Origin of the sequence: Pseudoalteromonas sp. GutCa3, from assembly GCF_002836155.1 — a bacterium.
GTDB lineage: Bacteria > Pseudomonadota > Gammaproteobacteria > Enterobacterales > Alteromonadaceae > Pseudoalteromonas > Pseudoalteromonas arctica.
The window spans coordinates 1-57,671 of record NZ_PJBK01000079.1 but is presented as its reverse complement, the minus strand read 5'-3'; the positions used below and the strand labels follow the sequence as shown (position 1 = coordinate 57,671).

General features: G+C 39.3%; 38 protein-coding genes (1 of these 38 running past the window's edge). 12 read left to right on the top strand and 26 right to left on the bottom strand.

Annotated elements, in window-relative coordinates:
* Positions 1 to 1,010, bottom strand: partial view of a GNAT family N-acetyltransferase/peptidase C39 family protein gene (locus CXF64_RS13925; protein WP_101217365.1) — the 5' portion only. The gene continues 103 nt to the left of window position 1, outside the view; 1,010 of the gene's 1,113 nt are visible here — the first part of the coding sequence; it begins with the start codon at positions 1,008 to 1,010; its stop codon lies beyond the left edge, outside the window.
* 4 nt (positions 1,011 to 1,014) lie between these two features.
* On the bottom strand, positions 1,015 to 2,409 hold the full coding sequence (locus CXF64_RS13920) for a RimK family protein (protein WP_101217299.1): 1,395 nt from the start codon (positions 2,407 to 2,409) through the stop codon (positions 1,015 to 1,017).
* Between the two features lie 293 nt (positions 2,410 to 2,702).
* On the opposite strand from CXF64_RS13920, the gene CXF64_RS13915 reads away from it, so the two are divergent.
* Positions 2,703 to 3,041, top strand: a complete 339-nt coding sequence (locus CXF64_RS13915; protein ID WP_101217298.1) for a zinc ribbon domain-containing protein YjdM — start codon at positions 2,703 to 2,705, stop codon at positions 3,039 to 3,041.
* Positions 3,042 to 3,312: 271 nt separating this feature from the next.
* On the opposite strand, the gene CXF64_RS13910 is transcribed toward CXF64_RS13915, so the two are convergent.
* The 7 genes from CXF64_RS13910 to CXF64_RS13880 all read right to left on the bottom strand — a co-directional run bounded on the left by CXF64_RS13910 (position 3,313) and on the right by CXF64_RS13880 (position 8,604).
* Positions 3,313 to 3,522 (bottom strand): zinc ribbon domain-containing protein, encoded by a 210-nt coding sequence (locus tag CXF64_RS13910; protein ID WP_007582647.1) that lies wholly within the window; start codon positions 3,520 to 3,522, stop codon positions 3,313 to 3,315.
* 198 nt (positions 3,523 to 3,720) lie between these two features.
* On the bottom strand, positions 3,721 to 4,038 hold the full coding sequence (locus CXF64_RS13905; protein ID WP_024592928.1) for a type II toxin-antitoxin system RelE/ParE family toxin: 318 nt from the start codon (positions 4,036 to 4,038) through the stop codon (positions 3,721 to 3,723).
* Complete coding sequence (locus CXF64_RS13900) at positions 4,026 to 4,283, bottom strand: type II toxin-antitoxin system Phd/YefM family antitoxin (RefSeq protein ID WP_010555056.1); 258 nt, start codon at positions 4,281 to 4,283, stop codon at positions 4,026 to 4,028. Before CXF64_RS13900 ends, CXF64_RS13905 begins: the two co-directional genes overlap by 13 nt.
* A gap of 322 nt (positions 4,284 to 4,605) precedes the next feature.
* A complete protein-coding gene (locus CXF64_RS13895) occupies positions 4,606 to 5,082 on the bottom strand; it encodes a GreA/GreB family elongation factor (RefSeq protein WP_101217297.1) in 477 nt (158 codons plus the stop codon).
* Positions 5,083 to 5,267: 185 nt separating this feature from the next.
* Positions 5,268 to 6,203, bottom strand: coding sequence for a protein translocase subunit SecF (gene secF, locus CXF64_RS13890; RefSeq protein WP_101217296.1), 936 nt, complete (start codon positions 6,201 to 6,203; stop codon positions 5,268 to 5,270).
* A complete protein-coding gene (gene secD / locus CXF64_RS13885) occupies positions 6,196 to 8,034 on the bottom strand; it encodes a protein translocase subunit SecD (protein ID WP_101217295.1) in 1,839 nt (612 codons plus the stop codon). Before secD ends, secF begins: the two co-directional genes overlap by 8 nt.
* A gap of 108 nt (positions 8,035 to 8,142) precedes the next feature.
* Entirely contained in the window at positions 8,143 to 8,604 is a 462-nt protein-coding gene (locus tag CXF64_RS13880) for a hypothetical protein (protein ID WP_101217294.1), read from the bottom strand.
* 108 nt (positions 8,605 to 8,712) lie between these two features.
* Between CXF64_RS13880 and CXF64_RS13875 the strand changes: the two genes are divergently transcribed.
* The 4 genes from CXF64_RS13875 to CXF64_RS13860 all read left to right on the top strand — a co-directional run bounded on the left by CXF64_RS13875 (position 8,713) and on the right by CXF64_RS13860 (position 15,148).
* Entirely contained in the window at positions 8,713 to 10,491 is a 1,779-nt protein-coding gene (locus CXF64_RS13875) for an ABCB family ABC transporter ATP-binding protein/permease (protein ID WP_101217293.1), read from the top strand.
* 240 nt (positions 10,492 to 10,731) lie between these two features.
* The gene (locus tag CXF64_RS13870) at positions 10,732 to 12,810 is read left to right on the top strand and encodes a M13 family metallopeptidase (protein ID WP_101217292.1); all 2,079 of its coding nucleotides are present in this window, start codon (positions 10,732 to 10,734) and stop codon (positions 12,808 to 12,810) included.
* A gap of 257 nt (positions 12,811 to 13,067) precedes the next feature.
* Positions 13,068 to 13,781 carry a YebC/PmpR family DNA-binding transcriptional regulator gene (locus CXF64_RS13865; protein ID WP_010555049.1) on the top strand — a complete coding sequence of 238 codons (714 nt, stop codon included), beginning with the start codon at positions 13,068 to 13,070 and terminating at the stop codon, positions 13,779 to 13,781.
* Positions 13,782 to 13,822: 41 nt separating this feature from the next.
* Positions 13,823 to 15,148, top strand: coding sequence for a leucine-rich repeat-containing protein kinase family protein (locus CXF64_RS13860; protein WP_101217291.1), 1,326 nt, complete (start codon positions 13,823 to 13,825; stop codon positions 15,146 to 15,148).
* A gap of 77 nt (positions 15,149 to 15,225) precedes the next feature.
* Here CXF64_RS13860 and CXF64_RS13855 read toward each other — a convergent pair whose 3' ends face one another.
* From CXF64_RS13855 to glk, 6 genes are all read right to left on the bottom strand, one after another.
* Entirely contained in the window at positions 15,226 to 16,350 is a 1,125-nt protein-coding gene (locus tag CXF64_RS13855) for a sterol desaturase family protein (RefSeq protein WP_101217290.1), read from the bottom strand.
* Between the two features lie 212 nt (positions 16,351 to 16,562).
* Complete coding sequence (gene gap, locus CXF64_RS13850; RefSeq protein WP_007582622.1) at positions 16,563 to 17,567, bottom strand: type I glyceraldehyde-3-phosphate dehydrogenase; 1,005 nt, start codon at positions 17,565 to 17,567, stop codon at positions 16,563 to 16,565.
* A 9-nt stretch (positions 17,568 to 17,576) separates the two neighbouring features.
* Positions 17,577 to 18,197 carry a bifunctional 4-hydroxy-2-oxoglutarate aldolase/2-dehydro-3-deoxy-phosphogluconate aldolase gene (gene eda / locus CXF64_RS13845; RefSeq protein ID WP_002959756.1) on the bottom strand — a complete coding sequence of 207 codons (621 nt, stop codon included), beginning with the start codon at positions 18,195 to 18,197 and terminating at the stop codon, positions 17,577 to 17,579.
* Positions 18,198 to 18,230: 33 nt separating this feature from the next.
* Positions 18,231 to 20,081 carry a phosphogluconate dehydratase gene (gene edd, locus CXF64_RS13840; protein WP_007582619.1) on the bottom strand — a complete coding sequence of 617 codons (1,851 nt, stop codon included), beginning with the start codon at positions 20,079 to 20,081 and terminating at the stop codon, positions 18,231 to 18,233.
* 336 nt (positions 20,082 to 20,417) lie between these two features.
* Entirely contained in the window at positions 20,418 to 21,431 is a 1,014-nt protein-coding gene (locus CXF64_RS13835; RefSeq protein WP_010555045.1) for a LacI family DNA-binding transcriptional regulator, read from the bottom strand.
* A gap of 36 nt (positions 21,432 to 21,467) precedes the next feature.
* The gene (glk, locus tag CXF64_RS13830) at positions 21,468 to 22,460 is read right to left on the bottom strand and encodes a glucokinase (RefSeq protein ID WP_010555044.1); all 993 of its coding nucleotides are present in this window, start codon (positions 22,458 to 22,460) and stop codon (positions 21,468 to 21,470) included.
* A gap of 291 nt (positions 22,461 to 22,751) precedes the next feature.
* Between glk and CXF64_RS13820 the strand changes: the two genes are divergently transcribed.
* The 3 genes from CXF64_RS13820 to CXF64_RS13810 all read left to right on the top strand — a co-directional run bounded on the left by CXF64_RS13820 (position 22,752) and on the right by CXF64_RS13810 (position 29,201).
* Positions 22,752 to 23,768 carry a LacI family DNA-binding transcriptional regulator gene (locus tag CXF64_RS13820; protein WP_007582612.1) on the top strand — a complete coding sequence of 339 codons (1,017 nt, stop codon included), beginning with the start codon at positions 22,752 to 22,754 and terminating at the stop codon, positions 23,766 to 23,768.
* A 266-nt stretch (positions 23,769 to 24,034) separates the two neighbouring features.
* On the top strand, positions 24,035 to 27,220 hold the full coding sequence (locus tag CXF64_RS13815; RefSeq protein WP_101164482.1) for a TonB-dependent receptor: 3,186 nt from the start codon (positions 24,035 to 24,037) through the stop codon (positions 27,218 to 27,220).
* Between the two features lie 73 nt (positions 27,221 to 27,293).
* Positions 27,294 to 29,201, top strand: coding sequence for an alpha/beta hydrolase family protein (locus tag CXF64_RS13810; RefSeq protein WP_101217289.1), 1,908 nt, complete (start codon positions 27,294 to 27,296; stop codon positions 29,199 to 29,201).
* 128 nt (positions 29,202 to 29,329) lie between these two features.
* Here the strand turns inward: CXF64_RS13810 and CXF64_RS13805 are convergent, their stop codons facing one another.
* The 6 genes from CXF64_RS13805 to CXF64_RS13780 all read right to left on the bottom strand — a co-directional run bounded on the left by CXF64_RS13805 (position 29,330) and on the right by CXF64_RS13780 (position 41,465).
* Complete coding sequence (locus tag CXF64_RS13805) at positions 29,330 to 31,738, bottom strand: glucan 1,4-alpha-glucosidase (RefSeq protein WP_101217288.1); 2,409 nt, start codon at positions 31,736 to 31,738, stop codon at positions 29,330 to 29,332.
* 10 nt (positions 31,739 to 31,748) lie between these two features.
* A complete protein-coding gene (locus tag CXF64_RS13800; protein ID WP_101217287.1) occupies positions 31,749 to 33,254 on the bottom strand; it encodes an MFS transporter in 1,506 nt (501 codons plus the stop codon).
* A complete protein-coding gene (locus tag CXF64_RS13795) occupies positions 33,247 to 35,106 on the bottom strand; it encodes an alpha-amylase family glycosyl hydrolase (RefSeq protein WP_101217286.1) in 1,860 nt (619 codons plus the stop codon). The genes CXF64_RS13800 and CXF64_RS13795 overlap by 8 nt, the downstream gene beginning before the upstream one ends.
* A 90-nt stretch (positions 35,107 to 35,196) precedes the next feature.
* A complete protein-coding gene (locus tag CXF64_RS13790) occupies positions 35,197 to 37,047 on the bottom strand; it encodes a glycoside hydrolase family 13 protein (protein ID WP_101217285.1) in 1,851 nt (616 codons plus the stop codon).
* Between the two features lie 2 nt (positions 37,048 to 37,049).
* The gene (locus tag CXF64_RS13785; RefSeq protein ID WP_101217284.1) at positions 37,050 to 38,540 is read right to left on the bottom strand and encodes a tryptophan halogenase family protein; all 1,491 of its coding nucleotides are present in this window, start codon (positions 38,538 to 38,540) and stop codon (positions 37,050 to 37,052) included.
* A 132-nt stretch (positions 38,541 to 38,672) separates the two neighbouring features.
* Positions 38,673 to 41,465, bottom strand: coding sequence for a TonB-dependent receptor (locus tag CXF64_RS13780; RefSeq protein ID WP_101217283.1), 2,793 nt, complete (start codon positions 41,463 to 41,465; stop codon positions 38,673 to 38,675).
* 662 nt (positions 41,466 to 42,127) lie between these two features.
* On the opposite strand from CXF64_RS13780, the gene CXF64_RS13775 reads away from it, so the two are divergent.
* Positions 42,128 to 43,750 (top strand): alpha-glucosidase family protein, encoded by a 1,623-nt coding sequence (locus CXF64_RS13775; protein ID WP_101217282.1) that lies wholly within the window; start codon positions 42,128 to 42,130, stop codon positions 43,748 to 43,750.
* Positions 43,751 to 43,842: 92 nt separating this feature from the next.
* Here CXF64_RS13775 and CXF64_RS13770 read toward each other — a convergent pair whose 3' ends face one another.
* Complete coding sequence (locus CXF64_RS13770; protein ID WP_007582598.1) at positions 43,843 to 44,388, bottom strand: TIGR00645 family protein; 546 nt, start codon at positions 44,386 to 44,388, stop codon at positions 43,843 to 43,845.
* Positions 44,389 to 44,628: 240 nt separating this feature from the next.
* On the opposite strand from CXF64_RS13770, the gene CXF64_RS13765 reads away from it, so the two are divergent.
* Complete coding sequence (locus CXF64_RS13765) at positions 44,629 to 44,871, top strand: hypothetical protein (RefSeq protein ID WP_007582596.1); 243 nt, start codon at positions 44,629 to 44,631, stop codon at positions 44,869 to 44,871.
* A 317-nt stretch (positions 44,872 to 45,188) separates the two neighbouring features.
* On the opposite strand, the gene topA is transcribed toward CXF64_RS13765, so the two are convergent.
* A complete protein-coding gene (gene topA, locus CXF64_RS13760; protein WP_101217281.1) occupies positions 45,189 to 47,897 on the bottom strand; it encodes a type I DNA topoisomerase in 2,709 nt (902 codons plus the stop codon).
* A 248-nt stretch (positions 47,898 to 48,145) separates the two neighbouring features.
* Positions 48,146 to 51,469 carry a hypothetical protein gene (locus tag CXF64_RS13755; protein ID WP_101217280.1) on the bottom strand — a complete coding sequence of 1,108 codons (3,324 nt, stop codon included), beginning with the start codon at positions 51,467 to 51,469 and terminating at the stop codon, positions 48,146 to 48,148.
* Positions 51,470 to 51,663: 194 nt separating this feature from the next.
* On the opposite strand from CXF64_RS13755, the gene CXF64_RS13750 reads away from it, so the two are divergent.
* Positions 51,664 to 52,998: a dicarboxylate/amino acid:cation symporter gene (locus CXF64_RS13750; RefSeq protein ID WP_024590095.1), complete on the top strand. Its 1,335-nt coding sequence runs from the start codon at positions 51,664 to 51,666 to the stop codon at positions 52,996 to 52,998.
* Between the two features lie 97 nt (positions 52,999 to 53,095).
* Here the strand turns inward: CXF64_RS13750 and sohB are convergent, their stop codons facing one another.
* Both sohB and CXF64_RS13740 read right to left on the bottom strand, forming a co-directional pair.
* On the bottom strand, positions 53,096 to 54,112 hold the full coding sequence (gene sohB / locus CXF64_RS13745; protein ID WP_101217279.1) for a protease SohB: 1,017 nt from the start codon (positions 54,110 to 54,112) through the stop codon (positions 53,096 to 53,098).
* Between the two features lie 100 nt (positions 54,113 to 54,212).
* On the bottom strand, positions 54,213 to 56,642 hold the full coding sequence (locus tag CXF64_RS13740; RefSeq protein ID WP_101217278.1) for a VolA/Pla-1 family phospholipase: 2,430 nt from the start codon (positions 56,640 to 56,642) through the stop codon (positions 54,213 to 54,215).
* Between the two features lie 206 nt (positions 56,643 to 56,848).
* Here CXF64_RS13740 and CXF64_RS13735 point away from each other — a divergent pair, with 206 nt between their 5' ends.
* Positions 56,849 to 57,595: a YciK family oxidoreductase gene (locus CXF64_RS13735; protein ID WP_007375386.1), complete on the top strand. Its 747-nt coding sequence runs from the start codon at positions 56,849 to 56,851 to the stop codon at positions 57,593 to 57,595.
* Positions 57,596 to 57,671 lie beyond the last annotated feature (76 nt).

Here is a 57,671-nt window from a genome sequence, read left to right as displayed (position 1 = left end):
ATTGCGAGCTGTTTATCGTTACCGGGCTCACAAAACGGGTCGTGAACATACACGCAGTGCTCATCAAGGTGCGTTACACACACCCAATGTGGTGATTTTTTACCATCAAAACTGTATGTACTAATTAATAACAGCACACTAAAGCCTTTACTTAACCACTGCTCAATATGCTCAAGCTCTACATCTTTATGCGTAAGCGGTATATTTGCTTGTGCAATACCATCTACAAATTGTTGATGCACGGTGGCAAGTACCACTTTTTTGTTTTCGTTGCGTACGCCATCTAAAAATAAAGGCTCGGTGGTATTAACCATTACCTCGCTTTTAAAACCACGCTTATTAGCCGCAAGTGCCAAACCAAACGGATGGCAACCACCATGACCCGATGTCATAAAAATAGTGGTACCTTCACGCCAAAGTGCTAACTCATGTGATTGAGTAAGCTCAGTAGTAGGCTCAAGTGCGCCCATTGCCATTAATAATGCAGCAGGTCCGCACGTAAACTCAGTTGTTTGCTGATACCACGGTGTTAAACGCGCCACTTTTAACTCACTTTTTTGTCGAATGTTTTTTTGCATTCGTAATGCGTCACTGTGGTCATCGTAATAATCGCTGTATTGACCAAATACCCTGTAACCTAAACTTTTATAAAGCCCAATCGCACTTTCGTTATTTACAGCCACTTCTAAACGAAGGTAAATACGAGCCCGCTCACACGTTTCTTTTTCTAGACTAGTAAGCAGTGCTTTTGCAATGCCTTTACCTTGCATAGTTGGTAAAACAGCAAGCGAATATAAACGCGCTAAGCGAGTCCCTTTATGGCACCATACTAGCCCATAGCCGCATATTTGCTCGCCACTTTCTGCAACGAGTAAAATACCGTGTTTTGCACTAAGCCAGCGTTTTAGACTGCGCGGGCTCAATTTATCGTTATTAAAGCAGGCGTTTTCAACGTCAATCAGTGCGTTTAAATCACTGCTAAGCGCCTTTCGAATAACAAGGTTGCTCATGTTATTACCCACGGCCTCGTGCTTCTAAGCGTTGTTTAAACTCATCCATAATGATCATGTATAGCTCATCGCCTAAATAGCCGTCTTCTACTTTGTGATCAATACTTGGGTTATCGTTTACTTCAAGCACGTATGCTTTGCCTTGATGCTCTTTAACATCTACGCCATATAAACCCCTACCCACTGTTTTACATGCTTTTAATGCTGCATCTAATACCGCTTTTGGTAACTCAAAGGTTGGCAAGGTTTCAAAGCCACCAGAGAAAAACCGTTTAGCGTCGTGGTTATAAATTTGCCAATGGTTACGCGCCATTAAATAGCGGCATGCATAAATTGCACGGCCATTTAACACACCCACTCGCCAATCGTATTCGGTATACATGTACTCTTGTGCAAGCACTAATGCGCTAAACTCAAACAGCTCTGTAAGCTTAGCGGCAAGCTCATCACGGTTTGAAACTTTAAACACACCTTTTGAGAACGACCCTTCAGGCATTTTTAAAACAAGCGGATACGTAAACGCTTCTTCTAATTGCTCAAGCGTTTCATTTGCTTGATCAGCCACTACAACCGTTTTTAAACTTGGCACTTTTTGGTAATTAAACGCATCGTGTAAATACACTTTATTACAACAACGTAAAATAGACTCAGCATCGTCAATAACCACTAAACCCAGGCTTTGCGCTTTGCTTGCAAGGCGATACGTTGGATGGTCAATCGCTGTAGTTTGGCGAATAAATAACGCATCAAACTGGGCAATGTTATCAATTTCGTCAAAGCTTAATGCTTGTGCATTAATACCGTGTTTAGCCGCTGCTTTAATAAAACGTGCAATGGCGTCTTTATCACTCGGTGGTACTTTTTCGTTATGATCAACAAGTATTGCCATGTCCCATCTAAAACGACGTTGTACCGAACTAATACGCCACTGCGTTTTAGTAAAGTTATCTAGCTTGGCTACAAATTCGCTGTACTGTTGCTCGCTTAAAGACGACATCGAGCCTTGTTGTAATAAGCCTTGCTCATCAACAAATAAAATAGGCGCTGGGTATTGTTTAAATACCGACTTTGCTGCTTTTGATTGTAAATCATTTTGGGCATTGCCAAAGTAAAGTGTGCCATCTATTTGGCCCACATTTAACATAGGTGCTTGGCCACTACGAAGAGCATTAATGGTTTTTACACTGGGTAAAACTTGGTGCTTGCGCGCCTCTGCAAGTAACGAGCAATAGTAACCTTTGCTCAAGTATTGGCTTGAGTCGCACAGATTAATAATGCGTGTTTTTGGTTCGTTATGTTTTGGGTAATCACGTAAGTAGGTATTAAACGTAATTACATTTTCGAACGATTGAGCAAGCGTTTGCTCGTTGTTATCAACCACAATTAAGGTTTTAAACACGACTTTTCCTAGTTAAGTCAAAATATAAAAAGCATGCTTAGTAAAATACTAAGCATTATAAATAGAAACACCCATCGTACTAAGTGGGCATTGCGCGAATCACTTAATATGATGGGTGCTTTAACAGGTACCTACTGTACGAGTTAGCGCTTAAATTGCTTAAGCGACATGTGCTTTATATGCCCTTTTTTAAAAACGCACAAACGAGATATTTTTAGCGTGAAGATAAAAAATATTGATTAACTAATAACGCAGATTAAAATACGCAAAACAATACCTTATGAGAGTTAAAAATGTCGCTGCCTGCTTGCCCAAAATGCCAATGTGAATATGTTTACGAGGACCAACAACTGCTTGTTTGCCCCGAGTGCGCCCATGAGTGGAACCCTAATAATACAAGCGATGAACACGCAATTTTAGTTAAAGATGCCAATGGCACTTTGCTAAATGATGGTGACAAAGTGACAGTAGCCAAAGATTTAAAAATTAAAGGCAGCTCGCAAGTAATTAAAATTGGCACCAAAGCGGTAGTTAGAAGAGTGCTTGATAAAAAAGATCACGAACTTGATTGTAAAGTAGATGGCATTGGCGAAATGATGGTAACAGCGAAATTTGTGAAAAAAGCTACCTAAAATTGGATATTTAAAATATAGGATGTTAGATGAAAAATCATAAAAATAAATTCATCCAAGCCTTATGGTCTGTTATTGAAGCCTATTATTAGTGCGTGTAATAGATTTTGTTTAACTGCTATTAGTTGTGTATATCTAAAGGTCCACCTACATTTAATAGGGCGAATTATCGCTTAGGTATATTTAAGCATTTAACCTCCTCACCTTAATGAGGAGGTATCTCTTGAACTGATCTGTTTACATTTCAGTTAAAGTGCTTTTTAAGCTTTGATTACCCAGTAAAGAAATCAAATACGTTACCAAGTGTTGATGATGAACCTTTATAAAATTCAGTAAAACTACATCGACTGCATGTCACAGCGGTGTACTTTTTATTTTGAACATCAAAAATTCTTGACCAAAAGCCACCCGAAACTCTTATTTCACCGGTATCAAATTCGTTATTATTACACTTAGAGCAAGACCAATTGTTATGTCTCATATTTCAACCTCCATATTATTTATGTACGGTATATTAAACACTTAAGGAACGTGTGTAGCAATTTTTTTAATAAACAAACTATAATTTAGTTCTTATATTGGTTAAGTTGGAATTTTGATAGATGTTTGGATGGCTTTTTAATAATTGCTTTTTATAATAATTAGTATGGGGGTCATACTAATTTCACTCAGGGATTACCTACTTGTTAGCTGTATATTGCGTTAGCAACAAAAATTTTCGTAAGTCTCGTTCTTGTCTCATTACGTGCAAAATATATACTTTATCGTTATCTTTTTTGTAAAATATACGACAAGGATTCACGACCAGTTCAAGATAATTTAGGTTAGCTAACTCAATTGGTTTTTTACCTGATTCAGGAAAGAGTTCGAGACGCTCAACTTTTTCAAATATTTTGGAAACCAATTTTTTCGCTGACTGCAAATTGCTTAATGCGATATATTCAGCGATATCGTTAAGATCATCCAAAGCTGGATTAGTCCAAATTATTTCAGCCATTTATTCATTTTATCTTTAGCTTCAACATTCGACATGGTTTCACCACGACTTATTGCCTGCTCTCCTTTTGCAAGAGACTCAAGAATTTGCATACGCTTTTGCATAAATTCATAATCATCAACATCTACTAAGTATGCAGATGGTTGTCCATGTTCAGTTATCAACACAGGTTCTTTAGAGGAATGAAGTTCAGATAATATCTTCGTTGCTTGACGCTTCAATGTTGTTACTAGTTCTACTCTCATAATAATCCCCAAACAAATGTATCACTATAGTAGCACCGAGTAGCCAACTTGGGAAATACAACTAACGAGGCTGTATAACCACTAAAATCAATTAAAAAGGGAGCACCTAACGTCAACCCTGCTCATTTTTAAACTATTAGGTACTTCTCATTATATGCCTTTGCACAAATTGAAATACACACCAAGTTACGCTATAAAAGCATAGCTGTAGGTTGGATAAATGGCGGAGCCATGCCATCCGACAATTAATTTATGAATATAAATAAGCGATTATTACGTTGGCATAGCTTTGTCAGATGGTGTTCTCTTAAAAACCAAAGCTTTATAAGATCTCTACCACCACGTATTCGTGGGCTTTACCTGCAATTGTTAACGTAATTTCATCATCAATCTGTTTATTTAATAACTGCTTACCCATTGGTGCGCCGAGTGTTACTACAGCAATTGCGTGCTGTTTAACGTTTACTGTTAACCCACCAGCTGCGGGGCCTAAATAAAACCATTTTTGGGCTGCGTTATCATCTTCTAAACATACCAGCGAACCGATAGCTATTTTGTCGGTTGGTTTTTCGTTAAAGGCAGGTTCGAACAATTCTATGCTTTTATAGCAATCGTTTACGCGCTGGGCTTGGCCTTGTGCTAAATAAGCGGCTTCGAGCCCTAGGGTATCGTATTTATTTTCGGCTATGTTTTCTTCATGTGTGGCGGTGTCGTGCGCAGTTTTTGCCGCTACTTTTGCTGTTGTAAGCTGCGCTTCTAGCGCAAAGCGAAGATGTTCGATAACGTGGGTTTTATTCATGGGGATTAGTACAATACAGGCTGTAAAAATAAGGCAGCTAGTTTAACATTTTTGCTAGGCTTAAAACCATTGTTTTAAACCCCGCAAGTTTGGTGGGAATACTAGCGGGGTATAAATAAGCATTAAACTAACAAAGAGCCGCTGATTGGTTGGTGCAGCTCTTTGCTTATGCTTTATTAAAAACCTTATGGCATATCTAATAATGTTTGCGTGTGGGCATCTACTTTAACTTCGTAGTTTTTAGCGCTTAAGCCCAATAGTTCTGGCAAGGTTGCCGCTATACAAATAGACGAGAACGTACCCACTACAATGCCGGTAAATAATGCAATAGCAAAGCCTTGCAGTGGTGCGCCTGCAAGTAACCAAACGCTCGCGACCGTTGCAAGTGTGGTACCCGAAGTTATTAAGGTACGTGTTAGCGTACTCTTAATCGCATTATTAATAATAGTCGCTGGGCTAAGTACATTGTTTGATTGAACACGTAAAAGCTCACGTACTCTATCCCCTACTATTATTGAGTCGTTAAGTGAGTAACCAATAATAGCCAGTAAACTTGCTAGTACGGTTAGGTTAAACTCAATTTGTAATAGTGAAAATAACCCAAGTACGAGTATTAAATCGTGCACTAGCGCTACCACAGAGCCGAGTGCTAAGCGCCATTCAAAACGCACTGCAAGGTAAATCATTACCGCAATCATTGCAGCAAACATTGCTAAACAACCTTGATCAAATAACTCATCGCCCACTTGTGAGCCAATATAAGCTGACGATAATACCTGTGCGTTTATATCATCGTTTTGTGTAACAGCGCTTTGCCAATCAAGGCTATTAGCTGTTGTTGATGCACTTGGCGCTTCTCTTAATTGAAAATGACTATTACCTTGCGCGGTTAGCTCAAACTCACCATTGTGATTTTTAGCAATAAACGATTGAAGCTCTTTTAGTTCAACACTTTGGCTGGTTGTAAACTCAGTTAAATAACCGCCGGTAAAATCTAGGCCAAAATTTAGACCTTTTTGCGTAAGCGTAAATACGGATAGTAGCACTAAAATGGCACTTAAAAGCATACCCATAAAGCGTAAACGTGTGCCCTTTTCACCTTTCAAAAAAGTGTTAAGCATGTGCTTTTTCTCCTACTTTTTTACCCATTTTTAAATACAACGTTTGGCTTAATATTTTTGATACGTACACACCTGTAAATACAGACGTTAAAAGCCCCAATGCGAGTGTAATGGCAAAACCTTTAACGGGCCCATAGCCTATGCCGTATAAGATAAGTGCGGTGATCATGGTGGTTATATTGGCATCAAATATTGTATTTGCGGCTTGTTTATAACCCTCTTGAATAGCTTGATATGGTGCACGGCCTTGGCGACGTTCTTCTTTAATGCGTTCAAATATTATTACGTTAGTGTCTACCGCCATACCTATGGTTAGCACCAGACCTGCAATACCCGGAAGCGTTAACACAACCCCTGGTAATAATGACATTAAGCCCACAAGCGACGTTAAATTTAATATAAGTGCCACGTTTGCAATAAGGCCTAAACGGCGATACCAAAGCGCCATAAATGCAAGCGTAATACCCATGCCTAACATAAGCGCGGCTAAGCCATTACTAATATTTTCGCTGCCGAGGCTTGGCCCTATTGTTTGTTCGTGCACAATTGTAACGGGTGCTGTAAGCGAGCCTGCACGTAGTAATAATGCCAGATCGGCTGCCGCTTGTTGGCTTTTCATATTGGTAATACTAAAACGCGAACTTAAATGCTGAGCAATATTGGCAACGTTAATAACTTCGCTTTTTTTAACTACTTCGCCTTTAGCATTTTGAGAGTACTCAGAGTAAACCGTCGCCATTGGCTTACCAATATTGGCTTTTGAAAACGCCGACATTGCATCCCCGCCTTGGCCGTCTAGGCTTAGTTGTACAAGTGGTTTACCCCAATCGTCGCGGCCTATGTTTGCATTATTAATATGATCGCCTGTAAAAATTGGCACAGGATCGAGCTTTATGGTTCCGCCCGATTGCATATTAAATGTTTGCCCGCCAATTTCTTTTAATTGATAAAAACCAAGCGATGCTGTTGCACCAATAATACGTTTTGCTTCGGTTGGATCTTGCACGCCTGGTAGCTCTATACGAATGCGGTGCTTTCCTTGGCGCTGTGTTACCGCTTCGGTAATGCCTAACTCTTCAATACGTGAACGAAGGGTTGTGAGTGTTTGCCCCATTACTTCTTTATCAAAGCTGCTGCGGCCTTGCTCCGAATAACTAAATTTGGCAGTTTTAACGCTGCCGTTATTGCTTGTTACAACGGCTAAATTAGCAAATCGGCTTTGTAGCTCTTCAATAACGGGGGTTAACTTGTCGGTTGCATTAGGCAATGCGTTTATTTCAAACCCCTGCTGAGTTTGCTGCGCTTTTACGCCATGTGCTTTTTGCTTAATGATGATTGATTTAGCTTGTTGATACGCACTGACTAATTGCTCATCAACGGCTTTATCTAAATCTACGTCTAATACAAATAGCACACCGCCATTTAAATCAAGGCCCAGCTTTATTGGTGATAAACCAAAATCTTGTAACCATGTTGGGCTGGTTGCATGCTCAACAATTTTAACTTGCGTGTTTGGATATTGCGCTTTTATAGCCGCTTGCGCCTGAGCGCTTTTAGTTGGCTCGTTTAAAAGTATATTAATAGTGGATTGCTTATCTAAACCCTGCTCAACCTCTAGCCCTTGTTTATTTAAAAAAGTAACTAGCGTTTTAGTGCTCGGTAAAGATTGCGTTTCGCTGTGGGGAGCAGCACTGATGTGCAACCACGATTTATTTGGGTATAAATTTGGTAATGCGCTGATAGCTAATAAAACCAATACTATTAGCATGGCTATATAGCTTAATTTGAACTTAGCCGTAGACGGCTTTTTATCTTTTTTAAAACTTAACATGTTTAATCCTTATTGCCAGAAATGCTAGCAACGTACTTTTTAAAAGCACAATTAATCTGCAGGCTAAAACTTTAAAAGTTAAAACCTAATAAAATTAAATAAGGAAAATTAAGCGTGGTAGGTAGTTACAGCTCTGTAGAGTAAGTTTACGTCTTTCCAGCCACTCAAGCGCGACTTTTTACTATTAGTTACAAGCGTATACCAAGGCTGTATAGGATTAATCGCTCTTGGTCGTAAGAATATATGCCTAACAAGATTTTGAGCAAAAAATTCAAAAACCACATCGTATTCTGGCTCACTTTGAACAGTGTGCAAAAACAATGATGAATTATTGGCAGTTAACCTTGGTTGGTGCGCGTCAAAATCGGTTTGATGCGTTTTTTTATGCTGCGAAATATCTACAGACTTACTAATAGGCTGTATTTTAGTTAAATCGGCAATATCAGTAAGCGAAACCTGCGTACTAACATTGATATTTAAATTTTGTGAGGCGCCCATAGCATTGCTCTGCACACTAAAAAGTGCAGCAAGTAGCAAAAAGGCAGTTAAAAACACTCTAAATTTAAACATTCACGTTTTAAAACTAAAATAAGGGATGCGTAGTATATAAGGGCTAGTATTTGAAATACAATAGCCCTTAGCTATTTACTATCTAATTTAATTTTACTGAGACTTTTAATGCGCCCCAGACAAAGCAGTGAAAAACGACCAGACGCCATGAATTTACGCCAAAGTGTAAAAACACTGTGGCCCTACCTTACAAAATTTAAAGGCCGTGTTTTTATTGCACTTATGGCGCTTATAGGCGCAAAAGGTGCCACGCTTTTAATGCCTTGGGCGCTTAAAGAAATAATAGACTCTGTAGATAAGTCAATTAACCCACTGTTAGTTATTCCTGCTTTATTGTTATTGATGTACGGTGGACTGCGTTTTGCTAGCGTATTTTTAGGTGAAATAAGAGATGCTGTATTTTCTCGTGTAACCGAGCACGCTATGCGTGATATTGGTTTAAAAGTATTTAAGCATTTGCACTCACTTGAGCTGGCTTTTCATTTAGACAGGCAAACCGGTGGCATTAGCCGCGATATAGAACGCGGTACGAGCGGGTTAAGCTTTTTAATGCGCTTTTTAATGTTTAATATTGTGCCTACTTTGTTTGAAATACTGACCGTTGCGATTATTTTTGGCACGTTGTTTTCTGTTTGGTTTGCGCTTATTACATTACTGGCAGTCGCTATTTATATTACCTTTACTGTGGTGGTTACCCAGTGGAGAAACCGCTTTATTAGAGAAGCAAATGCTGCCGACAATCAAAGTAATACCCGCGCAATAGACAGCTTGCTTAATTATGAAACTGTAAAGTATTTTAATAACGAACAGTTTGAAGCAAAAACGTACGACACCTTTTTAGCAAACTGGGAAAAAGCCCGTTTAAAAAATAGAATGTCGCTGCTCGCCCTTAATTCAGGCCAAGCACTTATTATTGCTTGTGCTATTACCGCGTTAATGTGGTTGGGCTCAACCGAGGTAGTTGCAGGTACGCTTTCTATTGGTGAACTTGTGATGATTAATGCTTATATGATTCAGCTATTTTTACCGCTCAATTTTTTAGGTTTTGTGTACCGCGAAATAAGACGCGCCCTAACCGATCTTGAAAACATGCTTGGGCTACTTAACAAAAAGCCACAAATAACCGATGCACTTAATGCTAAAGAGCTCAATATTAGCCAAGGTGAAATAACATTTAACAATGTAAGTTTTAGTTACGATGCGCACCGCCCGATCCTTAATAACCTTAGCTTTAGTGTTAAAGCTGGCAGCAAAGTAGCCATTGTTGGTGCCAGTGGTGCAGGTAAAAGTTCATTAGCGCGACTGCTTTATCGTTTTTATGATGTAAGCGCTGGTGAAATTAGTATCGATAATCAAGCAATAAACTCAGTAACACTTAATAGTTTACGAAAAGCCATTGCAATAGTCCCGCAAGACACCGTGTTGTTTAACACCACTATTCGTGAAAATATCGCTTACGGTAGACCATCAGCAAGCGATACAGAAATTGATGAAGCCATTGCTATGGCGCATTTAAAGGACTTTATAGCGACACTTGATAAAGGCGATAAAACACTGGTTGGCGAGCGCGGTTTAAAAGTATCCGGCGGCGAAAAACAGCGTATTGCTATTGCGCGCGCCATTTTGAAAAAGTCCCCTATTTTAATTTTTGATGAAGCAACATCTGCCCTCGATTCTCATTCTGAGCAAGCAATACTCGCGGCAATACGTGAAGTTGCCAGTAACCATACGAGCGTTGTTATTGCTCATCGCCTTTCTACTATTACCGATGCAGACACCATTATTGTGCTCAAATCCGGACAAATTATTGAGCAAGGTAGGCACGATGAGTTACTTACACTCGCCGGAGAATATGCCCGTATGTGGGAGCTTCAGCATAAAAAATAAATAGTGTGTGACCCTTCTTAGCTCGGATACTTTCAAGTATTCGAGCTAAATAAAGCTTTTATAGCACCTATTAGCCTTTCTCTTTTCCTCTATATTAGTTTTATCGAGCACTGTGGTGATTCACCTCAAAAGGTTTGTTTGTATGATTAATATCAATAACAATCGATAAGTTAAATATTCGTAACAATAAAAATGATTCACTGCTGCTTTAATTCAATCAGTGATACTCAGGAGTAAGTAATGAAAAAGAGTTTAATTGCCGCAGCATTAGCTGCCACATTTATTACCGGTTGTTCAGAGCCGCAAACAACAAAAACAGACGAGCAACAACCTAAAGTAGCCACTGCAGCAGTAACAGAAAAAGCAGAGTTAGGTAGTTTTGGTGTTGACCTAACAGCACGTAACGAAGCCGTTAAACCAGGCGATGATTTTTTTATGTATGCCAGTGGCACGTGGTATGACAACTACGTAATGCCTGCAGATAAAACCCGCTACGGTGCATTTTCAGGATTAGCTGAGCGCAGTGAAGACGATGTTAAAGCTATTATTGAAGAAATAGCCGCACGTAAAGATTTAAACGCAGAAGAAAAACTAGTTGCTGATTTTTACAATGCGTATATGGATACCGAAACACTTAATAAACTCGGTGTAGCGCCTATTAAGCCATTGTTAAGTGAAATTAATGATATATCGTCGACTGACGATTTAGCTGAAATGTTTGGTAAGTCTTGGTTAACCGGTAATAAAGCCCCTTTGGGTGGCGGCATGTGGTTTAACCGCTTAGACCCTAATAAATATGAAATGTCACTAGGTGCGGGTGGGTTAGGCCTACCAGATCGCTCTTACTACCTTGAAGACGCTGAGCGTTTTGTTAAAACACGTGCAGCTTATGTAGCTCACATTGCTGACATGCTTGAGTTTACAGGAGTCGAAAATACCGCTGAGCGCGCTCAAGCAATTGTTGATCTTGAAACCAAAATTGCACAAGGTCACTGGCCACGTGAAAAGCGTCGTAATCGCGATTTAACCTTAAACCAAGTTGAACGTGCTGATTTAAGCACTGCTTATCCTGGCTTTAACTGGGATTTATACTTTGCACAAACAGGTTATAAAGTACCTCAGTTAAATGTGTCTCAGCCAGAGCCAATAAAAGCGATGATTGAGCTAATCAATCAAGAAGATATTGCAGTATGGAAAGACTACCTAACGTATCACGCTATTAGCGGTAACGCAGGTTTACTATCAGAAGACGTATTTAATACTAACTTTGCTTTTTTTGGTAAAGAACTAAACGGACAGCAAGAGCCTCGCCCTCGTTGGAAACGTGCAATAAGTGAAATGTCGGGCACAAGTTCGCTTGGTTTTGCTATTGGTAAAATATACGTAGCGCGTTACTTCCCTGAGTCATCAAAACAACAAATGTCAGAGCTGGTTGAAAACCTTCGAACAGCCCTTGGTGAACGTATTGATAATCTAGAATGGATGGGTGATGCAACTAAAGTAAATGCGCGCGCTAAGCTGGCTGCATTTGTACCAAAAATTGGTTACCCCGATGTTTGGCAGTCTTATGAAGGTTTAAGCATTACTAAAAACGATTTGATTGGTAATGTGAAAAACATGCGTGAGTTTTTCCACGCTGAAAGTGTTGAAAAAGAGCTACAAAAAACAGACCGTAACCGCTGGGGCATGACGCCACAACGCGTAAACGCTTACTACAATAGCTCGTTTAATGAAATTGTATTTCCGGCTGCGATATTACAACCGCCGTTTTTCGATCCAAATGCCGATCCGGCTGTAAACTATGGCGGTATTGGCGCTGTAATTGGTCACGAAATGGGTCATGGATTTGACGATCAAGGTTCAAAATCAGACGAAAACGGTGTGCAACGTAATTGGTGGACTGATGCTGACCGCGCTGCATTTGACAAAAAAGCCGATCAACTGGCTGCGCAGTACAGTAAATACGAGCCAATCGAAGGTAATTTTGTTAATGGTCGAAATAGCCTTGGCGAAAATATTGGTGATGTGGGTGGTTTGTCAATGGCCTATCATGCGTACAAGCTAAGTTTAAATGGTAAAGAAGCGCCTGTAATAGACGGCGTGACTGGCGATCAACGTTTCTTCCTTGCGTGGGCACAAGTATGGAAAGAAAAACGTACTGAGCAAAGCATGCTTAACCAACTGCGTGGTGGCACGCATGCCCCAGGTCGCTTTAGAGCACAAGCGCCACGTAACCACGATGCATGGTACAAAGCGTTTGATGTAAAGCAAGGCGATGAGTTATACCTTCCTGAAGATGAACGTGTACGTATTTGGTAAGTAACACTTACATTTTATTACTTAGTAAGGCAACCTGTTATACAGGTTGCCTTTTTTATTGAGTTAAATTTACAATAATAGATATAATTCCAACGTCTAAATCCCTCGATAATCCCTCACTAAAATGCACTTTAGATGGACTTTAAACGCTACAGTTTTAATCGGCTTTAATACTTACTAGCCCTTGAATGCATTTACCTTTAGAATACGCATTATAATTTTATTCTATTATTTACATATATTAAGGCGAAACGCAGATGGGAAGAGCTTACCAAAACAAAAAAGATTCAATGGCTAAGACTGCGGGTGCTAAAACTAAAGTTTATTCTAAGTACGGCAAAGAAATTTATATTTGTGCTAAAAACGGCGGTGTAGATCCAGATGGTAACTTATCATTACGTCGCTTAATTGAACGCGCAAAAAAAGACCAAGTACCAGCACACGTTATTGACCGCGCAATCGACAAAGCAAAAGGTGGCGGCGGTGAAGACTACTCAGCAACACGTTACGAAGGTTACGGCCCTGGTAACTGTATGATTATTGTTGACTGTTTAACAGACAACAACAAGCGTACCTTTGCTGATGTACGTGTTTGTTTTACCAAAGCAAATGCTAAAATTGGCGCTCAAAACTCTGTTTCACATTTATTTGATCACCTTGCTATTTTTGTATTTGACGGTGATGACGACGAAGCAGTACTTGAAGCATTAATGATGGCTGATGTTGATGTAACTGACGTAGAAGTAGATGACGGTAAAGTCACTGTTTTTGCTCCTCACACAGAGTACAACAATACACGTACAGCGCTTGAAGAAATGGGCGTGACTGAGTTTGACGAAGACCTAATTAGCTTTGTGCCACAAATTGAAACGCCGATTGAAGGCGAAGACGTTGAAGTTATGGAACGCTTTTTAGCCATGCTAGAAGATTGCGACGACGTACAAAACGTTTACCATAACGCGCAATTCTAAAACCTGATTTACTAAGTTAGAACGACTTTAAGCCAACAGCTATGTTGGCTTTTTCATTTTTAGAACATGGTATTAATATGAACTCCCTTAAAGAGCTTAAAAGTGGCAAACTTGCTGGTGCTACTCACCTGCAATTAGTAGAAGAGTTAACAATATTCCCGGAAGAGATTTTTAGCTTAGCTGACACGCTCGAAGTACTCGATTTATCAAATAATAACTTATCAACACTACCTGATAAATTTGCCTGCTTAACACACCTTAAGCGTGTATTTTTATCGTTTAATCAGTTTAAGCATATTCCTACTGTGCTGGCTAAATGCCCTGCTTTAATTATGGTCGCGTTTAAGGGTAACCAAATTTCTGAGTTTGCTTTAAACAGCCTGCCAAAAAATATTGAGTGGCTCATACTCACCGATAATACGTTAAGCGAATTGCCTGAAGACTTTGGTAATTACACCCAACTTAAAAAGCTCGCGCTTGCGGGCAATCAACTTAAGCAACTGCCAAGTAGCATGGCGCAGTGTAAAAACCTCGAGCTTGTTAGGCTCTCTGCTAATAACTTAACACACGTAGACGACTGGCTGTTTGAACTGCCTAAACTTGCTTGGCTTGCGTTTGCCGGTAACGATTTTAATAAAGCCCAGTGCCTTACAAAGTGCAGCTTAGAAAATAAACCTCTTAACGATTACACGCTTAGTCATGTTATTGGCCAAGGTGCATCGGGCGTTATTCATTTAGCACAAGCTGCTGATAGCGCTGTAGCGATTAAATTATTTAAAGGTGCAATTACCAGCGACGGCTACCCGCTTGATGAAGTAAATTGCTGCTTACAAGCAGACGATCACGCTAATTTAATTAAAGTACTTGCCTACATTGAACAAAGTGATCAGTTAGGTTTAGTGATGGAGCTAATAGATAAAAGCTTTGCTAATTTAGGCCTGCCTCCAAGCCTTGAAACCTGTACGCGTGATACCTTTAACAATGATTGCCATTACTCAACTCAAGCTATTTTAAAAATTGCACAGCAAATGGTAAGTACACTGCATCACTTACATGTTCGTGAAGTAAGTCACGGCGACATTTATGCGCATAACACTATGGTTAACCAAAACCATGACGTTCTGTTTGGTGATTTTGGTGCTGCAACTAATTTAACGATGCTAAGTGAGTATCAACAAAAGCAACTAGAGTGGATAGAAGTAAGAGCTTTGGGCTGTTTAATTGAAGACTTATTAGGCACGGTAACCGGTGATGATAGACAAAGTGAGCTATTTGGTGAAATGTCCGATATGGCAAAGTGTGCTATGCAACCTTCATTAAATCAAAGACCTACATTTACTGAGTTATTAGAAGAGCTAAATATATAATTGAGTAGAGTCATAAAAAAGAGCAACGTGTAACACGTTGCTCTTTTTTTAGTTTATGTTTATTGAATTAATCGAGCTCATTTAGTGCGCTTAAACGGGTAAACCTGTTGTTTAAGCATACCTACCGGCATGTAATCCCCGACTACGCCATACGCTTGTGGCCACTCTTTTTGGCCTTTAACAGCAGTACCAAACGCGTAATCTAAAAACGAAAAATGCGCAGCGTAATTGCGGTCAATCGCAGCTTTATCTGACGCATGATGCCAATGGTGAAACTGCGGTGTAACCATAAAATACTTTAACCAACCAAATTTAACACGTACATTTGCATGATTAAACACAGCCTGCAAACCCACAATTATTACGTATAAACTAATTATTTGCTGTGAAAATCCAAGTACAAATATGGGTGTGAGCACTAAGCTGCGAGTTACGAGTATTTCAAGAATATGTTGGCGAGAGCCCGCTAACCAATCCATTTCTTTAGCACTGTGATGTACGCCATGAAAGCGCCATAATAAAGGGACTTCGTGATAAGCACGATGCACCCAATACTGCATTAAATCAGCCACGAGTATTATTAAAAACAACTGCACTACAAATGGTGTTTGCTCTATATAACCTTGTACTGTAGATGATACAGCCCAGCCAAAACCATAATGCACAAAGTGGTTAGTAACGAGTAACACAAAACCAATAATTAAATGGTTTACGAAAAAGTGGTTTAAATCGCCTCGCCATTCGCTACGTAATATTTTTTGCTCTTTTCGATGGGGTAGCAGCTTTTCAATAACAATAAATATGAGTGTTGAGCCGAGTAAATCTAAAATAAACCAATCTAGCCCTATGTAAGGTGTGTCGCTAGCAAACTCATTTACCTCAACGTTTGGTCCGCCAAACATGATTGCCAGAATAATAAAAAACCACGCTGTAGCCCCTAAACGCTTATTGGTATTACGTACAAAGTTAAGTAGCCCTAAACTGCCCGAGACCAATAATGATGCAAACATAAGCTGACGTAAAAAGTCGACACTGTAGCTTTTGCGTAGTTCTGGTGTGGTTAAGTATTCAGGAAAGTGAAACGCTAATACGCCTAAGCAACTCAGTATTGCTAAAAAGCAGGCTATGTAGCCACTTATGTTGCCCTCACCTATCTGAAGATGATTTGTGCGAAATACCTTTCGTGATAAAGCTCTGATCATTTTTATTATTCCTTGCTTCGTTGAGTTGATTAAATACAACGAAATTCCATTGATTTACACACCCACATATTAACAAAATTTAGGGTATAAAAAATACAAATAGTTCCCTCCATAGTCTGAGTTGCAAATATACAGATAAACCAAACGCAAAAAAGCCACGCAATGCGTGGCTTGGTTGGATAAAGCTAAAACTTTACATCATTAGGGCTGTATTATAAAAACGCACCTAATGCTTTAACTTGGTCTAACATGCGGTTTGAGAAACCCCATTCGTTGTCGTACCAAGCCATTACTTTAACTAGATTACCATCGGCTTTAGTTTGCGTTGCATCAAAGATAGATGACGCTGGGTTATGGTTAAAGTCGATAGAAACAAGCGGAAGCTCATTATATTGTAAAATATCTTTCATTGAACCCGTTGATGCTTCTTTCATGATTGCATTGATTTCTTCTGCAGTCGTATCGCGCTTAGTAATAAACGTAAAATCAACTAAAGATACGTTGATTGTTGGCACACGTACCGACATACCGTCTAATTTACCTGCAAGTTCTGGTAATACTAAACCAACAGCTGCCGCAGCACCTGTTTTAGTTGGGATCATAGATTGAGTCGCACTACGAGCACGGTATAGATCTGGGTGGTATACGTCAGATAAGTTTTGATCATTCGTATAAGAATGAATCGTTGTCATACTCCCCTTTTCGATACCTACGGTGTCGTTAATTGCTTTTGCAAGTGGTGCTAAACAGTTAGTAGTACACGATGCATTTGAGATGATTTGGCTATCAGCGTTAATTACATCGCTGTTTACACCATGAACCACTGTTGCATCCATATCTTTACCTGGAGCAGAAACGATTACTTTTTTAGCACCCGCTGTAATGTGCTTAGCAGCGTCATCACGTTTAGTGAAAAAACCAGTACATTCTAAAACGATATCTACGTTTAATGCTTTCCACGGTAAATTTGCAGGGTCGCGTTCTTGCGTTAACGTAATTACGTCATCGTCAATTAACATGGTGTTATTTTCAAGTGTTACTTTTTTAGAAAATTGACCATGAACTGAGTCATACTGCGTTAAATGTGCATTAACGTTAGCAGGTGCTAAATCGTTAATTGCTACAATTTTAATTTCGCTGTTTTGAGCTGACTCATAAAGTGCACGTAAAACATTTCTACCGATACGGCCGTAACCGTTAATTGCTACATTAATCATTTTAGACTCCTATTTAAGTTCACTTGCTTGGCGAGCAAGCGCTTCAATTGCTTGCCAGTCTTTATTTTCAATTAGTTGTTTATCTAGCATCCACGTACCACCCACACAAATAACGTTGTTAAGCGCTAAATAGTTCGGTGCAGTTGCTAGGCTAATGCCGCCAGTTGGGCAAAAAGTAATATGTGGTAATGGGCCACCGATTGATTTAAGCATTGCTGTTCCGCCTGCAGCTTCTGCAGGGAAGAATTTTAAATACTTAAAACCATGCGACGCAAGTTGCATAACTTCACTTGCAGTTGCAGCGCCCGGTAAAAATGGTATATCTGATGTTTTAGCCAAAGCAATAAGCTCATCGCTCACACCTGGACTCACCATAAAATCTGCACCTGCGGCAACCGAAAGATCAAAACTTGCTTTATCTACTACCGTACCTGTACCTACATAGGCTTCAGGTACTTCTGCTTTCATCAGCTTTACAGCTTCTGCAGCAATAGGTGTACGTAGTGTTATTTCTAAGGCTTTTAAGCCACCGTTATATAACGCTCTTGCAAGTGGTGCTGCATCTTCTAATTTTTCGATTACAACCACTGGCACTACGGGTGCCGATGCTAAGATTTTTTCAATACTCATTACTTGTTCCTCATTACCCAGTATGGCTAATATTTATTCAAGTCCAAAAGCACTCGCGCCTAAATCGGCACTGCTTACGATATTTCTAAATCCAGTAAATAATTCGCGACCTGTACCAAATGTTGCACTTGGCAGGCTAAGTTCTGCTTCACGTTTAGCAAGTTCTTCGTCGCTAACGTGTACTTTTAATATTCCGTTTGGCGCATCAAGTGTCACTAAATCACCTTCTCGGATTTTAGCAATAATGCCGCCTTCTACTGCCTCTGGTGCTAAGTGAATAGCAGCTGGTACTTTACCTGATGCCCCCGACATACGACCGTCAGTAACAATGGCTACTTTAAAGCCTTCATCTTGAAGCGTTGCCATTACTGGCGTTAATTTATGTAGCTCTGGCATCCCTTTCGCTTTAGGGCCTTGCTCTTTTAGCACGGCAATAAAGTCTTGGTTCAATTCGCCACGCGTGTATGCATCTTGCAAAGCACTTTGTGAGCTAAATACTTTTGCAGGAGCAGTAACAACCTGATGTTCGATAGCAACAGCTGACACTTTAATAACAGCTTTACCTAAGTTACCCGTTAGAAGTTGCAGACCACCTTGCTTACTAAAAGGGTTACTCACTGGGCGAAGTACTTCTTCATCATGTGAGTTTGCTGGGCAATCTACCCATTTAACTTTAGTTGGGCCGGTTGAGTTGCTCATGATCAGGCTATCGTCTTTATCCAAACGAGGTTCTGTCATGTAAGGTGCTAAACCATCGCCTAGCATTGTTTTAACATCTGTGTGTAAGTAACCAGCGCTTGCTAGCTCTCGCATTAAGAAACCCATACCGCCAGCTGCTTGGAAGTGGTTTACATCTGCAGAGCCGTTAGGGTAAATACGTGTAAGTAGTGGTACAACTTCTGATAAATCAGACATATCTTTCCACGTAACCTGAATGCCCGCCGCTTTTGCTATCGCAACAATATGAATTGCATGGTTAGTAGAACCACCTGTAGAAAGTAGGCCTACTAAACCGTTTATAATCGTTTTTTCGCTGATCACATCGGCTAAACACGGGCTTTCTTTATCATCTGTAAGCTGCTTAAGCATAGTTTCTACAGCATTACCTGTAAGACCATCGCGAAGCTCAGTGTAAGGATTAATAAACGAACTACCTGGAAGGTGTAAGCCCATTATTTCCATTAACATTTGGTTTGAGTTTGCAGTACCGTAAAACGTACAAGTACCTGCGCTGTGGTAAGACGCGCTTTCAGCCTCTAATAAGTCTTCGCGACTTACTAGACCTTGTGCAAATTTTTGACGAATACGTGCTTTTTCTTTATTAGGAATACCTGATTGCATTGGACCTGCTGGTAAAAAGAACACAGGTAAATGACCAAACGACAATGCACCAATTAATAAACCCGGGACGATTTTGTCGCAAACGCCTAAACAAAAAACGCCATCAAACACATCGTGTGAAAGGGAAATTGCCGTAGACATAGCAATTACATCACGAGAAAAAAGCGAAAGTTCCATGCCGTCACGCCCTTGCGTAACACCATCACACATTGCAGGAACGCCACCAGCAACTTGTGCTGTAGCATCGTATTTAGTAGCAATGTCTTTAATTAAATCTGGGTAATCTTTGTATGGCACATGAGCCGATAACATATCGTTATATGAGTTGATAATAGCAAGATTTGGCTGCTCATCAGCCTTTAAGCGCGCTTTGTCATCACTGCTACATGCAGCCATAACATGGGCTATATTTCCGCAACCTAAACCGGCACGAACTCTTGTTTGTTTTTTTGCGTGCGAAATACGTTCTAAATAATCTTGACGGGTATTTTTACTGCGTTCGATAACGCGCTGGGTAACTTCTTGAATACGAGGATGTAACATAATTTAACTCATCTCTATTAGTTAGAGGATAAAGGCTCAGTAGCAACTACAGACTCCACGTAAATAACTGTACTGAGCATCTTTGATTTACCCGTTCAAAGGTACGCTACCAGGGAGCCTCTCACAACAGCCCTGACACCGGTGTCACTGTATTAACGCATAGCAATGACACCGGTGTCAACCCCGGGTAACAAAAATAGTTTAATATTTTAACATGACCGAATAATGACCTAATTGATTTTTAGGCACAAAGTATATTTTAGCAAGTTCAGAGCAAAAAAAAGCCCGAATAAGCGTCACTCATATTCGGGCTACTGTGAAAGTGTTTTTAACTCACTATTTTATCGCAGAGGTAGACTCACGTGTAATTAAGCGCGACTCAAGCGTTACCTGATACGGCTGTTCTTGCGGTTGAGCTATGTGTGAAATAAGTTGAGTTACGGCTTGTTTAGTCATTTCTTCAACAGGCTGTGCAATAGTCGTTAAACCAGGCCAAATATGACGTGCAATGGGTGCATTATCAAAGCCGGCTATTGAAATGTCATCCGGCACTTTTAATTGCCGCTGGGTAGCTAATTTTAATACCGCTGCCGCCATGTAATCGTTTGATGCAAATACAGCTGTTGGCCTAGGAGACAAATCTAATATGCTACGTGCACTATCTACACCTGAGTGATAACTAAAGTTACCCTCCTCTACCAAGCGCTCATCAAACTCTATTCCATGGCTTGCAAGTGAACGCCTGTAGCCTTTAAAGCGTTGTTGAGTGGCACTGTGATCCGGGTGCCCTTTAATAAACGCTATAGATTTATGCCCAAGGCTAATTAGATGCTCAGTAATTTCAAATGCGCCTTGTTCATCATTACTACGAACTGAAATAGAATCATCTTGAAGTAAAGCTGACGCAACCCTTGCGTAAGGAATTTTTTTAGATTTTAAAAAAGCAACAAGCTCAGCAAAATCACCAAAAGGAGGTGTTAGCACAATGCCATCTAATCGAGAAGTCTGTAGTAATTGCTCAATATTATTTATAAGGGCTTCACCACGAAACTCACAAGGGTGTATCAATAAATTATAGTTATTTTCTTTGCATGCTTCTAAAGCACCCGTTTGCACGCGAGTAATGTAGCTTTTACTTGGGTTATCGTAAAGACACCCAATAATAAAGCTACGATTTTGTGCAAGGCCTCGTGCAATTGGATTTGGGGTGTAATCGAGTTCTTTAAATACCGCAAGCACCTTTTCTCGGGTTGCAGCACTAACATTAGGCTCGTTATTTAAAACGCGTGATACGGTTTTTTTAGAAACACCAGCATGACTTGCCACACTGTTTATTGTTACTTTTTTCATCACTCTATTTTTCCAAATGCGAACAAGGAAAGCTCCTTATTTGCTGTTGTGCAAACACGCTGCGGCACCAATTAGTGGAATATTATCTTGTGTTACAAGTATTACAGGAATTTGCCCTGCGTATTGCGACATAATACCCTTTTGCGAAAATCGTTCAACAAAACGGCTCTCAAGAAGTCTTGCTTGCATACGAGGCAGTATTCCACCGCCAATAAATAGTCCGCCTAAAGCGCCGTAAACAACGGCTAAATCGCCAGCTACACTGCCGATCCAATCACAAAATTGATTAAGAGTTGCATCGCACACAGCACATTCACCGCTATTTGCTAGGCTACTTATTTGCGCAGCATCTAAATTTTTAGCTGTTACACCCTTAACCGCAGACATCGCTTTGTATAAATGCGTTATGCCAGGGCCTGAAAATACAGTTTCAATAGAAACATGGGGATGATCTTTACGTAATTCATTTAATAGTAAAGTATCGAGTTCATTAACAGGTGCAAGCGATATATGCCCCCCTTCTGAACTTAAAACAGCGGTAGATTGCGACGTTCTAACTAAGCACGCGGCACCAAAACCAGTACCGGGACCTATAACACCAATGTTTGCATTATCATCAGCTTGACCTGATTTAACAATGACATTTTGTTTAGGATCTAAGTAAGGAGCCGCATATGCAAAGGCAGCAAAATCGTTAATGACCTCTAGTTGCTGTAAATCAAAATGAGTTTTAAATTCACTAACACTAAAATGCCAACCTAAATTGGTTAAATGTACCTGCCCAGCTTTTATTGGACCTGCAACGGCTAAACATGCGCGTTTGGGTGTAATATGCGAGACTGTTTGTAAATATTGCTCAAGCGCACTTTCAAGTGAACCAAAATTAGCACTAGGAAAAATATTAATGTGCTCTATTACAAATTGGTTAGTGTGCTCATTAAAAGCAGTTATTAAAGCAAAGCGGGCATTGGTGCCGCCAACATCAGCAACTAAGATGGGATCAAATTGGGCAGAAGAGTTTAGGCTCATAGTATTATCTCTTTTGTTAAGCGACTCGTGCTTATTATTTTACAATGGTATACCATTGTTATTTATACTTTGAGCTATCACCTCAAAGTAGCTATCACAGTAAAAAATGCTGCCTATAAAATATATAAACAGCGAATACGTTTTGACAACAAAATGATAAAACATTTATATTATGACACCGGTGTCAGCCGTTTATCAATAAAAATATACGTTAATTCACAAAAAGCTTGAAATTATTCATTAATAACCGAAAATGGCACAATTATTTATCAAATTAATTAAGTTGTAACAATGAAAGGTAAAGCCACCTCATTTGATATTGCCCACTATGCAGGGGTATCTCAATCAACTGTATCTCGCGCTTTACGTAACAGCCATCTTGTTAATGAAGAAACACGTAAACGTGTTTTCGATATAGCTAAAAAGCTTAATTATAAAGTTGATAAAAATGCCAGCAACTTGCGTACACAACAAAGCAGCACACTTGCATTACTTCTTTTCGAAGACCCTACTTCTGATGAGTCACAAATTAATCCTTTCTTTTTAGCCATGCTTGGCAGCATTACCCGTGCTTGCGCTAAAGAAGGTTACGATTTATTAGTATCATTTCAATCGGCCAGTGCTGATTGGCAAGCAGACTATGAAGATAGCCACAGAGCCGATGGTATTATTTTACTCGGTTATGGCGATTACATTGATTACCAACCAAAATTTAATACCTTACTTGAACAAAACACTAAGTTTGTTTGTTGGGGTGCAACGGTCGATAATCGCCCAGATTTAACTGTTTGTTGTGATAACTACGGTGGCGGTAAGCTTGCCGCTGAGCACTTTATTGCTCACAGCAGAACTGACTGCGCTTTTATTGGTGATGCATCTGATCATAGCCCTGAATTCTTTAGTCGTTTTCAGGGCTTTAAAGATGAGCTACTGGCTAACAACGTAAAAATAAACGAACGTAAAATGGCTAATGCTATATCTACTGAAGAATCTGGATATCACGCCACTCGTTCGCTTATCGCTAATAATATTAAATTTAACGCCTTATTTGCTGCAAGTGACTTAATTGCTATTGGGGCTATACGTGCACTTAAAGAAGCAAATATTAACGTGCCAAAAGATGTTGCGGTAGTCGGCTTTGATAACATAGCCATTGCTAGTTATGTAAACCCACCGCTGACGACGATAGAGCAAAACACCACTGTTGCTGGGCAAATGCTCGTAGAGAACTTATTAAAACTGATACGTGGTGAAGAAGTACAAAGTACCCTATTAGCTCCTATTCTCATTCCTAGAAGGTCAAGCTGAGCCTATTTTTTAAGCAAACACCGGCTACATCTGTTCACATCCATTTACAAACAATAAAATTGTATAGTAAACAATAGATTAAAATAAAAATAATCTGAAAAACTATACTTTTCCGTCAAAAAGACATCAATTCCTCCCCCCTTAGCAATAGCTAGTCGTTAACTGTATTTACTATTTTGTTTCTGTAATGTAAATTTATTGTGCCGCTATAACCTTACTCTGTAACTTTATAGCTTAAATAACAATAATATCTCAGGGATTTACATATGTTTAAAACTAAAGCTCTATCAAATGCAATAAGATACTCTTTATTGCTAGGCTCTGTAGCCTTAGCGCCTAACGCGCTAGCTCAAGAAAATGACTTGAATTCAGACGTAGAATTAGAAGAAGAAGCACCTGAACGAATAGTTGTAACAGGCTCACGTATAAGAAAAGCTGAATTTTCAAATGCATCACCAATTCAAATTATCAATGGCGACTTATCTCGTGAAATGGGTTTATTTGATGCAGGCTCAATGCTTCAATCGACCAGCCAAGCGGCTGGTGCTCAAATAGATAATACATTTGGTGGTTTTGTACTAGATAACGGTCCGGGCGCTGCAACAATCGGATTTCGTGGTTTAGGTGCTGAACGAACTCTTGTGCTTATTAATGGCCGAAGAATGGCTCCTGCTGGCGTTGGTGGTGCACCAACATCCCCTGATTTGAATTTAATACCTGGCGTAATGATTGAGCGTGTAGAGAATTTATTTGATGGCGCATCAACCGTTTATGGTTCTGATGCGGTAGCGGGTGTAGCTAACGTAATATTGAAAAAAGATGTTGAAGGTTTTATTTTTGATGCATCTTATCGTCAACCTAAAGGTGAAGGCGGTGAAGAAACTGTACTTTCGGGTATGTGGGGCAAAACCATGGATAATGGTTTTATCACTGTAGGCGTTGAATATTCAGAACAAAAATCTCAATCTTTATCTGGTAACCCTTTTGTTAAAGGGTGTGAAGAGCGTATTTGGGAAGCTGAAGATGGCAGTATCGTAACGAGAAACAGTGGCTATGGTCCTGTGGCGAGTGGTGAAGATTCATGTGATATTTTCCCTCTAACAAATCGTATTAGCGTACCTTCTTTCTTTGGTAGTGTTTATTACACTCCTAACTTCACAAATACTGGTATTCCAAACTTCAGCGAATCAACTGTACCATCAAGTCTTGAAGGATTTTTACCTTCATGGGTAGCTGGCGATTTCGATGGCGATGGTATTAATGATGGTGTATTTGTTGATGGTAACGGAGATGGTTTCCGTGACGTTGATTTCCAAGACCCTCTATACGCTTTCCAACAATCTGATTACTACAAAAGTGGTGATTACAGAAGTAAAAATGAACGTATTTCATTAATGCTTAATGGTGAATACAACTTCCAAGACGATAACGACACAACTTTCTACTATGAAGGTTTATATGCGAGTCGTAAATCACCAATTTTTAGCCCTGGTGCACAAATATTTCAACAAGTAGCGGCATCAAATCCGTATAACCCTTGTGGTACAAACGGTATTGACTGTTTTGGCGTGTTAGGTGTGGGCCCTGGTGGACCAGAAGCCGTTCAGCCAATCATCAATATTCGTGGTGACCGTGATCAAACTGAGGTTGAAGTTTCACAATATCGTTTAGTTACTGGTGTTACTGGTAACCTCGGTATGTTTGAAAACATTGGTTTAGACAATTGGTACTACGACGCGTCTGTATCGTACAGCGCATCTAAAGGTACTGACCACCGTGTTGGTATTGATGAAGAACGCTTAATTAACTCATTAGAAACCGCTGTTCTTAATGATGATGGTACTGTTACCTGTGGTACCGGTTCTGATGGATGTGTTCCTGTTAATTTATTTGCAGACAGTATTTACCAAGAAGGCGGCGGTACGCTTTCACCTGAAGAAGCGGCCTATTTATTTATTGACCGCGACATCGAAACTAAAGTAAACCAGTTTGTTTTTAATGCATTCATGGGTGGTGACTTCTTCGCACTACCATGGAATAACGAAACTGTTGCAGGTATCGTTGGTATTGAATATCGTCGTGATGAGATTGAATCAAATCCTAATGCAGCAGCATCACAAGGCTTACTATGGGGCTACTTTGCTGACCAAGGCGCTGATGGTTCTCGTAATCTAAAAGAAATATTCACAGAAGTTGACTTTCCTTTACTTAAAGGAGTTAAAGGTGCTGAAGAACTTACATTTACAGCTTCTGGCCGTGTTTCTGAAGAATCTTTCTACGATGCTGAATCAACTTATAGTCTTAAAACTATCTACCGTCCTGTTGATTGGTTTACTCTTCGTGCTACAAAAGGTACTTCTTATAGAGCGCCAAACTTACGTGAACGTTTCTTAAACGGTACGTCTGGTTTTAATACAGTTGCCGATCCATGTGTTGTTCCGGAAGATGCTCGTAATATAGACCCATTGAACCCAGGTTCAGCAGCTACATATAATGCAGCTGAAGAAACACGTGATACAGCGGTACTAAACGCTTGTCAAGCATCAGGTATTGATCCAACTACTCTTGGTTTAGGTCAAGGTGGGACTGATTCATATACTGCTACTTACAGCGCTGAGATTGAAACTGGCGGTACAACTGAGCTTAGTGCTGAAACATCAGTGGCTAAAACATACGGTTTTATCTTTGAACAACCGTTCACTGATGCATTTGATTTAACAATGTCATTAACTCGTTTTGATATTGAAGTAACAAATAGTATTGCAGAGCCAAGTGCTTTCTACAGTATTGGTCAGTGTTATTCTGCAGATGGTAATGATGCTTTTTGTAGCCGTATAGGCCGTGACGAAAATGGTCAAATTGATTTAGTTGATGCTAGCTTTATCAATATTGGTTTAATCTCTTCTAAAGGTTTTGATTACAATATCTACTTTGAAACAGATACGGTAATTGCAGAAGAAAACTTAGGTATTACACTAGACCTTCAAGCCACGCGTATGACAGAGCAAGTTTTTGATGTACTTGGTACTATTGATGACAATATGGGTGAGCCAGATTCACCAGAATGGCGCGGTACAGCACGCTTACAACTTAAATATTCTGATTTTAGGTTTAACTGGGAAACACGTTTCATCGGTAAAGGTCGTGAAGATGAAGATGATTTAGGTGAATTCGAAGAAGGTACTGCAGGTTGTCGTGGTTTAACTGACGCAAATGGTGCTCCACTTAAATGTCGCCCTGTTGGTTTCACTGATGACTACTTTGTACATAACATCGGTATGACTTGGTCTAACGATGCTTATAAAGTGAACTTTGGTGTACGTAACGTATTTAATGAAGCTCCACCAAAAGTAGATCCAAATGGTTCTTTCTCAAATACTAACATCCCTCTAGGTGTTGGTTATGATACTTCAGGACGTAGCCCATACATCAGTTTTACAGCTTCTTTTTAATTAGAATTGGCTGAGTATATATTCAATCCAGATGGCCTAAAATTTTAGGCCATTTTTTTTGAGGGAATAAAAAATGAAACTTAAAAAAAGAATGTTAGTAGGATTTACCTTACTAAGCCTATCTTCTTTCGCTAATAGCGAAACTGAAGATGCGACACAAGTGAGCAGTATCGATGCTTTCTCAATGTCATCGGCTATCCGTAGTGTTGTAGCATCACCTGATGGTAAGAAGCTTGCTATTTTAAGAGCGACTACCAAAAATGGTGACTATATAATTGAGATAAGAGATCCAAATAACCTAGAATCAGACCCCGTAAGGTTGGGCGCTGATAAAATGCTGATATCTTCCATCGTATGGTTAAACGATGAAAAAATTGGCGTTATGTTTAGACAAATACTAGAAGATGGAAGTCGCAAATACTGGGTTAATAAGTTTGCAATAACTGATGCAGATGGTAAAGGCGACTGGTTATTACCATTTAAGAAAAAGCGAAATGTTCAATTTAATATAATAAATATACTTCCAGACAAAAAAGATGAAGTACTTGTAGAAGTTGATATTAATAATAACTACATTCCAGATGTAGTGAGATTTAATATTAACACTGGACGAAGCGTTACTGTAATGCGCGGAAATGAAAAAGTCTCAGGCTCGTTTGTTTCTGACTACGATGGTGAAATAAGAATAGCCCAAGGTTGGAATAAATCTGATAACGCAATCGATTATTATGCCCGAGATAAAGGCAATGATGATTGGAAAGTAATTAAGCAAGTTAGTCCTAAAAAGCGTGAAAACTTTGAGATATTAGGATTTGCAAAAGGTAATCCTAACGAAGTTTATGTTAACGCCAACTTAGGCGAAAATACGACTGGCATTTATATTTACAATATTAAAACAGGTCAGTATTCTGAACGTCAATTTGGTCTTAAATCTGTAGATACAGACGGTGTTATACTTGATACCGACGGTACTTTACAAGGCTTTCGCTATACAACCAAGCAGCCTAAGTTTTATTTCACAGACCCAAACCTTCAAGCACTTAACGAATCTGTTGCTTCTTTATTTAAAGATAAATTTGTACAAATCATTAGTAGCTCTGATAACGATAACGTATTAGTAGTAAGAGTATCTGCTGACGATAATCCTGGCAGCTATTACATTGTTACTGATAAGCAGAAGCTGACTAAAATTGGTGATCGACTTCCGTTTATTGATAAAAGTAAATTAGGATCCGTTAAATATATCTCTTATAAAGCAAGAGATGGACGCAAAATAAAAGCATATGTAACCATTCCTGCGACTAAAGGTCCTTACCCTGCGATAGTACTTCCTCACGGTGGTCCTTGGGTGCGTGACTCTGTTGTATTTGATGACTGGGCGCAGTTACTCGCCTATCATGGTTACGTAGTTATTCAACCAAACTATCGTGGATCTACGGGGTACGGTCTGGAGCATTGGATAGCCGGTGATAATAACTGGGGTTTGAAAAAACAAGATGATTTAGACGACGCGGCACAATATTTAATAGATAAAGGTTTAGCAACAAAAGATAAGCTTGCTTTATTTGGTTGGAGTTATGGCGGTTATGCTGCATTTGCTGCATCTATGCGTGAAAACAACATATATAAATGTGTTGTTGCCGGTGCCGGGGTAAGTGATTTAAGTCGTATTAATGCAACTCTTAACGAAAATCGCTTTTTAAGTATCTTACAACGCCCTACGATTACAGGTGTCTCTCCTGTAGAGCAAGTAGATAAAGTAAATATTCCTATACTGGTTGTGCATGGTGATATCGACAGTCGTGTTCCAGTAAAACACAGTAGAGACTTCGTATCTGAGCTTGAAAAGTACAAAAAAGACTTTAAATATATTGAGCTTGAAGATGCCGATCACTTTTCTGATACGCTTTTCTACGATCATAAAAAAGAATTTTATACCGAGTTGTTATCATGGTTTGATAATAAGTGTGGCCTCAAATAATGTAACTAAAAAGTGACATTCATTTTATTTGAAGAGCATTCTTTTGTTTTAATATTAAGTGAGTACATAACAAAAAGGCTTCTAAATTTATTTAGAAGCCTTTTTTAATAACTACAGCATGTTTTATATTAGTCTTTAAGCGATTCGGCAACCACCGGATAATAGTCCCAAACTTGTTTATCACTGAGTGAGCGTACAAGCTTAATGTATTCTGAATGTGTCCAAGCTAGAGGTGTTGCTGAGTTTGTGCCCTCACCTAACGCATAACCTGCTTCATTTACACCCACGCCATCCCATACTTGCTCAGGTAGCATCATGCCGCTATTGGCAAACTGCTCTAAACCTTTTACGTAACTATTTTTAATGTCCGCTTGTTTTGCATCATCTAGCGTATTATTTGCGTTTGCGGCCGCTATTTCATAGTGTCCGCGTTCGCCTGTAAAAAATGGCCATACACGACCACGTTGGCCTGGCGTGTTGCTCCCGCTTTCGGCGTAATTAGTACCTGTGGTTTCATCTTCACCGTAACCGTCGTTGCCATAACGGCGATAGCCTGCAAATGTGCCGCTACCATCGGTAAAGTTAAAGCTGTATTTAACTTGTAAGTTATCTTCAAGCGTTTCGTCGTCATACTCAGGTAGGGTTTTAACTATACTTGAATCGTTGGCACTTCTTACTCCATAGCGGACTAATTCTAAAAAACCACCGTCTAAAATCTGCTTTTTGTTAAAACCTTCACGGCCATTGTTGGCGTTAATTTTAGTATTAGAGTTAGCGTCGGTGTCTTGACCTATACGAATAAAATACTCGCCATCGGTGCTATCACCTTTTAAATTACCTTCGGTGGTAAACATTTGCGATTCTATATCACTGTTGTACTTTTTAGCCGTTGCTAAATAACGATCTGCATTTTGAGTATCACCACTGAGTGTTGCTATGTCACTGGCTGTTATAAGGCCAGCAACAACGGCAGCCGTTGTAGAGGGAGAATAACCACTTTGCTCTTCCCAGCGCTCTTGCTGTGTAGCAGGTGGAGTGATTTGCATGTCGTTCCATAAAATTTTAGCTCTTCCGCCATCAACTAAAAAGTCAGCTGCCGGTTTTAGCATGCGTGCGTACCAATCTTTAAGTTCGTTATCACTTAGTACGTTTGCTTGATGTAACTTCCACGCGAGCATAATTGGCATAGCTGTTTGATCTAGCTGTACCCCTACCCATTCAAGTTCACCATCAACATGTGTTTTTTGTAAAAACCATCCTGTATCACCATTGTTACCGGGGGTTTTGCTAGTAACTTGTACTTTTTCAAGGTATTCGAAGGCCGTTTTTGCAGTGGCGGTATCGCCTAAGGCCATAAATGCCATAGCTACTTGATAAAAATCACGAACCCATACCGCTTTGTAACCAGTCGAACCCTCTTTGGCTGAAACAGTTTCACCCCAAGGATTAGAAAGTGAGGCAATGAGCGCACCCGCATTAGTTTTGTCTTCTTGCGCTTTTAGTACCATTGCACTGGTATAAAGTAGCTTACCGTCATCGGCTGTTTGCTTAACCATTGTATTTAATGGCTCAAGGCTTTGTAAATAATCTTCCCAGCCTAGCGCTTCACCTTTACCGTTGTAGGCATCAAGCACATTTTGATAACCTTTAGATAAGCTCTGTGCACCTTGTTGCTGGCTTTGCTGCTGCGTTTTACCAAAGCTTAGTGCTAAATCAAATGTGGTATTACTATCGATATTACCAAGCTCTGCCAGCAGAGTGACGTTACCGGCCTTATCGCCAGTGTTTGAATATTGTTTGCTTAGTGTGTGTTGTTTTTTAAGTGAGGTGATGCCATCGCTCACACCTGTAAAGCCTACACTTTGCATTTTGAATGGCGTAGATGATTGCAACGTTAAAAAATTATCATCTTCCCATGCTACTAAGCCTTGCTCAGTGGTTTTTGCAAAATCACCTAAGCCGTTGTTGTTTATATAAGGGTTAACAGCAACATACGCTTTCACGCCTTTAAGTGATGTATTAAAAATACTGCGTACAAACAATGTTTGTCCGTCAGGGTCGGTGAATATGTGTTTTTCGAGGGTAAAACGCCCTTTCTTATCTGTACTTGTTACTTTGTAAGCAAGCGATAGTGGTCTGCCTTTATCGTCTTTATGTAAGTAATCAATTGTAACGTCTAAGTCGTCAGCTTCAGTGACTGTAAAATCTTTACCGGTTACTACAAACTGCATATCTTTAATTTGAGCTTGGTGAATGAGTCCAAACATAGTTTCGGTGATCATACCTTTGGCAATTGAAAACCATACTTTTGATACTTCACCTGTCGCAGCATTGTTATTATATTGGCCGTTTTGGTATTGCTCAAAAGAAGTACCAATTCCGGTTTTACCCGCGTAAGCCCAATATGGTTCAGCACCTGGTGCGCCAGGAGCTGCTGAAACTGTAGCGTCAATATTTTCGTTATTCGTATTTTGTGCACCACAGGCTGTTAAGCCCAAAGTTAAAAGAGCGGTAGTAATAAGGTTATATTTTTTCATTGTGTGACCCTTAGTTTGAATTTTTAACGCGCATTACAGCAATCGCAGCAACAACGAATGATGCAGCACCAATTAATAATGCGTAAATAGGCTGGTTAGAAAATACGTGGCGTAAAATAAGCCCTAAAATACTAGCAGCAAGCAATTGCGGTATAACAATAAAGAAGTTAAAAATACCCATATACACGCCCATTTTATTACTCGGTAGTGCGTTACTTAACATTGCATAAGGAAGCGATAAAATAGAAGCCCATGCAAAGCCAACGCCTATCATTGGAATAAGAAGCATTTTTGGATCTGTTATAAACATAAAGCTCGCAAGGCCCAATGCGCCTAGTAATAAGTTAAAGCAATGTGCGCCTTTTAAGCCCATCTTTTTAACTAAGAATGGAATACACATAGCGGCAATAGCCGCAAAGCCATTGTAAGCTGCAAATAAAATACCGACCCAATCAGCCCCATCGTTAAAGGCTTTACTTGTTGCATCACTGCTGCCGTAATGAAAGCTTGTTACTGCGGCTGTGGTGTATATCCACATAGCAAACAACGTAAACCAGCTAAAAAACTGCACCCAAGCAAGCTGCTTCATTGCCTCTGGCATGGTAAATACATCTTGTACTACTTGGTAAAAACCGCCTTGTATTTTGTTAGCAGCCTTTAATGCGCTTGCTATCCACTGCACAATACCAAACGATAGTAAGCCACCAGCAAGTAGGTATAACTCTTTTTCAAGCGATAAACCCATTACTAATGCAAGGGTTGCTAAACCTAGCACCACAAAAATAATGGCACCTTTATTGAAGTTGATATCTACTAATGCTGTGTTAGTCGGTTTGGCAGTGTGGTTTTCAAAAGCAGCTAATTGCTCAGGGCTATATTCTTTGGTTCGCATAACTGTCCAAAGAACTGCGACTAGCAATACGACCCCACCCCAATAAAATGAATATTTAACAGATTCAGGGATTTGCCCTGGCGCAGCGGTATTACTTACGTCAAACCAATTGGTCATCATCCATGGTAGCGCTGAGGCTAATACCGCACCAATACCAATAAAAAAGCTTTGCAAGCCATAGCCCGTAGCACGTTGTTTTTCTGGCAGGTTATCGCCTACAAGTGCTCTAAAAGGTTCCATAGTGACATTGATTGAGGCATCCATAATCCATAACATACCTGCAGCAATCCAAAGGGTTGGTGAATGCGGCATGATAAAGAGTGAGATAGTAGTAAGTACCGCCCCTATGAAAAAGAATGGACGACGACGACCAAAACGCCCCCATGTTTTATCACTCCAATAACCAATTATTGGTTGCACTATTAAGCCCGTTAGCGGTGCTGCAACCCATAAAATAGGAATATCATCCACTTGTGCGCCTAGGGTTTGAAAAATACGGCTCACATTGCCGTTTTGTAGTGCAAAACCAAATTGAATACCTAAAAAGCCAAAGCACATATTCCATATTTGCCAAAAACTTAGATTTGGTTTGTTGCTGTCAGAATTATTATTTTGATTATTCATGATTAGCCTTATTAGTTAAAACTGCGCTACTAAATGCATCTAGCGAAAGCATAAGCTTTGTAACTTCTTTGTCAGTGATGATCTTTACCGTATTTTGCTCAAGTAAGTCGTGTAGCGGTTTATTTCGCTCAAAGGTATTTGCTTGCTCTGGTGTTAAATTAATTAATACCGTTTGTGGCTCCTCACTAAAATTACTAAAAACATAAATAGATTGCTGTCCCAGCGAGCGTACAAAACCAACAACGCGTTCGCTATTGCTAAGTGAAAGCTCTGACATGGTTCCACCTACAACAGCGGGCAAACTATTGAGAGCCATTATTGATTTATAATAATCACGAAGTGATGCTTGCTCGCTCGATAAGTTAGCGCCGTCGAATTTGCCGTTGTTCATCCATGCTTGATGCGCTGGTACACCAATATAGTCAAAAATACTGGTGCGAGTAGATGTGCCAAAACCTGCGTTTTCAGATCCGTCCTCCCCCACATCTTGGGCAAAATATAATAAAGTAGGTGCGCGACTCATTAAGCTAGAAACGACCATTGCTGGTTTCCCCCAGCGTGCATCACCTGCAAAATCAGGGCTAGCAATGCGTTGTTCGTCGTGATTTTCTAAAAAGTTCAGCATGTGCGCTTCAATATCAGCCACTTGGCTTTGGGCTGCAAAAATAGTATTAGCCGCTTGCTTACCCTGCATAATAGCTTTTAATGTGTCGTAAAAGCCGACTTTGTCATACAAGTAATCCATTTTTCCTTGCTGAATATACGCTCTGTACATTTGTGGGTTGTAAACTTCAGCCAATAAAAACGCATCGGGCTTTTGCATTTTTATTGATGAATTTAAAAAGCTCCAAAATTCAACCGGCACCATTTCGGCCATATCGTACCTAAAACCATCAACGCCTTTATCAAGCCAGTAAAGAGTGATATCTCTAAATTTATACCAGCTATTAGGCAGTTCCTTATTTTGCCAAAACGCATAATGAGAGCGATAATCTTGGTTTTCTAACTCTTTAGGTAATACAGGAAAGTCATAGCTGCCATCAGGCTTAACGCCATAATTCACTCTTACGGTTTCGTACCAATCGTTAATATCTGGCTTGGGTGCACGCGCGCCATTCCCCGTCCATTTCGCTGGCGTTTCATCAAAAAAACCGTCAGCTAAAGGGTGAGTATTACCCCCTAAAACTGTATAGTTTTGTGATGTTGGAACCTGAAAAGACTGACCTGGTACATAATAAAAGTTATTATTTTTATCGTACTCTTTGCTGGTGTCGTCTTGCTCACCAAAGTCTTTTATTCCTTTGGGTTTTGCTACTGATTTATAATTACGAGCCACATGGTTAGGTACAATATCTATAACCACTTTCATGTCATGCTCATGAGTGCGCTCAATCAGATCACTAAACTCACCCATTCTATTAGTCACATTTATGGCTAAATCTGGGTTTACGTCGTAGTAATCTTTTATTGCATAAGGTGAACCTGCACGGCCTTTAACTACATCAGGGTCGTCTTGCGTAATCCCATACTCGGTATAATCGCCCACTAGCGCATGATGTAAAACACCGGTATACCAAACATGGGTCGTACCCAATTCTTTAATACCTTTAAGTGCAGCATCGTTAAAGTCGGCAAATTTACCTACGCCATTTTGCTCTTTTGTACCCCAGGGCACATTCGCGGTCTGTGTGTTACCAAATAAGCGTGTAAATACTTGGTATACAACAGGCTTTGTTAACTCATTTTGTGCCTGTTTAGGCGCTTGCTGTTGTTCGGTTTCATTATTGTCTGAGCACGCACTTGTTATAAGTGCGCTACACAGTAATGCGGGTACATAAACTGATTTTTTCATTGTGTGTCTTTTTGTCAGTAGTGTTATAGCTTTATACTAAAGATATCTGCAGCAACCATACAGTTGCTGCATACGTATTCACTTAAACATTCACGGCGTATTAATCACTAATACCGTAGCAGTCATTGGCTCTAAGTTAATACTGTTAGTTAGTTTAAAAGTGTGTTGTGTGAATAATGCCTGCGCATTGGCATTTTTTGGTATAACTTCTTGCATGTAATCAAGATTATGCTTTTGTGTTACTTTGTTTTTATTCATAAAAACTAATACTGTTTGCGTATCACTAACGCGAGCATAACTATAAACACCATTGTTCGGACTGAAATGAACGAGCTTACCCTTTGCAAGCGCCGGGCTTTGCTTTCTAAAGTTAAGTAGCGTGCTTATAGTTTCGTGCATATCGCGCTGATTTTTACTTAACCCGACTCCAGTAAACGCATTAGCGTTTTGATTTTTGAACCCACCTGGAAAATCAATGCGTATATCACCATGATCTTTACTCGGCGTATTATCCAATAATATTTCGGTTCCATAATATATTTGAGCAATGCCGCGCGTTGTTAAAAACAAAGTCATCGCCATTTTAGTTTTAGCTAAGTCTTGCCCAAATTCCGTATATAAACGGCTCATATCGTGGTTATCAGCAAACACCATAATGTTATTGGTGTCTGGGTATAAAAAATCGTTAGCTAATGACTGATATACTTTAACCCAGCCTGTGCTCCAACTTTCATCTTCATTTAAAGCTCGAATTACCGCCTCTTGCAACGAAAAGTCCATCACACTGGGTAAGCTTGACACATACCCATCTTGATTTACTTTACCGCGCTGCCAATACGACGCTATTGCAGGGTTTGAAGTCCACTCTTCGCCAACAATATTAAAGTGTGGGTATTCATCCATAATGGCCTTGGTCCAATCACTTAAAAATGCTTTGTCTGAGTAAGAGTAAGTATCAACTCGAATACCGCTTAAATCTGCGTATTCAATCCACCAAATTGCATTTTGAATTAAATACTCATTTAATAATGGTTGGCGCTGGTTTAAATCGGGCATGCTAGCGACAAACCAACCATCGCTAAACTGGCGTTTATCGTAGTTACTTGCGTGTGGATCTTGAATTGTTTGGCGCGCATGGCTTGTGGCATTTTTACCATTTTCAAACTGCCCATTAAAGTTAATCCAATCTTGAGTTGGTTTATCCTTCATCCACGGGTGCTCAGCACCAAAGTGATTAAGCACCATATCCATAACAAGCCCAATGCCCTGCTCTTTAGCCTTTATTGATAACGTTTTGTATAAATTATTTGATCCCATTCGCGGATCAACGTTGTAAAAGTCTGTAATCGCGTAACCATGATAAGAGTAATCTGGCATGTTGTTTTCAAGCACTGGAGTAAGCCAAAGCTGTGTTACACCTAAATTATTTAAATACGGTAATGCGTTAATAACACCTTGAATATCCCCTCCATGTCGCCCGCCTTTAAAACCTGGATTTACAGCTTCTAGCATGCTTTTAACGGTGTCATTTGTGGAGTCGCCATTTACAAAGCGATCTGGGTTAATTAAATATAAAGCATCTGCACTTGTGAAACCTTGGCGTTGCGCGCTATTTTTATCTCGGGTAAATAAAGGAAACTCAAAGCTATGCGCTGTATTAGTGCTGTTAAACTTGAGCGTTCCTGCTTTGGCGTTATCGCTAATATTTAAATGAAGGAAAGCATAATTAGGGTTGTCGGTACGTGTTACGTTATTAAGTTCAACCCCTTTATACTTATCTAATTTAAATTCTTCGTTAGCTATATTTTGCTCATGCACGAGTACTGTAATGTTATTTTTATTCATTCCGACCCACCAATTGGCAGGCTCTACATTAAGTGCATAACTAAAGCTTGGTAAGCTACATGCGCTTACTAGTAAAAGTGTGTTTAAAAATCGCATTGTTATACCTTTTTAATGCTGGCTAAAAAATTCTGGTGAGTTGGTAATTGCGTTACAGTTGAGCTGATCAACGTTTTTAAAGTAGAGAATAAATCGCTCAGTTGATCATCACTTAGTGAATCAACAATACTGTTATAGTCATCAGGGATAAGCCCTTGCCCTATCATGACTTGCTGCCAAGCAACTTCGGCGAATAGTTCATCATCTTCACGTATTACTTTGCCTGTGTGTTTAAATAAATTCAGTTTATGGGTAAGGGAATTTGGTATATCCATTTGCATGCATTGACGCCAAAACGGGGAGTCTTCTCGCTCGGTGAGTTTATAATGCAAAATAATAAAATCACGTATGTGCTCTAATTCAATAACGCTTTGTTTATTAAACTCCGTTACTAACGCATCGCTAATACCGTTGTGTGGAAATAGCTTAATTAAACGCGTAACCGCAGTTTGAATTAAATGAATACTGGTTGACTCTAGCGGCTCTAAAAAACCACTTGAGAGGCCAACCGACACCACATTTTTATGCCATTGCTTTAAACGCCGACCTGTTTTGAATTTTATAATACGGGGCTCTGTAATTGGCTCAGCGGGTAAGCTTTTTAGCAGTAACTGCTTAGCATCATCATCTGACAAGTATCTACTGCAATAAACAAGGCCATTACCAATACGATTTTGCAGTGGTATTTGCCATTGCCAACCAGCACTATGTGCAATAGATCGCGTATAGGGCTTAAGCTCATGAGTACTTTTTGTTTGTACGGCTACTGCACTATCGCATGGTAAGTAATGAGACCAATCAATAAAACCTGTATTTAGTGTTTGTTCAATTAATAGTGCACGCAGCCCGGTGCAATCTATAAATAAATCCCCACTAATTTGACTGTCGTTATCCAGTGCTAGGCTTTTAACATTGCCTGTATCGCATTGTTCAACGTGGCTTATTTTTGCATCTATGTGTTTAACACCGCGCGATATAGCCAACTTTTTTAAGTATTCAGCGTAAAGCGTCGCATCAAAATGATATGCGTAACTCAGCCCAGGTAGTTGGGTATTAGGAATTGTATTGAGGGGTGCAAATTTATGCTGTTTAGCCGCTTGGTAATTGAGTGAAAAATCCCATAAGTCGTCTTCGCAACCCGTAATTTGACCTTTTAGCCAAAAGTTATAAAAATCGCAGAAGGGAAAGTTTTTACCGAACGAGCCAAACGCATGCATGTAGCTATGCCCTGGCGTTTTCCAGTTTTCGAACTCTATACCTAATTTTATTGAAGCATTAGTGGCATTAATAAAATCTTGCTCGTTTATACCCAGCGCGTTATTAAGTTGAATAATGGGCGGTATCGTTGCTTCACCCACTCCTACCGTACCAATAGCTGATGATTCTATTAGTGTGATATTAATTACTTTACCTAACACTTTATTAAGCAGTGCTGCTGTTATCCACCCTGCGGTACCACCGCCTGCAATTACGACATGTTTTATTGGTTTCATATTATTGCCCACGCTTTAATACAGCGCTCAATAAACTTAATTAAGCGAATTGGTATTAATCAGTGTTTGATAAATTAGCTATAAAAAAGCCCTTGTAAAACAAATCACAAGGGCTTCTACACACAACTTTTATTATAGCTTGTAACTAAAGCCTAACAAGTAAGTACGACCGTAATCTTGGTAGTCACGTACTTGTAGAGCATTATCGCCAGAAAGTGACGTAAACGGTTCTTCAGTTAAGTTTTGTACTTGAAACTGAACAGATAAACCTTCAAGGCTCTCAACCCCTGCTTCAGAGAAGTCATAACCGGCCTGAATATCCCAAATTGTTTCGCCGATAATATTCACTTGCTCTGTATTAAAGCCTAATCCGTAAACATCACCTTTGAAGTCACTACGCTTACGCATGCTGGTCCGTAATTGCATACCATGCATCTCGTAGTAAACCGTTAAGCTTTGAATTTTATCTGATAGACCCGGTAGTTCGTACTCATTGCCATTTCCATCTTCAATATCAGATTCAATACCTGTATGACTAGCAATTAAACCAAAGCCTTCAAGAGACGGGTGGAAAATTTTAAATGGTAACGCTAGAGATAGCTCGTAACCGTATAGGTCACCGCCACCGCCATTTACTTTACCACTACCAGTACCTGATGATGTTGCAGGAACTTCACCTGTTGAAGGGTCTGCTACGCCCGACATATCAATTGCGTACGTGCCGTCAAAAATCCACTGGGTTAAGTCTTTATAGAAAAATGCAGCAGAGAAGTAACCTTCATCACTAAAGTAGTTTTCATAAGATAAATCGTAACCTGTTGCTTCTTTAGGTTCTAAATTAGGGTTACCACCCGATACAGACCAAAAGTTACCGTTTTCATCCGGTGTCTCATTATATGATGCATTAACAGAAGCGTTCATTTCATCTATACGCGCACGTGAGATTGTTTTAGCTGCGCCAAAACGTATTGTTTGCTGCTCATCAATCGCAAGTGATAAATTTAAGCTTGGTAAAACGTGAGAATAATCGTGACCAATATCTGTAGGTGAAGTAATGACTAGACCAGTATTACCATCTACACCAAAAGCATTACCTTGAGAGGATTGATCTGTATGAACATAGCGCACACCCACATTACCCGTCAATGCAAGACCGCTTACTTCTGCATTAATATTAGCTTGTGCAAATGCTGAGGTAATTTCTTCTTTTACTGTCCACGACTTAGTTGCATGAGTTGAGCTAGTTAAACTTTCGTCAAGGGTTTCATAATAACCATTATTAACTAAACCATTTACATCGTAGGCTATCATGTCGCCTAGCCCAATAAAGTCTAGGCCAACACTGCCTAAACGGTATTGCTCAGGTACACTAAGCATTCCTGGGTTTTCAAGAGAAAAATCAGTTAAAGTTAAAAAGTAACCTTGCGAAGATTTAGACTTTTCACGCTCTTTATAACCTAAGCCAAATTCAATTGAGCTAATGTATTCGTTTTCTAGTACTTTAGACGCTGCAAGTTTTAATGTAACTAATTCATCTTCAATAGTTGGAGCATTAATAAAACCGTCTTGAGCTTGGTTTTCATACTCTGTGCCAGTTAATCCATATGCATCATTTAGTGCAGAGCTTGCGCCCCACGAAAGCGGTCCACCTAATTGGATTAAATCATAATCGCTGTAATCTAAGTCATGTGAAAAAGTAGCGCCAGTATTGCCACCATTAAAAGCATAACCTAAGTTATCTGCAACACCGCGAGAATCACCACGCCCTGTACCTGAGTAGCTTTCTATACTCCAAATTTTACGGTCAACTTGCGAGTAGCTTACGTCAAATTCTACTGACCATGAATCATCTATATCATATTTAGTATTAAAACCAAAAGCTGTAAGTTCAGCATCACGCTCTTGGTAATCGTTACGTACTACAACACGTTGGCCTTGTGTCACAGCACTTGTTATAAATCCACTTTCCGCATCTACAGTAGCGCTACTTGCATCAATGCTGCCTTGACCCCAAGCGAAAGGAACTTCAATGCCGCGCAAAATTTGCTCATCTGTAAAATCTACATATAACGCATCAAACGTCATATTTAGTTTATCTGTAGGCGCGGCTTCAAGTACTAGCATTGCCGAATCACGCTCAAGTGTTGATGAACGAACATAAGGTTTAGCGCCGCCTAAAATGGAATATGAGTTCCCATCTTCAGCAGTGAATTCAGGGTACCCCCATGAATTCCAACGTTTTTCTTGGTTTGGTGAGCTCATGGTGTTTAGTGCAAATGCAATACCAATGGTGTCATCAGCAAACTGGTCGATGTATGAGAAAGTGCCTCGATAGCCGTCATCATTACCATCTGGATTTAATTTATCAAAGCTTGTTTGTTCATACTGTCCATTGACTTGAACAACACGTTCGCCTTTACTTAGTGGGCGAACTGTTTGCATATTAATTACGCCCGCAATACCCTCTGCATCTAAATTGGCACTTGGTGTTTTATAAACAGTTACACCGCTCATTATTTCTGATGGGTAAAGGTCAAATTCTACGCCGCGGTTATCACTAATAGATACCTGCTCTCGGCCATTAAATGTGGTACCGCTTTCGTTTTCGCCAAAGCCACGAATAGATACTCTACTTGCTCGGCCGTCTAAGCGCTGCGCTGTTAAGCCTGGTAAACGTGCAATTGATTCAGCAATTGAAGAGTCTGGCAGCTTACCTATATCTTCTGCAGAAATAGATTCTACAACCTGTGTAGAAAAACGTTTTGTGTTGATTGATTCTACAACACTGCCACGAAAGCCTTTAACTTCGATAACTTCTACATCATCTTTTTTTATTGTATTTTCTTGAGCAGCCTGTGTAGCAAAGCTTGATAAGCCTGCGGCTGTTAATGCCAAAGTTAATATACTTGGTTTGAACATAGACATAATGTTTTCCCGTTACCCATATTGTGATACCCGCGTTCAATGTTTAAGTGATAGTTAAACAAGGCGAGCTAATTTTGTTGTCAGGATGAATATTAACGCCAGATTTATTTTATTAACAACTTTATGCATACGTATTCAACAATCTCAATATAGCCTAACATTAACATACATTACACGAATATAATTTTAACCATATGATTTTATTAAAAATAAACAAAACAAAAAACACTGAAAGGGCATGATAGATTAAATCTATTTTGTAGAAAACTAATAGCCTTCCTACTTGAATGTAAACAAGATGAAATTAATTAGCGCTGTTATATAACGTTTAAATAATTGCACATTTACTAAGTGTTAAATTGGTCAGACCATTTCTAGTAAAACCAAGGGTATATTTCCTTTATAGTACAAACTGTTAGGTTAAATTTAACTAAAAAATGAATGAATAACATAATTGGTAAATATTAAACACACAAAACGAACACCGCTAAAGATGCGCTAAGCGCTTATTTTAAATAATTTTATTGCATTATTTTTAGTGCATACGTATGCAGACTTTTTACAGAATTAAAGGCTTCACGTATGCTTTTTGAAAATAACGTGATTAATCGTAATCACAATAAAGAATAGTCTAAATACTGTGTGGAATGACGGAGAAAAGCATGACCAAAAAGCAGTGGTATAAAGGTGCGGTTATTTATCAAGTTTATCCGCGTAGCTTTCAAGATAGCAACAACGATGGTATTGGTGACTTAAAAGGGATTATTAATCGTATTGATTACATTAAAAGCTTAGGCGTTGATGCAATTTGGATTTCACCTTTTTTCAAATCGCCGATGAAAGACTTTGGCTACGATATTAGTGACTACCGTGACATTGACCCGCTTTTTGGTGATTTAAACGATTTTGATGAACTTATTAGCCAAGCCCATGATCGCAACATTAAAATTATAATTGACCAAGTACTAAGCCATACATCAGATCAACACCAATGGTTTACAGATAGCCGCGAAAATCAAAATAACGATAAAGCGGATTGGTATGTTTGGGCTGAAGCTAAAGATGACGGCACAGCACCTAATAATTGGCTGTCTATTTTTGGTGGTGGCGCGTGGCAGTGGGAACCTCGCCGTGGGCAATATTATTTGCATAACTTTTTAACCGAACAACCCGATTTAAACTTTCATAATCCTGACGTAAGACAAGCTGTACTTGATAACGTAGAGTTTTGGCTTAAAAAAGGCGTTGATGGCTTTAGATTAGATGCTATTAACTTTTGTTATCACGATGCACAACTTCGCGATAACCCAGCTAAACCAAAAGATAAGCGCCAGGGTCGTGGTTTTAGTGAAGATAACCCATACGCATTTCAGTATCATTACTACAACAACACTCAGCCAGAAAATATTGAGTTTATGCAAGACATTCGCACATTACTTAATAAATACCCAGGTACTGTATCGCTTGGCGAAATCTCATCAGAAGATTCATTGGCGACAATGGCGCAGTACACCCAAGGTGGCGATAAGCTGCACATGGGATATAGCTTTGAGCTCTTAACAAATGATTATTCAAGTGAATATATTAGAACTACGGTTCAAACTCTTGAACAACGTATGACTGAGGGTTGGCCGTGTTGGGCATTTAGCAACCATGATGTAGAGCGCGTAGCAAGTCGCTGGAGCGAAAATGGCGAAATAAACCCTCAGCAATGTAAAATGCTAACCGCCCTACTTGCCTCCCTTCGTGGCAGTGTATGTATGTACCAAGGTGAAGAATTAGGTTTAGGTGAAGCAAGTGTTGCCTTTGAAGACTTACAAGACCCATATGGCATAACATTTTGGCCTAATTTTAAAGGGCGTGATGGCTGTAGAACGCCAATGCCTTGGGAGCAAACTGATTCACCTCATGCGGGTTTTAGTGACGTAAAACCTTGGCTACCTGTTGATGATGCACACAAACAGCAATCAGTCGCTGTGCAAACTAATGATAGCAACTCAATTTTAAACGCCTACCGTGAATTTATGGCGTGGCGCAAAAGCCAAACTGTTTTACTTGAGGGTGATATTGAGTTTATTGAAACGCCTGAGCCTGTGCTTGCTTTTTATAGAACGCTTGGACCGCAAAAAATGCTGTGCATGTTTAATCTAAGCTCTCAACAAACAAGTATTGATATGCCAACATCAATCGTTAAAGAATACAATGAGCTTAGCCACCACAGCGCAAAATTAAGCCAAGACACACTAACACTTGAGCCTTTCGCTTGCTTTTATGCAAAGTGTTAATGACATCAATAATTACACTTAATATTACAGCTAAGCTCTAAACATAAAAAGCCCAAGTAAATTACTTGGGCTCTTTTATGCGTTTAATTTTTCTAATGACTTTGGGTTTTACTGTTTAAGTAGTCAGTTAAAGCAAATAAAACGCCTGACATTACAAACGTGACATGAATAGTCACTTTCCAAAGTAGCTCATCACTTGGATATGCGCCTGAGTTTATAAATACTTTTAATAACTCAACAGCCGAAATAGCGACTATCGCACTTATTAATTTCATCTTTAGACCTGAAAAACCAACTTTTCCCATCCAAGATGGTCTGTCTTCGTGATTATCAATATTAAGCTTAGAAACAAAGTTCTCGTAACCACTAAATGTAATGATCAGCAATAACCCCGCTAATAATGCCGTATCAACTAAAGTTAGAATACCGACAAGTAACTCTTGATTGGTTGCTGTAAATGTCGCAATACCCATTAAATAAAGCTGCTTAAAAAACTTTATTAACAACAGTACAACTGCAAATAGTAAACCCACAAAAAATGGGGCTAGTAGCCAACGCCCTTTAAAAATAAAAGATTCTAATGCATGCTCTACTTTATTAGCTTGGCGTGGTTTTTTATTAGGGGTGTGTGATGACATTGGTTTGTCTTTTAATTAAAAAAAGCGACCTTAGCTTATAAACCACTGCAACACAATGCTGCGAAATCCTGACAAGTAAATTACTCATCCTCACGATAAAAAAATTTCGTTATCTTTTATTTCGTTTTCGTTTAAAAATCAGTGTACCAACAGAGTTGTTCTGGATTGGGCACTACTGGTTTAAACCTAATCTTAAACTGGGTAAATCAGTCATCACACCATTTTTTTAGGAATAAACGAATGAAAAAAGCATTGCTAGCATTAATCGTAGCTCCACTATTTGCAGTATCTGCGACTTACGCGGTAGCAGACGATGCACCAACAGCTTCAGCCGAAATGGTAAAAGAATACACAGAAATGTGTGTTAACTGGGCTAAAGATGATGACGTAAGCAATGAAGAGCTAAATGCCTACGTATTAAAATGCGTAAATGATGAGCTTGAATCTGAAGGCTATAAAAAAGTATCTTCTGTTAAGATTTAATCATACCAATTGCATTAAATTAGTGATCTATTATAGCGCTAAGAAAATAGCTCAATAGCAAGTGAAATAGCATGACATATAGTTGTTTTATATGAATGTTTTTTAACGCAGTGAGTGGGTTATTTAGTGCAATATAATGACCATGTTTTTAATAAAATTGGTATCTCCAATACGCTTAGTTGAATGTACTGCTAATAAAGCCGTTGCGAAAACATTTAACTAGGCACAAAAAAACCGGAATAGACACAAGCTGTGCGTTCCGGTTTTTTTATGGTTTTTTAAAACCTATAAGAAGTTATGAATAAGCGATAACGTGCTTATTCATCTTCTTTTTTAGCTTTCGCTTTAGGCTTTGCTTTAGCTGGTGCCTTTTTTGCAGCAGCTTTCTTTTTAGGTGGTGCCTTTTTCTTCGCTTCTTCTGTCCATTTACCTGCTTCATAATGAGCAGTCCAGCCAGTAGCTTTACCGTCAACTTCAGTCATAACATACTGAGCTTTATTTTTACGGCTGTAGCGTACAACAGCAAGATTACCATCAGGATCTTTAGCAGGTGCATCTGCTAAGTAATAAAACTTAGGCGAGATACGGTCTCTAAAGCGTTTTAACTCTTCTACCTTAGGTGCACGTGTTTCACGAGACTTAGGAAAAGTATTTGCAGCTAAAAATATACCAGCGGCGCCATCACGTAATACGAAATACGCATCTGACTTTTCACACTCTAACTCAGTAATGTGAACAGGATCTTCTTTTGGTGGAGCAGCTTCGCCACTTTTAAGTAGTTTACGTGTGTTTTTACACTCGTCATTATTACAGCCAAAATACTTACCAAAACGACCCGATTTAAGTTCCATGTCAGAGCCACATTTATCACATTCGATAATTGGTCCGTCATAGCCTTTAATTTTAAAGGTGCCTTCTTCAACAATATGCCCTTTACATGCGGGGTTATTACCACACACATGTAATTTACGGGTTTCGTCGATTAGGTATGAATCCATTGCAGTTTCACAAATAGGACAACGTTTCATCTGCATTAACTTTTCAGTTTCTACATCTTCTACATCAGCTGCAACTGCTTCATCACCCGACACCAAGTTCATTGTTGTAGTGCAACGCTCTTTTGGCGGAAGGCTGTAACCAGTACACCCTAAGAAAACACCAGTTGATGCCGTTCGTATACCCATTTTTCGGCTACACGTAGGACATTCAATATCGGTTTCAACCATCTCGTTAAGACGCATGCCACCGTTCTCTGGCTCGTCTTTAGCGACAGTTAATTGCGTTGAAAAATCAGCATAAAACTTATCTAGAACTTGAGTCCATACACGCTCGCCTTCAGCGATATCATCTAAACGGCCTTCCATTTTAGCTGTAAAATCAAAGTTCATTAAATCAGTGAAATTTTCAACCAAGCGATCGGTAACTATTTCACCCATTTTTTCAGCGAAGAAACGGCGGTTTTCTACACGTACATAACCACGATCTTGAATCGTTGATATAATTGACGCATAAGTAGATGGACGACCAATACCGCGTTTTTCAAGCTCTTTTACTAAACTTGCTTCACTAAAGCGCGCTGGCGGTTTAGTAAAATGCTGCTTAGGATCGAGTTCGATTAAAGTAAGGACTTCACCTTCTTTAACAGCCGGTAGTGATTGATCTTCTTCGTTTTTCTTACGTATCGCAGGTTGTACTTTTGTCCAACCATCAAAGCGTAGCACACGGCCTTTCGCTTTAAGCTGGAAGTCGTTAGCTGCAACAGTTAGTGTTGTTAAATCGTATTCAGCAGGTACCATTTGGCACGCTACAAACTGACGCCAAATTAGCTCGTACAGCTTTTTAGCATCGGCGTCTACACCTTCAACATGACCAGATAACACGGTAACGCTTGAAGGACGTATTGCCTCATGCGCCTCTTGTGCATTGCCTTTAGAGCTGTAGCTAATTGGATCTTTTGGTAAGTATTTAGCACCAAACTCGTTTGTTACATACTCACGACACATTTCAACGGCATCTTTTGAAAGATTAGTTGAATCGGTACGCATATACGTAATATAACCACCTTCATACAAACGCTGAGCAAGCATCATGGTCTTTTTAACGCCATAACCTAAACGCGTACTTGCCGCTTGCTGCATGGTTGAAGTAATTAATGGCGCACTTGGGCGACTTTTACTTGGTTTTTCTTCAACGCTAATTACTTTGTATTCTGCATTCTCAAGGCTTTTAACCGCTGCGCTAGCCTGAGCTTCATTTACAGGCTTAAAAGGCTTTCCTGCTTGTTTGGCTACTTCTAAACGTAATTCAGACTCAGTATTTTTAACGTCAGCATGGATATCCCAAAATTCTTCAGGGATAAACGCCTTAATTTCGCGCTCACGCTCTACTAATAAACGTACCGCAACAGACTGAACTCGTCCTGCAGAAAGTCCACGGGCCACTTTGGCCCACAATAAAGGTGATACCATAAAGCCAACAACACGGTCTAAAAAGCGACGTGTTTGCTGAGCATAAACCATATCAGTATTAAGCTCGCCAGGTGTTTCAAACGCTTGCTGTATTGCGTTTTTAGTAATTTCGTTAAAAACTACGCGCTTATATTTAGCAGGATCACCACCAATGATTTCTTGAAGGTGCCAAGCAATTGCTTCCCCTTCTCTATCCAAATCCGTTGCGAGATATATTTGGTCTGCATTTTCAGCCAGCTTTTGTAATTCTTGAACAACTTTTTCTTTACCAGGCAGTATTTCGTAATGCGGATCCCAGCCTTGGTTTGGGTCAATACCCATACGCGCGACTAAGTTTGTATAATCTCGTTGCTTTTTATACGCTGCTTTCTCTTCAGGTTCCATTTTACGAACTTCTGCTGGCGTTTTAGTTGCCGGCACTTTAGCTTTGCTCGAACCTGAAGTAGGTAAATCTCGTACATGCCCAATACTGGACTTTACGATGAAGTCATTACCTAAATATTTATTAATTGTTTTAGCCTTAGCAGGAGACTCTACAATTACTAGCGATTTGCCCATAGTTGCCTATTTCTAACCAAATATTAAAAATGTGTTTTGCCGACATAAGCGGCGCGAATATTTATAGGTATATCTACAAACACTAGTTGTTACAAGCTTTTAATACAAACTTTTCAGTATTTACTGAATAAACGAACAATTTTTGTCGTTAAATTAAACAAACTAGTGTTTTTAGATTAATTGATGTGGAATATATAGAACAGAAACAAAAATGCCAACCTAAAGGTTGGCATTTTTAAAATAAAGCCTTATTTACTATCGTAAATTTCAACTCCTTTGGAGACTGTTTTAGTGCCACCAGCCTGAGTAGTAAACTCAAATGTTATTGAAAGTACACCGTCAAATTTATCATTACCATCTGCTTCTCGAGAAATACGAACATCTGAATACATTGGCTTATCCGTATTGGTACTTGGGATGATCGCGTTATTTTCGATAATAGATAAGTCACCATTTGTAGATGATATTGATACTGTTGTACCTGCAGGCAACGGATTACCAAACTCATCCGTGTAGTGAATACGAACAGTAATACCAGCTAAACCTACTTCTAATTGTTCAGGATCAGTTTCATCTGGGTCAGTTTCGTCATACGCAGGGTTATCTGCAAAAACATTTGACAAATCAACTGCTGAGATATCACAACGCTCAGATACATCGGATGGCTCAAGTACTGCAACAACTGAAACAGAGCAATCTGCTGGTACATAAACAGGATATGGTGCATCAAGAATATCCGTTGTTTTCAACACAGAAAAACGAACATATGGGTTATCTCCAGACATAACCAATTCAATTTGTTTACGCACTTCAATTAGCTCTCGAGAACACTCACCTGCAGTTTCAGCAGCTTCACCACATAATAGGCCATTATATTTACCATCAGCAAAGTCATAAATACCGTCATTATCTAGGTCTCGCCATGTTTCATTATGACCACCACGTGAAATTAGCTCAGAACACTCATCTGTAGAGGGGTCATAACTTGAAGCGTCTGCATCACTACAGTTTGCTTTATCAAAGGTCGCATTTTCATTGTGATCTATAAACGCTTCAGGTAAATCGTAACTTGCGTAATACTCACCAATATCAAATAAACCATTGGTACGCTTAACATCATCAGTGGTTTGCTCATCTACAAAGTTCTCTTGCCCTTTAGTGACAGCTAGAATACTTACACGTCCTCCCATAACAACGCCATCAGCATTATTTTTAGCGCGTGTAACACCATTTATACAAGGAGCTGCAATACCAAAATATGGGTCACAATTTATAATACCTGTTTTTGGATTTATTCCTTCCGTCGTGGTTGAATCACCATCGATGTCACCAATTCGGTTACCCCATTTATAATCATAAAATGGACGGTCTCCTTGAGAGCGCCAGGTTACAACACAAGTAGCATCGTCAGTTTTACAAGTAACTTCATTGCTAGAAGAGCCAATGACCCCTGCTTCAGCTAAAATAGTTGCTTCTACACCGTCACCATTATAATTATTAAATTGGTCACCAAAATATACCGTAATATCATTTAAAACACCGTTATAGTTAAGTGAGTTAGTATTGAACGTATTTGGGCTTGCATCAAAACTGTTTTGGTCTGTTACGCCCGAAGCCAGTGTTAATTGAGCCGATACAGAACTTATCTGCTCGCTTAATGGTACTAAAGTAAGTGTTCCGTCTGGACAAATTTCATTGCTTGGTTCTGATGTACACAGTTCTACATCATCAACCCAACACGTTAAATCATCACCTTCAGGTAAATTATTAACATCTTCTTTAGAAATAAAACACGCTTTTACCACTAATGGACCAGGCACTATGCCAGATTCAACCGTTGTCTGAACAAAGCCTTCATTATTTGTATCACTTGTTCTAAGTGACAGTTTAGCTGCCCCCACTGAATCTGTTAACTTGAAATCAATACGTTGCTGCGTAGATGCAAGACCATCCGCATCTATTAGCTTAAATCTAACGATCGATTGAGTCGGGGCGCCGCCTTCACCTGGAGGTAATGCAATAAATGTTTCACTGACATCAACAAACTGTATTGATTGTACCGCTGATGTTTCCACAGGAATAATCGTAGTAGCAGTAAAGTTTTTACCGCCTGTCTCAACCGTGATATTAATATCATCGTCAATACTACAACCTGTAGCTCGGTATGTTGATGTTGCGATACCACTTGATGATTTTACTGATGCATCAATTACTGAGTCGCCGCTAATTACACAAGTTGAGCTGAATTCAACATCTGTTGGAGTTAAGTATAAATTACCATCTTCATCTAAAAGTGTTACTTCAATAACGGTACTACCACCTGCTTTTAGAGGAATAACATTTCCTGAAGAATCTTTATTTAGCCCGTTATCAACCTCTAGGGTTAAATCAGCAATACCTACAGCAAAATTAGTTGAATTACTTTCACCTACAGACGTTACAGTAACAGTACCTGCGCCACCAGTATTACCAGGTTGCAACTTTAGTAAAGCAATACCAAAGTTATCGGTAAGGGCTGTCCCAGATGAAGGGAGAACAGAACCTAAATTTGTTGAAATATTAACAAGCGAATTTTTACTACCTTCACCACTTTGCTCATCAATGACTTCAACAAATAATTCACCTAGTTCTGATGAAGAGATAGTATTAGCTACCGTACAACCCGATGCTGTTTGTGTAGGGTCAAGTTTTACGCTAGAACGATTATCGTCCCAGCCTGCGTTACAGCCTGTTAAGAGCTTTACTGATATAGAAAATTGTGCCAAATCAACTGGTGCAGAATCACCTGATGAATAAAATACAGCTGTATTACTCACTTCTGTAGAGTTAGTAGGGTTATAAGTTGCAACAACTTGACCTGCACCTTTAAAACTACCACTAGAGAGAGTTACTTTTGCCTCACCCGCTGAGTTAGTAATTGCAGTACCTAAGTCAGGCGTTATTTTACCTGTGAAGTTTGTAGTAAATGTAACAAGTTGCTCGCTAAGTGCAACTCCATCATTTTTTAAAGTCGCTGTAACCGTGCCTAAGTTGTCAGTTGTAACCGGATTTGTATCCGAATACTTAGCACCACTTTCATCGACTATATTTACCGTTAAGGTTGTTGAACCACTAACACCCGTATCATCACCTTGCCCACCACTTGATTGAAAAGCAAAAGTACTTGTATAAGATTCACCATCGACTGTATAAGTAGCAGTTACTTCTCCAGCACCGGCTTCAGTACCGGCGGTAAGTTCAACCGTTGCAATACCATCGTTTTGAGTTAATGCACTTGATGGAGACAATTCACCAATTTCATCTTCTAATGTAAAAGTAATACGTTTACCCGCGACAATTACCCCGTCTTGAGTAAGAGTTGCACGTAAATCTAAAGAGGAGGTAGCAGTAACAGAATTTGACTCTGTTGCGTCTGTTTGAGAATATCCCTTCAGTGAAACCAAATATGTACTAGTCTCTGTAGTGGAATCACCATCACTAATAGAACCGTCTTTTTCAAGTGACCCACCGCCACCACAGGCTGTGAGTAAAAAACTTAGCAATGAAATGCCGAGCAGTCGCATTAAAGGCATGAACCTCTCCCTAGCGTTGTTATTATAATCAAAATTAATTTACACTTAATATTAACCTATAATTTAGTCTAAAATCACAGTTTTTTATTACTTTTTTGTGCAAAATATTTTTAAATAAATACTAACTTTTTCTGTAGTAAATATTTCCTTGCTGGTAGTCTATGGCAAATTTATAAAAATGTAGATCAGGAAATATGTCAAAAATCCGTTCAATGAGTTTAACCACTCGCATCATGATTGGTATGGCGCTTGGGGTTGCAGTAGGTTTTATATTTCAGGCTATATTAGCTGGTGAAGACGATTATCTAATACCACTTGGGTTATTCTCTTTGCCAATTAAAGCCTTTTTTGTTGATGGTATTTTCCATGTTGGTGGTCAAATATTTATTGCCAGCTTGAAAATGTTAGTTGTGCCTCTTGTTTTTGTATCGCTTGTTTGTGGTACCTGTAGCTTAAGCGACCCTAAAAAACTAGGTCGATTAGGTGGTAAATCTATTGGTTTATATTTATTAACTACAGCTATTGCTATAACAGTAGCAATTACGCTTGCCTTATTATTTAGCCCTGGTGAGGGCATCAGCTTGCCATCTAATGCAACTTATGATGCTAAAGAAGCGCCTACTCTTGCCCGTGTAATTATAGATATGTTTCCTACAAACCCTTTTGAAGCAATGGCCAAAGGCAATATGCTTCAAGTTATTGTGTTTGCACTTTTATTTGGTGTAGCAATGGCATTAAGTGGTAAAGCAGGAAAACGTGTTGCTACCGTATTTGAAGATTTAAACACTGTGATTTTAAAACTAGTTACGCTTTTAATGAATATTGCCCCTTATGGCGTGTTCTTTTTAATGGCAAAACTGTTTACAACAATTGAGCTTAACTTAATTGTGAGCTTAGCGAAGTACTTTGGCGTTGTAGTGCTTGCACTGTTATTACATGCTTTTGTAAACTACACATTGCTTTTAAAAATATTAACGGGCTTAAACCCGCTTATTTTCTTAGCAAAAATGAAGCACACATGCTTATTTGCATTTAGTACCTCGAGCTCAAGCGCAACTATGCCTATTACACTTGAAACTGCTACTAAAAAGTTAGGTGCTAATAACTCGGTTGCCTCATTTACTATCCCACTGGGTGCTACCATTAACATGGATGGCACTGCCATCATGCAAGGTGTGGCTACCGTGTTCATTGCACAAGTGTTTAGTGTCGATTTGACAATATCTGATTATTTAATGGTTATATTAACAGCAACACTTGCCTCTGTAGGTACAGCAGGCGTACCTGGTGTTGGTTTAATAATGCTGGCAATGGTACTTAACCAAGTTGGCTTACCTGTAGAAGGGATTGCAATTATTATTGGTGTAGATAGATTACTTGATATGACACGTACAGCAGTTAATGTAACCGGTGATTGTATGGTTACCTGTGTTGTTGCCAAGTCTGAAGGTGAGCTAGATGAGAGCATCTTTAACGACCCTAATGCAGCTAAAGACTTAGAAGATTATCATAAATCTATTGACTCATAAGCTACATTTATACAGCTATAAAAAAACCTTGATGCAATCCATCAAGGTTTTTTTTCGAGTAAAAATAATTAAACTGAATCCTGAAAAAGATTCTAATCTAAGGATTTAACGACTTAAACTTAGAAAGTAAGTTTATTCCCACTTTATTTACACCACTACTCAAGCCAAGAGCTAGCTTATCGCTCAACCCTTTTTTAACTTTGTATTTAATCTTATAAATTTGGCGCTCATGTTGCTGCTCTAGCAATGCATCATCACTTGTTTTTATAACATCTACCAAGCCTTTATCAATCGCTTGAGTTGCAAACCAATGCTCACCTGTCGCAACTAAGTTTATATCTAAGCTTGGACGTTGAGTGCTTACAAACGTTTTAAATAAATCATGTGTTTGTTCAATTTCTTCACGAAATTTTTCACGGGCCTTATCTGTGTTTTCACCAAATAAAGTAAGTGTGCGTTTAAATTCACCTGCTGTTATTTGCTCAAATTCAACATCATTTTTCTTTAATATTTTATTAAAGTTAGGTATTTGAGCTATCACACCAATAGATCCAACTATTGCAAAAGGCGCTGCAAGTATCTCGTCCGCGACACACGCCATCATGTAACCACCACTTGCTGCCACTTTATCAATTGCAACACTCAGAGGAATACCCGTACTTTTAATACGCTGTAACTGAGATGCAGCAAGTCCGTAGCCATGTACAACACCGCCACCACTTTCTAAACGAATAAGTACTTTGTCTTTACTTGGATCGGCAATAGAGATAATGGCCGTTATTTCTTCTCGTAAGCTTTCTACTTCGTGAGCGTCCATACTACCCACAAAATCAATTACATATAAACGAGGTTTAGGCTCATCTTTATCTGCTTTTTTACTTTTTGATTTAAGCTGTTTTTGATGCGCTTTAAGCTCTTTTTTACCCAACGTATTTTGTAAAAAACTTTCTTTAAGTTCAACTAACTGCTCTGATATATCGTCAATTTGTATTTCACCTTTTTTGGCCTTTGGCTTAACTGCAGCGCCAACTATTAGCATTAAAATAACTGCTATAGCGATAACAAAAGTAACTGTTTTAGCAAAAAACAAACCGTATTCGTATAAAAATTCCAACTGGTTTCTCCATTTATAAATTTCAGCTAATTTAGCATGCTTTAAAGCAAAAAAAAGCCACTTTTCAGTGGCTTTTAAAGGTTAATTATTTTACTGGTTATTAATCAGTCACAACCTCAGGGTTTGAAACTAATAACATCCGTCCGCGAGCAGCTAAGTAAGTAGCTACTTGCAACTGCATTTCTGCATTAGCGGCAGCACTGCCTTCAACAGTTGCAGCCTGTGCAGCATCTTGAGCTGGTGTTAATATAGAACCATGATGCCCTTTAGTAAATTTAACTAAGTAGCTTGCTGGTGTTTCACTCAATGCTTGCGAAGAACTTACTGTCTCAAGACCCATCAAGTTAGCTAATGGAATTGTGCCAGAAATAGGATTATTAGCTGCCATTGGTGGTATCACTTGGTCAGGCTTGTTATCAACACCATCACCCACAACAACATTAGTATAAACAGGAGTACCTAATGCTTTCACAGTGGCTGCGTAGTTAGTTGGATCACCACTATCTAGCGCTGTTTGCGCCGCAAAAGCAAACTGTGTAAATACACCTTGAATGTTAGTAAGTTTAGTCGTTTCACCCGCAGTGGTAAGTGATGCAATATATTCGTTGTAACCACATGTCAAGTAAGCTTCCATGTCTGGTATTAATGAGCCACAGTTAGAAACTGCATCTCCTTGTAAGTATGCAGTAAATTCATCAGCTTCTGTTGTACCCGCTTGTGAAAGTACTGAACCTTGAATAAATGGACCAAACGCAGCAGATTCAAGTAAGAAGCTTGCTATACCGCCACCACCACTTGCAAGAGCTACCGTGTTTACATTAAATAGCGGATCAAGCGTTTCTGCCATTGGCGTATTAGCTTGAGCAATAAATGCTGGAGCAACAATAGAACCTAGCGAATGCCCAATGTAGGTAACGTCTTTACTATTAATAGTTGTATCGTTAATAAAGTTTAAGCCTAAACGAAGGCCTAATAAATCAGCAGCCGATTGACGTAAGCTATCACGTGCAACAAGTAATGAACTTAAGTTCATGTAACTAAGCACAGAACCCGTTGTTGCATTAAAGTCGTCTGTTCCGTCACCATCAACATCTATTCCGCGCTCACCATGTCTTGGATGGTCAATAGCAACCGTTGCAAAGCCTTGAATAGAAAGCTGCGCAGTTAAAGCAAGCATACTTTCTTTTTGTGTTGTAATACCGTGCTGCATAATCACAACAGGCCATCCACCTTCAGGCATTGCGATAGGATCTAATTGTAACTGTGCACGGACACCATTAATTATCGGTAAAATAGGTTTAGTAACTTGCACTGGCACATTTGCCATGCTTTGTACTTTTGGAATTGAGTTGTATTTTGTTAAATGGCGTGTGCTGTCTAGTCCTAAGTCACGTAATTGTCCGTCACTTAATGCAGAACATAAACCATCATTTTCACTAATAGGATCTGCAGGAAATGCATCGCCTGCAACGGCCTTATAACCAATTATTGCCACCGCGTTATCACACATACCTTGCCAATATGTATCACTTAAATCACTAATATCAGTACCCGTTGGTGTACCTAAGTACATCGGTAACATAATGCTACCTTTTTGATATTGCACACCAGAGAAAGCAGCAGAGACTTCTACACCCTGAGAAGCAAATACTTGTTGTACATTTACCATAGGCTGTTCAGGAACTTGAAGCGCAGGAGTTGGTAACGCAGGCTGTTGCAAGCTTGCAGCTAGTAACTTTTTAATTGTCCCAAGTACAGGGCCTGCTGATTGAATAGTCATCGCACTAGAAAAAATAATATCTTCTTTTGTGATATCTCCTGAACTTACAACTACATTTTCGTAACTGTTAACAGCACCCTGCAAACCAAGTTGGGCTTCTGTAATTAATGGCGCTTCTTGTTTAACCAGCCCATAAGTAGAAGAAGGCTCAATAGAACGCCCTAATGAATCTTTAAGACCAGTAGTTAACACATTGATGTATGAGCTACCCGCCGTAAATGGTTTTAAAGGAATAATTGCAACGCCATCACCTGAAGCTTGAGTAACAAAGTCAACACCAAAAGTAAGCTCACCGACCAATTTACAAGCAGTACCGGCAGCTACAACTGAACATTCTGCATCAGTTAAACTTGCACCCATTACAACTTCAAAAATTCTTACTGTACCAGGGGTCCCAGCAGACGCTTCATCTAAACTTACATTTGGTGGGAATGTTAAATCGATTTTATAAGGAACCTGCGAAGACCAACCATCAAGTGCACCTAGTGCAAGTTGAGGGTTTGCATAAGCTGCGCGCGAAATAGACACATTGTTGTCATCTAATTCACCAGGAATATTAAGTGTACCGTCTTGAGTTCCACTCATTAATAAATCATTAGGTACCGATAAGATACCTGCTGCTGGATCAAATGTAACTGTTGCTGTTGGGATAACTGGTGCTGTGTCGTTTTTGACATCTGTTAACGTTTCTCCACCGCCACAACCTGCTAAAGCAGCTGTAACCGAGAGTGAAAGTAGCATTTTTTTCATATTGTTGGCTCCGCACGTATTTTATTTTTATAGTGTGTTTAATCAGTGTATTAAGTTAAAACAATGTAATCAGGTTATTAATGAGACATTAGACCAGTTAAACTTAACGTAAAGTTTCTATTTTCGCCACCTAATTTTACAATAAATTCGATTACTTCACGTTTCGCTATGTTAAAATCAAAAAAATTATATGAATTGGTACTTTTATGCACACATATCAAGCAGCTGAAAACGCACTTAAAGATAAAGTTATTTTAATAACAGGCGCCGGTGATGGTATTGGCCGAGTTGCAGCAATTACGTATGCAAAATACGGCGCTACAGTTATCTTATTAGGAAAAACAACTAATAAACTTGAATGTGTTTACGATGAAATTGTTAATGCTGGCTACCCTAAACCTGCAATAGTCCCTATGGATTTAAAAGGCGCGACGAAGCAAAACTACCGTGACCTTGCTGCAACAATCGAATATCAGTTTGGACGCCTTGACGGGTTGCTTAATAATGCAGGTATTTTAGGGTCACTCGGTCCGCTTGAACATTTTTGCTCATCTACGTTCGAAAACATAATGAAAGTAAACGTGACTGCACAAGCAATGATCACTAAAGCACTTTTTCCTGTTCTTCGTAAGTCTGATAATGCATCGATAGTATTTACGTCATCAGGTGTAGGCCGCAAAGGTCGTGAATTTTGGGGGCCTTATGCCATCTCAAAATTTGCAGTAGAAGGTATGATGCAAACATGGGCATGTGAAGTAGGTAAAACGAATATTCGTGTAAACTGTATTAACCCAGGCGCTACTCGCACTTCAATGCGAGCTGCTGCATATCCAGGTGAAGATAGAGACGCACTTGCTACACCAGAGGATTTAATGCCTACATATTTATATCTAATGAGTGACGATTCTAGTGAAGTGAATGGCGAATCGTTAGATGCTCAAGTAAAAAAGTAATTTGGAGTTTAAATAGTTTAAATAGTTTAAATAGTTTAAATAGTTTAAACAACTCACATTAAAAAAGCCGCAATTA

Excerpts from the sequence above, each read along its gene's own strand:
- CXF64_RS13915 (WP_101217298.1), top strand. The coding sequence starts at position 2,703 with ATGTCGCTGCCTGCTTGCCCAAAATGCCAATGTGAATATGTTTACGAG.
- CXF64_RS13910 (WP_007582647.1), bottom strand. The coding sequence starts at position 3,522 with ATGAGACATAACAATTGGTCTTGCTCTAAGTGTAATAATAACGAATTT.
- CXF64_RS13905 (WP_024592928.1), bottom strand. The coding sequence starts at position 4,038 with ATGGCTGAAATAATTTGGACTAATCCAGCTTTGGATGATCTTAACGAT.
- CXF64_RS13900 (WP_010555056.1), bottom strand. The coding sequence starts at position 4,283 with ATGAGAGTAGAACTAGTAACAACATTGAAGCGTCAAGCAACGAAGATA.
- CXF64_RS13895 (WP_101217297.1), bottom strand. The coding sequence starts at position 5,082 with ATGAATAAAACCCACGTTATCGAACATCTTCGCTTTGCGCTAGAAGCG.
- secF (WP_101217296.1), bottom strand. The coding sequence starts at position 6,203 with ATGCTTAACACTTTTTTGAAAGGTGAAAAGGGCACACGTTTACGCTTT.
- secD (WP_101217295.1), bottom strand. The coding sequence starts at position 8,034 with ATGTTAAGTTTTAAAAAAGATAAAAAGCCGTCTACGGCTAAGTTCAAA.
- CXF64_RS13880 (WP_101217294.1), bottom strand. The coding sequence starts at position 8,604 with ATGTTTAAATTTAGAGTGTTTTTAACTGCCTTTTTGCTACTTGCTGCA.
- CXF64_RS13875 (WP_101217293.1), top strand. The coding sequence starts at position 8,713 with ATGCGCCCCAGACAAAGCAGTGAAAAACGACCAGACGCCATGAATTTA.
- CXF64_RS13870 (WP_101217292.1), top strand. The coding sequence starts at position 10,732 with ATGAAAAAGAGTTTAATTGCCGCAGCATTAGCTGCCACATTTATTACC.
- CXF64_RS13865 (WP_010555049.1), top strand. The coding sequence starts at position 13,068 with ATGGGAAGAGCTTACCAAAACAAAAAAGATTCAATGGCTAAGACTGCG.
- CXF64_RS13860 (WP_101217291.1), top strand. The coding sequence starts at position 13,823 with ATGTTGGCTTTTTCATTTTTAGAACATGGTATTAATATGAACTCCCTT.
- CXF64_RS13855 (WP_101217290.1), bottom strand. The coding sequence starts at position 16,350 with ATGATCAGAGCTTTATCACGAAAGGTATTTCGCACAAATCATCTTCAG.
- gap (WP_007582622.1), bottom strand. The coding sequence starts at position 17,567 with ATGATTAATGTAGCAATTAACGGTTACGGCCGTATCGGTAGAAATGTT.
- eda (WP_002959756.1), bottom strand. The coding sequence starts at position 18,197 with ATGAGTATTGAAAAAATCTTAGCATCGGCACCCGTAGTGCCAGTGGTT.
- edd (WP_007582619.1), bottom strand. The coding sequence starts at position 20,081 with ATGTTACATCCTCGTATTCAAGAAGTTACCCAGCGCGTTATCGAACGC.
- CXF64_RS13835 (WP_010555045.1), bottom strand. The coding sequence starts at position 21,431 with ATGAAAAAAGTAACAATAAACAGTGTGGCAAGTCATGCTGGTGTTTCT.
- glk (WP_010555044.1), bottom strand. The coding sequence starts at position 22,460 with ATGAGCCTAAACTCTTCTGCCCAATTTGATCCCATCTTAGTTGCTGAT.
- CXF64_RS13820 (WP_007582612.1), top strand. The coding sequence starts at position 22,752 with ATGAAAGGTAAAGCCACCTCATTTGATATTGCCCACTATGCAGGGGTA.
- CXF64_RS13815 (WP_101164482.1), top strand. The coding sequence starts at position 24,035 with ATGTTTAAAACTAAAGCTCTATCAAATGCAATAAGATACTCTTTATTG.
- CXF64_RS13810 (WP_101217289.1), top strand. The coding sequence starts at position 27,294 with ATGAAACTTAAAAAAAGAATGTTAGTAGGATTTACCTTACTAAGCCTA.
- CXF64_RS13805 (WP_101217288.1), bottom strand. The coding sequence starts at position 31,738 with ATGAAAAAATATAACCTTATTACTACCGCTCTTTTAACTTTGGGCTTA.
- CXF64_RS13800 (WP_101217287.1), bottom strand. The coding sequence starts at position 33,254 with ATGAATAATCAAAATAATAATTCTGACAGCAACAAACCAAATCTAAGT.
- CXF64_RS13795 (WP_101217286.1), bottom strand. The coding sequence starts at position 35,106 with ATGAAAAAATCAGTTTATGTACCCGCATTACTGTGTAGCGCACTTATA.
- CXF64_RS13790 (WP_101217285.1), bottom strand. The coding sequence starts at position 37,047 with ATGCGATTTTTAAACACACTTTTACTAGTAAGCGCATGTAGCTTACCA.
- CXF64_RS13785 (WP_101217284.1), bottom strand. The coding sequence starts at position 38,540 with ATGAAACCAATAAAACATGTCGTAATTGCAGGCGGTGGTACCGCAGGG.
- CXF64_RS13780 (WP_101217283.1), bottom strand. The coding sequence starts at position 41,465 with ATGTCTATGTTCAAACCAAGTATATTAACTTTGGCATTAACAGCCGCA.
- CXF64_RS13775 (WP_101217282.1), top strand. The coding sequence starts at position 42,128 with ATGACCAAAAAGCAGTGGTATAAAGGTGCGGTTATTTATCAAGTTTAT.
- CXF64_RS13770 (WP_007582598.1), bottom strand. The coding sequence starts at position 44,388 with ATGTCATCACACACCCCTAATAAAAAACCACGCCAAGCTAATAAAGTA.
- CXF64_RS13765 (WP_007582596.1), top strand. The coding sequence starts at position 44,629 with ATGAAAAAAGCATTGCTAGCATTAATCGTAGCTCCACTATTTGCAGTA.
- topA (WP_101217281.1), bottom strand. The coding sequence starts at position 47,897 with ATGGGCAAATCGCTAGTAATTGTAGAGTCTCCTGCTAAGGCTAAAACA.
- CXF64_RS13755 (WP_101217280.1), bottom strand. The coding sequence starts at position 51,469 with ATGCCTTTAATGCGACTGCTCGGCATTTCATTGCTAAGTTTTTTACTC.
- CXF64_RS13750 (WP_024590095.1), top strand. The coding sequence starts at position 51,664 with ATGTCAAAAATCCGTTCAATGAGTTTAACCACTCGCATCATGATTGGT.
- CXF64_RS13740 (WP_101217278.1), bottom strand. The coding sequence starts at position 56,642 with ATGAAAAAAATGCTACTTTCACTCTCGGTTACAGCTGCTTTAGCAGGT.
- CXF64_RS13735 (WP_007375386.1), top strand. The coding sequence starts at position 56,849 with ATGCACACATATCAAGCAGCTGAAAACGCACTTAAAGATAAAGTTATT.